Consider the following 57,231-nt stretch of genomic DNA (forward strand, 5'->3'; position numbering starts at 1 on the left):
CCCCGCGGAGCGGGTCCCTCAGCGCTGCGCGCTGAGCAGAGAACCGACCTGCTCCGCAGGTCGGTTCCCGGGTTCGCTGCGCTCTCCCGGTGAACTGAGTTGCTGCGCAACCCAGTTGCCGAGCTTTGTTCGGCCGGCCCTTCGGGCCGTGAAGTCCCGTGCTTTGCTTGGGACTTGGCCTCGCGGTTGCTCGGCCTGGCGGGCTCGCTGCGCTCCCCCACCCCGGCTTTTCGGCTTCGCCTCCAAGCCCCGGCCCGCTCCGCGGGCCAGTCTGGCTACGGGTACCGTGGTTCGTCTTGTCTTCGTGCCGAGCCACGGGGCGCGAAGAACTTAACCTTGACCGCGTTTCATATGCTCAAACACATGACCGAAGACTCCACCAGACCAGAAACCACCCGAACCCGCAGTAAAACCATCCTGGTTGCCGTCCTGGCCATAGGCATCGCCGGACTCGTCTGGGTAGCCGCCTGGCACTTCTTCGGATGGCACTACTGGGGCATCGCCTGGCTCGCTTCAAAGGCCGCAGTCAAAGCAGTCATCCTCGGCCCGCCCCTGGTGGCAGGGGCCATCATCTGGCTCCGCCAGCGATACAAGAAACCGGCCCCGCATCATCCCGTGGATGAGCAAGAAACCTGAATCATCGCCAGTCAAAATCCGGCAGCTCAGACTGAAGCGAAGGGCTGCAATTCATCTCTCTTGAGATACGGTCACCCCCTCTCATGTGATGCAGCACGTAAGAACCCCAGATGTCTCGATCTACCGGAGACCGCCCATTTTCGCGGGCCCTGCAGCTTCAACGCCGAATACCAGTCGCTGGTATCGACTACCGGATCCGAGGTCCTGGATCGGATCCGGCAACTACGATCCGCCGGTGCGTTGTACATACAGGCAGCGGCGCTGGATCCGGGTCCAGATGTGTGGCGCGTGGCTGGGGCAGGTCTTCAACTGCGGCTTCATTGCAGAAGCTACACAGCCCGGGAGTGGAGTCGGCACTAGTCATAGTCGACGATCCCACCCGAACCGTCATGATGTCTCGCGATTGAGAGCACGCCATATCCGCGACTGAAGGCCCAGCGCAGTACTTCCTAGTCGACGCGGGTGCGGCCGGTGCGCTGGAGGGCGGTGTGGGAGTGGGCGGTCAGGCGGGCCCAGTTGCGGAAGTTGCCGTGGGCGGCGTGGCTGTCGGCGAAGGTGATGTCGGGTCAGCGTCGGGGGCCTGGGACCCTCTGCCTGGTGCGTGGTGGCGCGCGCGAGAGCCGTTACGGGAGCCGGGCGGTCGGCCAGGCATGGGGTTCTTCCGCTCTCGGCGTCCCAAGCAAAATCCGGGACGGCGTCCCAAACCGCTGGTCACAGCGGTGGGACGGGGGTCAGGCGGCCTCATCGCGCCCAAGGACGGCGGAAAGGCGTGCGGGAGCGCCGCACAGTTGTCCCGCGTTGATCGCTCCGGTCTGCCGTCCCAGCCCGAGAGTGCTCGCTCACCCACGAACACCACTCACTGGGGGAACCCTCTTATGCTCGGCCCCTTCCGAATACCACGCCGGACGTCTACACGCGTCGGTTTGACGGGGTTGCTGGTCGCGGTCACCATGCTCACCGCATGCGACCCCACGAACGGCAACACGGACAGCAACTCCGCGGCGGACGCCGGCACCCGTTCCCTGGCCGCGCCGAACAGCGGGTCCTTCCTCGCCTACTCCGCGGCGAACACCGGGAACGCCGGGGGCGGAATCGCTCTCGAATCCCCCGCGTGCCCGACCGACATGAAGCAGGGCGAGAGCGACGGCTGCGTCCTCCAGCTCCAGCTGGAGCTGAACCTGACCGGCGCTGGGATCACCGCCGATGGCCAGTTCGGCTCGGCCAACGCCGCCGCCGTGCGCAACTTCCAGAGCGCCCACCACCTCGGCGCCGACGGCGTCGTCGGACCGGCCACCAAAACGGCCCTTGACTCCGCCGCTGGCGGCGTCAAGGGAAGCGTCGACATGTCCAACGCATGCGGCACCCTCCAGCAGGGCAGTCAGGGAGCCTGCGTCAGCACGTTGCAGCAGAAGCTCAACGCCGCCGGAGCCCACGTGGCCGCCGACGGCAATTTCGGCCCGGCCACTTACACCGCCGTAAGCAAGTTCCAGAAGGACCACGGGATTGTCGTCGACGGCGTCGTGGGCCCGGCCACCAAGGCCGCACTCAACGGATCGCCTACCAGGAGCGGTTCGGACATCAACCTGCTCAGCGACTGCGGCACCCTCCAGGAGAGCCCGGGCAGCCAAGGCAGCCCGGGCAGCCAGGGGGCCTGCGTCAGCACGTTGCAGCAGAAGCTCAACGCCGCCGGGGCCCACGTGGCCGTGGACGGCCAGTTCGGCCCGGCCACCGGCTCTGCGGTACGTGACTTCCAGAAGGCCCACCACCTCGACGCCGACGGCGTCGTCGGCCCCGCCACCAAGAACGCGCTGTACGGAATGAGCGGTTCAGGCAGCGGTGGCAACGGCGGTAGCGGCGGCGGCTCGTCGACGGCGATGGACCTGCGCACCCAGTGCGGAGTCCTCCAGACGGGTGCCAAGGGCGGTTGCGTCACCACGCTCCAGAACATGCTCAACCGCCTCGGGGCCGGTATTCAGGCCGATGGCGACTTCGGCCAAGGCACTGCCGCCGCCGTGCGCAACTTCCAGAACAGCAGGCACCTCCAGGCGGATGGTGTCGTGGGCCCGGCGACCAAGGATGCCCTGTACGGCGGCGGATCGGGACCCATCTCCACGGGCAACCCTCCGCCGCACACCGGGTCCATCGACTACACCAAGGTGCTCGCGGCGGCCAAGAACCAGGTGGGCTACCCGTACGTGTGGGGCGGCGGGCACGGGCAGCCCGGTCCTTCGACGGGCACCTGCGACCATTACACGGGATCCATCCAGCCCTGCCCGGCGGAGCACACAGTCGGCCTTGACTGCTCGGGCCTGGTACGTACCGCGTACTGGTTCGGCGCCGGGATCGATCTCGCCAACGGCGGTGACACCAACCAGCAGACCAGCGACAGCCACCTGGTGCCCATCTCCGCGGACCAGCGCCAGCCCGGCGACCTCGAGTACTTCGGTGACCACACGTGGCACACCCACCACGTGATCATCTACGCCGGGAAGGACTCCTCCGGTCAGGAGATGATGTACGAGGCACAGCAGACGGGGACGGACGTCCACTACGTCCGCCTGCGTCTCGACAGCCACAACTTCTTCTGGTACCACGTCGTCGCCTGATCCCGCCTCAGGGAACGCCCCCGCGAGCCACGGGCGAATTCCAGGGGTCGCTGCAACACAATTGATCAACTGGCTGTTGCCAGGAGCTTAGTGAGACGCTCGGCTGGGATTTCCCAGCCGAGCGTTTTGCGTGGGCGGCTGTTGAGTTCGGCGGCCACCGCCCAGATCATCCTTGCCGAGATCGGCGCGGACATGAGCCGTTTCCCCACCCCCGAACACCTCGTCTCCTGGGCGAAGTTGTATCCGCGCACGATCCAGTCCGGCGCAAAGAACACCGCGGGCCCGGCCGGTCAGGGCAACCCCTGGCTCAAGGGCGCCCTCGACAAGGCCGCCAACGCCGCCGCGCACGCCTCCCTCGTCGACCGCGACGACGAGCTGGGGATGGGCAGCGGGCCGCTGGAGACGGCCCTCGCAGGCGGGGAACGGCTGCACGGGCAGCGGATGGACGGCTTCGACCTGGCCGTCATGGACGAAGCGCACGGCACCGCCGGGGACCCCGGCCGGGCATGGGCCGCCATCCACGACAACACGCGGATCCCCGCCCGACTTCCGGCTCTACCTCACCGCCACTCCCGCATCCTGGCCGCCGCCCGGCCGCAGCACGACCGGGACGGACGCGAGCTGGAGATCGCGTCCATGGCGGATGACCCCAACTCCGCGTTCGGCAGGTGGAAGCTCGGCCTGTCCGAGGCGATCACGCGCGAGATCCTCGCCGCCTTCGAGATCGACCTCCTCGAAATCCGTGACCCCGAACCCGTTCCCGAGCTGTCCGAGGAGGCGCTGCGGGACCGGCGCCCGGCCCTGCTGCAGACCGCGCTCCTGGAACAAGCCGCAGCCCACAACCTGCGCACCGTCATGACCTTCCACCAACGGGTCGAGGAAGCCGAAGCATTCGCCAACAAGCTGCCCAAGACCGCCGCCGCTCTCTACACGGCTGTTCAGCGACGCTAAAGATCAACATGAAGGCAACGTGCTGGTTGTTGATGGGATAGCCGTGACCGCCTTCAGCTGAGGTGCGTGGGAGAGCGGGGCGGGACGGGTGTGGTGCTCGCTGAGGTGTCCGGCGCGTACTGGCTGGAGAGTTCGGTGCCTCGCGGGAGCGACTGATGCGGCATCAGGTGAGCGGATGGGTGTCCACGTCCTTTAGCCGAACTCCCCGGGCATTGCGCGGGGATACCTGCCCGGAACTGCTCGGCCCACTGGGCATCGAGGCGGCAGAGGAGTTCGACCTGCTTGCCGGGCCGAGGATGTCGAGGCCTTCGCTGCGACGCCGGCCGGGCATGGCTGTGTCAATTGGGCGGTGGGCTCTGATCCCACAAAGTGGGATCAGAGCCCACACAAACCCGACATTGAACCGTTTCGGGTCCGGTAGCGACCACGCGTCATCCACACCCCGGCAAGCCCTACTACCCAGCCTTGGCGGGAGTGCAGCCGCGCGGGTTCGCGTCCATGTAGTCGCCCCAGATCTTCGCGGGAAAGGCGTTCCCCCGCTGTCCCGTGTCACCGCCCACGTCCGACATCGGCAGCAGCTTGCCGTCCGTGGGCTGCATACGGAACATTGTCACCGCGGTGGAGATGTACTTCGCCCAGCCCACGAACCAGGCCGACTTCAGGCGGTCCTGGTCGCCGGTGCGGCCCGCCGCGACGGGAGCGCCGACGGCACACTCCGTGTCGCCGGCGAACATCTTGCTCCCCGCCTCGCGCAGGACGTCGCCCACCTCGTCGGCAACCTCTCGGGGCAGGGCGCGCCGGGCCTTCGTGCGGCTCTCGAAGCCGCCCACCGACTCGTCGTCCTTGACGAGCTTGGTCACCGAGTAGGGGTCGTTCTGGAGGCCGTGGTTGGCGAAGGTGCCGTACGCGCCCGCCATGCGGATCGCACTGGGCGTGGACGTGCCGACGGAGAAGGTGTCCTCCAGCGGAGCCATGCTGTTCTCGAGCAGGCCCGACCGGATCGCGATGTCCTTCACCGCCTCCAGTCCCACCTCCTTGCCTAGGCGGACATAGGTGGCGTTTCCGCCCGTCGCCAGGGCTTGGCGCAGGCTCGGGTGGGAGCCGTCCGGAGCCGCCGTCGCGGACGGGCTCTGGAGCTTGCCGGCGTTACCGTAGAAGTCCCCGGAGTACACGGACGTCCGGTCGCCGTCCCTTCTTTCCGTGCCGTACTGAAGAGCCGCCGCGAGGACGAACGGTTTAAAGGCCGAGCCGACCGGCACGCCGAGGGTGTCGGCGTTGTTCGTGAACTGTTTCGTCGCATCGGGCCCGCCGTAGAGGGCGAGGACGGCGCCGTCGGAGTGGCGTACGGAGGCGGCGCCGACCTGGATGTTCCGGTCGGCCTCCCGGTTCCTCGGGTCGATGTTCTTCGCCAGGACGGATTCGACGGACGCGGTGAGCTGCTCCACCTGCTTCTTGTCGAACGTGGTGTGGATCCGGTAGCCGCCGTGTGCCAGGTCCTGGTCGGTGATCATGGAGTGCGCCTTGATGTATTTATTGGCGACGTCGACGAGATAGCCGGTCTGGCCCGCGAGGTTCGTGGCCATGGACTGCTTGTCCGGCTCCGGGAAGGTCCGGTGCTTGTCGCGCTCCTGCTGCGACATCAGCCCGGCCTCGACCTCGCGATCGAGGATCCACTTCCAGCGGTCCTCCGCACGCTCGTGGTTGGCGCGGCTCGTCGCCGGGTCGTAGAGTTCGGCGCCCTTCAGCAGCGCGGCCAGCGCGGCCCCTTGGCCCGGATCGAGCTGCCTCGCCGGAATGCCGTAGTACGCGTGCGCGGCGGCCTCGATCCCGTACGCCCCGCGGCCGAACCAGCTCGTGTTGAGGTAGCCCTGGAGAATGTCCTGCTTGCTCTTTGTCCGGTCGAGCTTAAGCGAAATAATAAACTCCTTGGCCTTTCGGGTGAGAGTTTGCTCCTGCGAGAGATACGTGTTCTTCACATATTGCTGAGTGATGGTGGAACCACCCTGCGTCTCCTGCCCCTCCACCGTACTGGCGGCGGCCCGTAAAATTCCCTTTAACGAGACTCCGGGGTCGCTGTAGAAACTCTCATTCTCGGCGGCAATCACCGCGTTCTGTACGGATTCCGGCACGTCCGAGAGGTGGACGATATTGCGGTTCACCTTGCCCAGGCTCACCATCTGGGTACCGTCCGCCCAGTAGTACGTGTTGGCTTCCTGGACGGCGACGGCGTTCTCGTCGGGAATGTCCACACTCGCATACGCCCAGGCGAACAGGCCGACCAGAGCGCCCACACCGAGCACGACCGTGCCCAGTACCAGCCGCCACGACGGCAGCCAGCGGCGCAGGCCTCTTCTCCCCCGGCGCGGATAGTCGACGAAGCTCCTGCCCCGCGGATGACGCCTCGCCGGCTTTTCTCGGCTCTCCTGCTGCTGCCTCTTGCCCACGGTCCGACCAATCCCTGGATATCGGTGTCGCCGGGAAGACGAACGGGGCACACCGAACGGTTGGCCGCCTTTCATGAGCATCCTATGACCGGTCTATGACCGTTCCATGACAGCTGCTTCTACGAGAGTTCCATGACAGCTGAGGTTGTCACTCACGTTCCGGCCCGGAATGTTCAATCTGCGCCGACTGCTGAACCACGGCCTGGTGCATGCCTTCGGTGTTCTTCGGGAGGATCGGCAGATCGAATGCCTCGCACAGGTCGTAGGCCCGCATCGGACGGCCGGCGTCGGTGAGGATCTGCTGGTAGGCCGGGTGGTCCGGCACGTCGAGGCAGGGCGTCTCCTCGACGGGCTCCGGTCGGAGGATGGCGAGGAGGGTCTTGCGGGTGATGCGCAGGTTCTCGCTCTCCGCGTCGAGTTCGCCGAGGCACGCGGTGAGTTCCTCGATGGACGAGCGGAGCTGTCCGGCCTGCTCGCCCAGTTCGCGCTCCCGGGCGTCGACGTAGGCGAGGACCGTCCCTGATCTGCGGGCTGTCGCTCATGCTGTCCTCCAGGAGGACAGCGTGGTGCCCGTGAGCCGACGCGTCATGACGGAGGTCATCGCCCAGAGGACCCGTGACGCTTGCTGTTGGGGAGCCTCATACCGACATGCCATCTGCCCCTGGCACGGCCTATGTTCACGCTCGTGGAAGCCCGGCCTTGGATGCGGGGTTGTCGCGACGGGCGCGGCGGGCTCCGATCAGCAGCAGGGCACACGCGAGCACGAAGAGCGGCCAGGGCGTGAACGGGAGAACTATGGCGTCGACGACGGTCCAGGCTCCCAGCGTCCAGGCGATGAACGCCGGCGGGGTGATGCCGCGGCGGTCCAGCCACAGCACCGTCAGGCCGACCAGGATGAGCGGTGGGCCGAAGCTTTCCAGGCTCAGCCAGTACGCGCTGCCCGCCGGGCTCATGTCGGCAAGGTCCTCGCTCCACAGTCCGCCGCTGAACCATGTCCCGGCGTGGCGCGCGGCTTTCTCCACCGTCAGGGCGAGGACGGTGTGTGCGGCTCCGAATAACGTGATGATCCAGCCAGCCCACTTGATCATCCGTGTTCTCCGTTCTCGTCGCGAAGCCACGCGGTGCGACTTCATCTCGGTTGTCTCTGCGTAGTGAGGTCCCGCGGTCTCCGGAACCATGGTTCCGATACTATCGTTTCGATACTCTCGTTCCGTATAGTGCAGGCATGACGGCGAGAAGACAACGGGGCGGACGCCCCCGAGACAGCCGCGTGGATGACAAGATCCTCCAGACCACGCGCGAGCTGATCGACGAAGTCGGCTACCCGGCGCTGACCGTCGACCAGGTCGCGGCGCGCGCCGGGGTGGGCAAAGCGGCGATCTACCGCCGCCACGCGTCCAAGGCCGAGATGGCGTTCGCTGCCACCATGTACGAGCAGCAGTTGCCGCCGCTGGCCGGCACCGGCTCGTTGCACGGGGACCTGCTGGCGCTTGTCCGCGCGTTCCACATCCGCATGGCCACACCGGCAGCCCGACAGCTGGCACCGGCCCTGATCAGCGAAATCGCCGTCAATCCCGGACTGGATAAGCGGTTCCAAGACACCTTCCTGGCCGCCGAACAGGCCATCTTCGCCGAAATCATCGAACAGGCCATGGCCCGCGGCGAGCTGGCCGGGACCGTCGACCCCGCGATGGCCCATCTGCTACTGCTCGGCACTCTGGCATCCGCCCTCTACATCATCAACCTGCCCGTCGACGACGCCATGATCACCGACCTCGCCACCGCGGCCACAGCAGGAATCACCGCCCTGGCCGACCGGCACCACAGCACCCCCGGCGGAGCCGCCGAGCCGCACTGACAAGGCCGTTCCTCCTGGTTGAGTGTCCGTTCAAGACTCCATGAACCCCACCGGCCCCACGCTGGTGCTCACACCCACCAGATGAGCCACGCGATCCACGGGGAGGCAAGACCGGCTGTCCACGCACTCGTTGGCACGCCCAGTTCCGGATATGGCTAAAGGGTTGGAACGCCAAGCCGTCGCCGCGCCACCTGGCCGGTTCGTGTTCTGTTCATCTTCGGCGATCCTCCCGAAAGATGGGGGCTTGCCGGGAAAGTGACATCTGCCGACGGAGGAACCCGCGATGACCGCGAACCCGAAGGGCACCACGACAGGGCAGCAGAGCCGCGAGGAGCGGACCTCCGAGGAGATCACGGCACTGCTCGCCGGGGCCGCCGACCCAGAGCACCGGCTGGCCGTCCACCAGGAGCTGTACCCGGACGTGACCAACCTGGCCACGGCGGAGAACGTGCTGGTCTATCCGTCGCTGCGGGACAACGTGTTCGAACGGCTCGGGGTCCTGGAGCAGAAGGACGTCAAGTACGCACCGTCGTACGGCAGTTCCGAGCTCCGCCAGGGCATTGCGGACATGCTCCGCCCGATGTTCTCCGCGGACCTGAAGAGCGAGGACGTCTTCGGCACGTCGGGAGTGTCGGCTGCTCTGGAGTGCCTGGCGTTCGCGCTCAGGGAGGGCGGGATCCTGGAGATCGGCGATCGGGTGCTGCTGCCCGCGCCCTACTGGCAGGGCTTCAACTGGTGTTTCGAGCAGCGGCCCGAGCTGGTCGCCGTTCCCGTTCACCTCCGGGAGGAGGGTCCGGAGAACTTCGAGCTCACCCTGGCCGATGTGCAGCGCGCCTACCGGACCCAGCCAAAGCCGCCGAAGCTGCTCGTCCTCACCAATCCCAACAACCCCCTGGGCGACAACTACGGCAAGGACCTGCTGGAGAGCATCTACCGGTGGGTGCTCACCGAGACCGGCATGCACATCGTCTCCGACGAGATGTACGCGCACTCCCAACTCGCCGGAGCCGGGCCGGAGTTCGTCAGCGCCCTGGCCCTGGACGCCTACAAGAACAACCCGGAGGCGCGGGACCGGGTCCATGTCGTGTGGGGATTCGCCAAGGACTTCGGTCTTTCAGGCCTCAAGGCGGGAGTTGTGATCTCCAAGTCGCCGGTGGTCCATCTGGCCATGCAGGGCATCAAGGACAAGCAGAACAGCTACGCCTGGTTCAGCCCGTTCGACTCGCTCAAGCACCGTGTCATCGGGGCCATGCTGAAGACTGTCGTCGACGGCAAGAGCTACCCGCTGGAGCTGATGCGGCAGTACCGGGGCTGGCTGACCACGGCGTTCGAGGACACTCGCCGCGCCCTCACGGACGGCGACATCCCGTACCGCGGGCGGGCCCCGGCCGTCAGGTGGAACAACGCCTGCGGGTCCGCCCCGGCCCGGGCCCGCCAGGCACGCAACGCCCGGTCAGCCGCTCGTCACCCGGCTCACGCGCATCAAGGGACTTTGCTCGTCATTCCTTCTGCGGCTTCCAGTTCCCGTACGACAGGGTCCTTGTCCCGCGAGTAGGATCCGAAGCCGTCCTCGCTCAGCAGATTGACGATGCGCTGCCATTCCACAAGCTGGAAGTCCAGGCACTTCTGTTGCCAGTAGGACTCAAAACAGTGCAGACTCCCCAGCTGCTCCCTTGCAGACCGAATGCGGGCTTCCTCGGTCACGGCATCCGCATGGCTCATACCCGTGGCCTTCTCTTGAATCACCTTCCGGGCCGAGTCATCCAAGTGATCAATCATCCTCGAATCCTCCTATGTTGCAATGATGTTCATCCTTGCACCTCAAGTCGAGGCCAACACCGAGTTAATTGCATTCACGGCGGATTATTTGCAGCTTGGCGTCGCAGCATGCATAAGTGGCCATCAGCGGAATCAACTCCATGCGCAACTTCTCCTCTTCGAGCGCCCCTTGGGTGCACAGCTCGCTCAAGTGCCGGGTGGCTTCCCGGGAACGCTCGCTCGTCACCTGCCATGCAGCGAGCACATCCGCGCCGGTCAGGGTTTCGTGTGATGGCAACTCGCTCTGGCGAACGCTTCCTGGCAAGGAAGGCTCATTCATGTGTGCAAGCCAGTTCAGTTCGTGGCTCGTCAGCTCTCGCAGAATGCGCGTAATCATCCCACCCGGCTTCAGCATGGCGACGAATTCATCGAACTGAGGGTCTGTCAATTCCTCACAGCGGTTTGCAATTGATATGCGATAGACGGCGACGGTGTTCAGCAATGCGCGGGTATCTTGATTGAATGCCCCGGTCCGATCATCGGTTGACATGTGATACCTCCGTATCCATCCATCGGCAGGCAGATTCGCGAGTCATATGGTGCGACAGCACGCCCACGCCAGCTTGTATGCCTCCGACGGTCGAAACGGGGGATATCAGCCATCGCAGACAGAATCAGATGCTCGTGACGATCGACCATGCACTCGCCAACGTCTGGCGGGGCCTGCTCCTGCATGTGGATCATCTCTTCGAGCAGGTCTCGATCATGGCAGCTGCCACACCTCCACACTGGCAAGATTTCGACAGCACCAATCTGAGTCCGGACACGACGAAGTCTCAATGAGGTGCGCGCAAATAAAAGACCCGGAAATGAAGAGGGGAAGGGGCGGTCATTGCGCACATGGATTCCGTCCCTGGATGGGCGTCCCGACGGCTGTGCGCATCAGTTCAGCAATCGCCTCCGGACAGGTCAACCTGGCTCTCCGCAGGCGTGACGCCGTATTCCGCAAAGGCTGTGGCCCCGAAGTCCGTCGCATCACTGCTGGTCAGGGCGGATGCGAGGGAGGTGTGATCGCGATGGCGCCATCGCCGCGGACGGCTTCCCTCCGTCTGCCCGCATCGGCCCGATCTGGAGCTACTTTGGCAAGTTCGAGCCCGGCCGCGGCCAGGGCGGCGGATGCCTGCCTCCCAGCCACCGTGACCCCTCATAGGCCCGGTCTCCCCTTCGTCGACTTGGGGAAGTAGTCGGCAGGTCCACGTACCGGGAGTAGGGCACTGGGGGTCCCGGATGCGCCTCCTTGGCACCACATGCACCCATCTGACCAGCAAAGATGCTCAACTTCCGGCCGCCGGGGGCACATCGCGAAGACGCGACATCGCCCAGGATGCCTGTTGTTGGTGTCGAGAATCTGCCAGAAGCTGGCTGCCGTCCCTGCTGGACTAGTGATCACACCTCATGTGATGCCCAACACAGGACGGGATTCATGTCCACAGCAACTACCACTTCCGTCGAAGACTCAGCGGCGCCGACTCTCCGTTCACCCCTGGTCCCCTGGCTGGCCGTGATCTCGGTGATGATGGGGATCTTCGCGATCGTCACCACCGAAATCCTCCCCATCGGTCTGCTGACGTCGATCGGGTCCAGCTTCACCATCTCGGACGGAATGGCCGGGCTGATGATGACCATGCCCGGCTTCCTCGCCGCGATCTCCGCGCCGGTGGTGACTGTGGCCACCGCGCGCATCGACCGGCGGGTGATGCTCGGCGCGTTCATCCTGATCCTCGCGCTGGCCAACTTCCTGGCTGCGGCGGCGTCGAGCTACTGGATGATCCTGATCTCACGGGTGATGGTCGGCATCACCATCGGCGGCTTCTGGTCCATCGGGGCTGGGCTCGCCGGCCGACTCGTCCCGGCGGAACAGGTGGGCCGGGCCACCTCGGTGATCTTCTCGGCGGTGCCCCTCGGCTCGGTGCTCGGCGTCCCGCTCGGCACGTTCATCGGGGACATCGCGGGCTGGCGAACGACGTTCCTCGTCATGGGCGTCTTCACCATCGCGGTGTTCGTGCTGCTACTCGTGGTGGTGCCCGCACTCCCGGCCGTGCAGGCGACCCGCCTGAACGTGCTCAGCGGCATGTTCCGCAGCATCAACACCCGGTTCGCCCTGGTGCTGACCTTCCTCATCGTGCTGGCCCACTTCGGCACCTACACCTATGTCACCCCCTTCCTGGAGCAGGTGACGCATGTGAGCTCCGGGCTCATCACGGTGTACCTGCTCATCTACGGTGTCGCGGGCATCGTCGGCAACTTCCTCGGCGGGTCGGCGGTGACCCGTTACCCGCGGGCCACCTTCGCGGCGGCGGCGGCGATGATCGCCTGCGTCACCCTGCTGCTGCCGGTGCTCGGCCGGTGGGACCTGGGCGCGGTGGCCCTGCTGATCGTCTGGGGCATCGCCTACGGCGCCGTGCCGGTCTGCTCGCAGACCTGGTTCGCGAAGGCCAACCCCGACTCCCCCGAAGCCTCCTCCGTCGTGTTCACAGCGTCGTTCCAGGCCACCTTCTCCATCGGGGCGCTGATGGGCGGCATCGTGATCGACCACTCCTCCCCCTCGACCGTCATGACGCTCGGCGGCTGCGCCGCCGTCCTGATGGTGTTCGCGGCCTGGTTCCACCGCGCCAGGAAGATCTCGTTCCCCGAGTCCCAGTAGGGCCCGGAACCCCCTCTCCCGCATGGCCCGCCGCGGTCATCCCCCTTCGCCCGCGGCGGGCCGACCTCTGCGAACGGCGCATACCCACACCTGTCTTCGGAGTGCCCGGACACCCGGTGCTCATCGTCGGCCTGTCGACCTAAGGAGAACGTCACACATGTGCGGCATTGCGGGTTGGATAGACTTCGTTCGCGACCTCACCCAGGAGCGCGCCACCGTCGACGCCATGACCCAGACGATGGCCTGCCGCGGCCCGGACGACGAAGGCGTGTGGATCGGTCCGCACGCCGCGATCGGCCACCGCCGCCTGTCGGTCATCGACCTCGAAGGCGGCCGTCAGCCGATGACCGCCGAGGAGGACGGACGTCTCCTCGCCGTCCTCACCTTCAGCGGCGAGGTCTACAACTACCGGGAGCTCAGGGCGGACCTGATATCGCGCGGGCACCGCTTCCGCACCCAGAGCGACACCGAGGTCGTGCTGCGCGGCTACCTGGAGTGGGGCGAAGGCGTCGTCGACAAGCTCAACGGCATGTTCGCCTTCGGCATCTGGGACGTACGGCGCGAGGAACTCCTCCTGGTGCGGGACCGGATGGGCGTGAAGCCGCTCTACTACTACCCGACGGCCGAGGGCGTCCTGTTCGGCTCCGAGCCCAAGGTCATCCTGGCCAACCCGGAGATCCCCCGCCGGGTCAACACCAACGGCCTGCGGGAACTCCTCGACATGGTCAAGACACCCGAGCACGCCATCTTCACCGGCATGCACGAGGTACGGCCCGGCCACACCGTGCGGGTGCGCCGGGAAGGTCTGACCAAGCGCCGCTACTGGGCACTTGAGGCCAAGGAGCACACGGACTCCCTGGAGAAGACCATCGACACGGTGCGGGATCTGCTGGAGGACACCGTCCAGCGCCAGCTCATCTCCGACGTGCCGCTGTGCAGCCTCCTGTCCGGCGGTCTCGACTCGTCGGCGGTGACTGCGCTCGCGGCCAAGGCGCTGGCGGCCGAAGGGGCCGGCCCGGTGCGCTCGTTCTCCGTCGACTTCGTGGGCGCGGTCGAGAACTTCGTCCCGGACCCGCTGCGGAGCACGCCCGACGCCCCCTTCGTGCGCGACCTCGCCGAGCACGTGGCGGCCGAGCACAAGGAGATCCTGCTCAACAGCGACGACCTGAGCGACCCGGCGGTGCGCGCCGCCGTGCTCGACGCCACCGACCTGCCGCCCATGTGGTACGGCGACCTGTGGCCCTCGCTGTACCTGCTCTTCAAGGCGGTGCGCGAACGGTCCACGGTGGCCCTGTCCGGCGAGTCGGCCGACGAACTCTTCGGCGGCTACAGCTGGTTCCACGACCCGGAGGTCCTCACCGCCGAAACGTTCCCCTGGCTCACCTCGACGCCGGGCCCGTTCTACGACGGCACCCCGCTGTTCGACGGGAGCCTGCTCGGCACCCTCGACATCCCCGGCTACCGGCGCTCCAGCTACGGCGATGCCATCGCCGAGGTGCCGGTCCTGGCCGGCGAGACCGGTCTCGAAAAGCGCATGCGCGAGATCAGCTACCTGAACCTGACTCGCTTCCTCAACACCCTCCTGGACCGCAAGGACCGGATGAGCATGGCGGTCGGCCTGGAGGTCCGGGTCCCGTTCTGCGACCACCGGCTCGTGGAGTACGTGTTCAACGCGCCGTGGGCCATGAAGACCTTCGACGGCCGCGAGAAGAGCCTGCTGCGCGCCGCGACCCGCGACGTGCTGCCGGAGTCCATCGTCAAGCGCGTGAAAGCCCCCTACCCGAGCACCCAGGACTCGGGCTACGAGAAGAAGCTCCGGGACCGGCTCGCCGAGGTCATCGGCGGCGGCAACGCGCCGATCCTGCCGCTCCTCGACCTGGAGAAGGTGCACGGCCGTCTGAACGGCAGCATCAGCACCGCCAGCACCCAGATCACCCGCATCGACCTCGAAGTGCCGCTGTGGCTGAACGCCTGGCTGGAGAAGTACGACGTGACCGTCGACCTCTGATCCGGCCCGGTCCCACCTGGCGTGCCGCGGCCCGGCCGTGGCACGTCCCCACTCTCCCGGCGGCCCTCGCATCCCCCGTAGGGGGCCGCCGGGTTCTTCGTCTCCCCTTCGGGTTCTGTCCGGCTCGGAAAGGAACCTTCGATGGCGTCCTCGGAAAGCTCCGGCTCGTCGGAAGGGGCACGGCGAACGGATGCCGACCCCGTCGCCGATCAATTCCCGCTCCAGGTGGCCGAGTTCGCCGAACATCTGGGCGGCATACTCGGCCTGCTGCGCACCCTCGACCTGGAAGGCATCGCCCCCGCCTCCGCCTTCCGCGCCGCGGGCGAGTACCCAGCGGTACGGCAGGAGCCCACCGATGCGGCCCTTTGAACTGACCCTGAGCGCGGCCGCCGAGGCGATCGCCACGGGCGAGCTGTCGCCCGTCGAACTCGTCGACTCGGTCCTGGAGCGGTGCACCGCGGTCGAGGACCGGCTCAACGCGTACGTCACCGTCGTCCCCGAACAGGCCAGAGCGGCGGCCGTACGGGCCGAGCGGGAGATCCGGGCCGGCGATCGTCTCGGCCCGCTGCACGGCATCCCGTACGGCCTCAAGGACCTCATCGACACGGCCGGGATCCCCACGACCGCGAGCTCACGGCTGTGGGAAGGGCGCGTGCCCACCGCGGACAGCACGGTCGCGGCGCTGCTCTCGGCTGCCGGGGCGATCCTGGTCGGCAAGACGCACACCCACGAGTTCGCGTACGGCCTGCTATGAACGGCTGGCCATCGGACAGCTGATGGCGAACCTGCGAAGGAAAGGCGGCCTCGGCAAGAACAAGGACACCGCGACCACCCGCGCCGTCCAGCTCACCGCGATCGACCAGGACTGGAACTGCCCTTGGCCCCTGGACTGGCAACGCCACTACCGGGTCCTGCCCGACCTGGCCGACGCCGGCGGCAGCCTGCCCAACGTCGCACCGGGCGTGCTGATGGACGGCGACGACCTGGGCACATGGCTCCAGCGGCAACAACAACCAGGCACCTGGAAGCAGTTGTCCACCGCACAGCAGAAACGGCTGACGACACTCGGCGTGACACCCGCCGCACGGCCCGTACCCGGCCCCAGCGGCCGCGCAGGCGAAGAGCCTGAGCAAGGCGCAGCAGGCTTTTCAGCGTGGCCTGGCGGCCCTGACGCAATGGGTGGGACGCGAGGGCCGGCGGCTGGTGCCTCGCGGCCACAGCGAGGAGATCGCGGTCGACGGCGAGGACCACGCGGTGCCTGTCCGGCTGGGTGTATGGATTTCGAACACCAAGTCAAGGCGCGACGGACTCGCCTCTGAGCAGCGCACCGCGTTCGCGGAGTTGGGCGTGGAGTGAGCGCAGGCACCGCACCGTCCCCATCGTGGCCGCATCCTGGGGCCGCTGGACCCCGCGCACCCTGACCGTGTCCGACGGGCCGATCACCTGGTCCCACCTGGGACAGGGCTCGCTGCGTCGGCTCTCCGACCAGACCGACGGCGTCTGGATCACCTTCTACTCCCCTGAAAGCAGCGCCGGGTACGCGGACATGGACCCGGCCGCCGTGGTGGGGGCGACTCCGGACGGGACGCCGGTGACCGCGGGCGAAATGGCCGCCCTCCGCCCGCCGTTCCCCACCCTGCTGGGCTGGGACAACGAGCTCGTCTACCCCCTCGGACACTCCTTCAGTACGCCGGAGCCGGACACGATCGATCAGTGGGGCCAGGTCCTCTACACCGCCTGGCAGCTCATCACCCAGGGCGGCAGCAAGCTGATCGAGCCCGAGAAGGTCGAACGCCCCCGCTCCGGCCGCTGGAGGAGACCGGCCTGTGTCCCCCCTCATAGCGTGGGGTCCGTGATTGCAGGGGAAGTTGGTGTTCATGGGGTCCAAGCAGCGGACGTACACGCCTGAGTTTCGTGAGGGTGCTGTACGCATCGGGATCGAGACGGGCAGGCCGATCCCGGAGGTCGCCGAGGAGCTCGGCGTGCACTCCGGCACGCTGCACAGCCGGGTGTCACGGTGACGCCGTAACGGGTCGGCGTCGTCCGACCGGCCGAGCCCGCGCCGGGTGGACGGATACGCGAGGCCGAGCGTGCCGAGCTGGAGCCGCTGCGGCGGGAGATGAGCGAGAAGGAGCCTTGACCCAAGGCCCGTCGTCCAGGCCTGTCGCGTCCAGCTCCCTCTCGAACTCCTCCAGGTCGCCGGGGAACCCCCACACACTAGAAACCGACTGAATGGTTTGTTATATTGATCGCGGTTCCGGCCAGCCGGCAGCGAAGCCGAGTACCACACAATGCGCGTGAGTTAGCTTGCGTTGGGCCAGGCCCAATCGAATGGGGTGCGGAATGGGAACAGCCGTGTGTCCGTACGTGCTTGACGCGCTGGGGCGCAATCAGGCAGGAGAGGCAGCGATGCTCCGCGATCGGGGGGCTGCCGCCCAGGTTGAACTGCCCGGCGGGATCAAGGCATGGGCGGTCGTCCACCAGAAGTACCTCAAGCAACTGCTCCTCGACCCGCGGGTCTCTAAGGACGCCCGGCTGCACTGGCCGGCCTTCGCTCAGGGCCAAATCACGCCACAATGGCCACTGTTCGAATGGGTCTCCAGCCAGAACATGCTCACCACACACGGTGAACGCCGCTCGCGACTACGCCGACTGGTCGCCGGTGCGTTCACCACGCGCCGCGTCGAGGCGCTCCGAGACCGCATCGAGGAGCTCACCGCCCAACTGCTCGACGCGCTGGCAGCAACCCCCGCTGGCAAGCCGGTGGATCTGCGCGCGCACTACGCCCAGCTGCTGCCCATCCGCGTGATCTGCGAGCTGCTCGGCATGAGCAAAGACTCCGAGAAGGTGCTGTGCGACGCGATGGACGTCGCATTCAACAGCTCTTCCAAAGCCGAGGAAATGACCCAGGCCGTCGTGGACATCGACGGCGTACTGACCCGTCTGATCGCCGCCAAGCGCGAACACCCCGGCAATGACCTGACCTCCGCCCTGCTGCACGAACGCGACCACGGTGACCACCTGACCGAGCAAGAGCTCCTCGACACCCTCAGGCTCGTCCTCGCCGCAGGCCAGGAAACCATCACCACGTTCATCACCAACACCGTCGCCGCGCTGCTCACCGACCCCGAGCAACTGGCCCATATCCAAGCCGGCCGCGCGGACTGGGACGACGCGGTTACCGAAACCCTGGGAGCCAAGGCCCCGGCTGCCTACATGCCACTGCGCTACGCGGTCGAGGACATCGAACTCGGCGACGTGCTGATCAAAAAGGGCGACCCCATCATCGTCTCCTTTGCCGCCGCCACTCTCGACCCCCAAGCCTACGGACCTGACGCGGCCACCGTTGACGTCCTGCGCGCGGACCGCCGCGATAACCTCGGCTTCGGACACGGCCCCCACTACTGCCTGGGCGCACCACTGGCACGAATGGAATCCACCATCGCACTGCGCGCCCTGTTCAATCGCTTCCCGAACATGGCTCTGGCTGTCGCCTCGGACCAGCTCAGGCCCGTCCCCTCGTTCATAGTCAACGGCTACCAGGAACTCCCTGTCTACCTCCGTTAGCCTCGCCGTTTCACTTGGGTACGGCTGGTGGGGCGGAAACGCGAAAGTGCCTTCCTGACCTGGGGCGATGAACCTTACTGAGGGGTTCCGTCGGTCCAGGCGGAGGGCACGTTCTACGTGCAGGCTATCGGGTGCGTCCCAAGGTTCATGTCACTGCCGATGGTTCGGGGGTGGTTGGTCATGCCGGGGCACGGCTGCTCGCGGATCTCGCCGAGGCCACCGGGCTGACGGCCACTTGTCCGCATACCCGCTCACCGTCGTGGGCGCTGTCTGCGACACCACCGGCACCGCCCCCGACACCCTGCTGTCCGCCCCGATCAGCAAGCCCGTCGGCGCCACCGTGATCGGCACACAGCTCCACACGGTCACCGTCTCCTTCCTCACCTCCGGCTCCTACCTCGGCATCGTCCCCGACGAGCAGATGGAAGCCGTCTCCCGCGCAATCCGGCTCTCCCTGGACCTCTCCGACTAGGAATCCGCAGAACAACCGGAGGCCGGTACCCCGTGTTACGGGAACCGGCCTCCGGTGCTGCTGCGTGGCGTACGCGGTCTCCGTCCCGTCCCACAACGCCGGGGGCACGGCCTGGGCGACCGCGAATCCAGATCCGGAGCAGCCGGATTTTGAGAGTGCCGTCGCGGGCCGGGGCCCGCTCGGCGCCCCTCCCGCGTGCCCATGCGCTCAGGGCGAAGGCGACGAGCGTGATGGCGGCGTAGACCCGGCCCACGGCGGGGAATCCGTACGCCGTGAACAACGGGCCGAGCACGGCGGCCCCCAGGGGCACGGCAAGGTTGGTCGCGAAGCTGTAGAAGGCGAGGACGGTCCCTCGGTGGTGCTGGGAACATTCGCTCAGGAGTGTGCTGAGCAGCGTGACGACCAAGCTCTCCCGTAGAAGCCGAGCATGTTCAAGAAGGTCGCTCCCACGTACACGGACACCTTCGGTGTGAGGAGGGCCCGGGCGGCGGATCGTGTCCAACTGTGCGTCGGTGAGGGCATGTTGGCGTCCGAGGACAGGGCCGGACCTCCATCGGGGCTCTCGCCGCCCGTGCGTAGCAGCACGCAGGTGAGCCCCGTCATCTGGTCGCAAGCCCGGCTCGGCGCGACACCAGGTCTTATGGCGTCCCGCTTGCGAAACCGGAAACCAGACCCTAACCCCCGCTCGGCCGCCACGGGCTGCGGTCACATCGCGAGCAACTGCCCAAGGGTCTCCGTCAGTTCGTCTCGCAGGACGGCCCCCGCCCTTTCGGCATCCCCGTCCTCGATGGCCCGTACGAGGGCCGCATGAGCCTGTTCGCCGTGGTTCGGGGTGTGGGAGCGGAGGTCGACGAGTTCCAGCAGGGTGATGAGGCCTTTGCGCAGTACGGGGGCGAATTCGGTGAACAGGGCGGTGAGGACGGGGTTGTGGGCTGCGGCGATCACCGCCGTGTGCAGGGCGATGTCCGCGTCGACGAATTCCGCGTGGGTTCCGGCGGCCGCGGCCCGGCGGCCGTCCATTGCCGCGCGGAGGGCAGTGAGGTCGTCGTCGGTGCGGCGCCGTGCGGCCAGGTGTGCCGCTTCCACCTCGACCATCATGCGGACCTCGTACACATCGGTCAGGGCCGCCTGGCGCAGTCGGGTGGGCCAGTCCTCGGTGGGCGTCGTGGCGATGACGAAGACGCCGGCGCCCTGGCGTGGCTGCACCAGTCCCCCGGCGGCCAGTGCGCGCAACGCCTCGCGGACCGTCGAGCGGCCCACGCCGAGGGCCTGGGCGAGGGCGTTCTCGCTGGGGAGCTTCGTACCGACGGGCCACTCCCCCTGGGCGATTTGCGCACGCAGGCGGTCAATGGCCTGTTCCACCAAGGGCGTTGGCCGCAGGGCGTCCAGTGGCATCCGGGATCCTTCCTCTTCAACACCTCAGGTTGTCTGAGGACTTCATCTGTGGTTACTGTACCGGCATGTCGCTGCGTGAGCTTCTCCTTCTCGGCTGCCGCTGCGGGGCCTGACCCGACTGGCACCCCGCAGCGGGTGCTGGGCTGCGCCGGTCGCCGACAGGTATAGACAGGTCGACCGAAGGAAGTTCCGCCTCATGGTTCTGTCCCAGACCGCGACGTTTCCAACTCTGCGCACCCCGTCCGCCGCCGTACCGGTGGATGCTCCGGCATGGAATCCGCAGCGTCCCAGCGCGATGCCGCACCACCGCTACCAGCCCGCCCACGCGCGGGTCGCCCTGCCGCTCGCCGACCGCACCTGGCCCGGGCGCCGTCTCGACCGTGCCCCGCTGTGGGTGCCGGTCGACCTGCGCGACGGCAACCAGGCGCTGGCCGAACCGATGGACACCGCACGCAAGCGCCGCATGTTCGACCTGCTGGTCACCATGGGCTTCAAGGAGATCGAGGTCGGCTACCCCTCCGCGAGCCAGACCGACTTCGACTTCGTACGCCATCTCGCCGAGAGCGGCGCGGTGCCCGACGACGTGACCGTCTCCGTGTTCACGGCGGCCCGGCGCGATCTGATCGACCGGACCGTCGCCGCCGTCCAGGGACTGCCCCGCACCGTCGTCCACCTCTACACCGCGACCGCTCCGACCTGGCGCGATGTGGTCCTGGGGCGCTCGCGGGCGGAGGTTCACCAGCTGATCCTGGACGCCGGTACGCATCTGATGCGGCGGGCCGAGCAACAGCCCGGCTCCGGCGTGCGGTTCGAGTTCTCCCCGGAGGTCTTCAACCTCACGGAGCCGGACTTCGTCCTGGAGGTCTGCAACAGCATGACCGAGCTGTGGGAGGCGAGCCTGGACCGGCCGGTGATCCACAACCTGCCGGCCACGGTGGAGATCGCCACACCCAATGTGTACGCGGACCAGATCGAGTACATGGACCGCCATCTGGCGCGGCGCGACTCGGTGATCCTCTCCGTGCACCCGCACAACGACCGCGGCACCGGCGTCGCCTGCGCCGAACTCGCCGTGCTCGCCGGGGCGCAGCGGGTGGAGGGCTGTCTGTTCGGCAACGGCGAGCGGACCGGAAACGTCGACCTGGTCACCCTGGCCCTCAACCTCTACGCGCAGGGCGTGAACCCGATGGTGGACTTCTCCGACATCGACGCCGTACGGGAGGTGGTGGAGCACTGCAACCGGCTGCCGGTCCACCCGCGCCACCCCTACGGCGGCGACCTCGTGCACACGGCGTTCTCCGGCACCCACCAGGACGCCATCGCCAAGGGCATGGCCCACCATGCCGAGCGGGCGGCCGAGTTGGGCGTCCCGGCGGGCCGGGCGCCGTGGACGGTTCCCTATCTGCCGATCGACCCCGGTGACATCGGCCGTACGTACGAGGAGGTCATCCGCATCAACTCCCAGTCCGGCAAGGGCGGTATCGCCCACCTGCTCCGCACGCATCACGGCCTGGACCTGCCCAAGTCCATGCGTCCGGACTTCTCCCGCACGGTGCAGCGGGCCACCGACGCCAGCGGGAAGGAGTTCTCCCACAAGGACCTGTGGGAGCTCTTCCGGACCACATACATCGCCCCCGCTCAGGAGGGGCCGACCACACTGGTGTCGTTCGAGACCAGTGAAATCGGCCCGGGGCAGCACCAGTTCAGCTGTGTCCTGCGCGCGGGTGAGCAGGAGCGCGAGTACCGCGGAACCGGCAGTGGACCGCTGTCCGCCCTGGCCGGTGCCCTCAGCGCTGCCGGGATCAGTGTCGACATCCTCGACCACAGCGAGCACTCCACCGGCGCCGGACCGGACAGCCCGGCCGTCGCCTACGCCGAATGCCGGGTGGACGGTGTCATCCGCTGGGGCGCGGGGCGGGACACCTCCGTCCTCGCCGCCTCGGTCAACGCCGTGCTGGCCGCCGCCAATCGGGCCGGTCGGGCCCGGCCGTGACCGCCCCCCATGTGCTGCGGGCACACCGCGTGGACCTCGTCCGCGACGGAAATCCGATCCTGCACGAGGTGTCGCTGACCGTGCAGCCCGGCGAGCACTGGGCGCTGCTCGGGCCCAACGGCGCGGGGAAGAGCTCGCTGCTCGGCCTGCTCGGCGCGCATACGCATCCCACCCGGGGCTCCGTCGACATCCTCGGTCACACGCTGGGCCGGGTCGATCTGCGCCAACTGCGTTCCCACATAGGGCATGTGGACCCACGGCACCCGCTGCGCTCGCCCCTGACCGTCCAGGACGTGGTGCTCACCGGGCTCACCAACTCCATCGAGCCGGTCCCCCGCCGGCAGCCGACGGCCGAGCAGCGCGCCAAGGCCGGCTCCCTCGTCGAGCTCCTCGGCCTGGGCGAACGCGCCGGGGCGCGGTGGCCCACCTTGTCCCAGGGCGAAAGAGGCCGGGCGCTGATCGCCCGCGCACTCATGCCCGATCCGCGCCTGCTGTTGCTGGACGAGCCGGCCACCGGCCTCGATCTCACCGGCCGGGAGCAACTCATCGAACGGATCGATGCGCTCCAGCACACCTACCCGGAGCTGTCCTCTGTGCTGGTCACACACCACTTGGAGGAGCTTCCGCCCGGCACGACCCACGTGGTGCTGCTGCGTGAGGGCCGCGTCCTCACGTCGGGTCCGGTCGATGAGGCGCTGACCGGCGACCAGGTCAGCAAGTGTTTCGACCACCCGGTCCGGCTGACCCGCATCGACGGACGCTGGGCCGTGCGGACCCGCCGCCCGCCGGGGCCGGCGGCCCCTCAGCGGTGAAAGCGGGACCTCAGGCGGCCACGGTGTCCCAGATCTGCTGCGTGGTGGGGCGATGCGGCCACCGCGGGGCCCGCTCGGCGAGCTTGGTCATCCAGGCGCCGATCTCCTGCAGCTCCTTGCGGCCGACGACGGCCCGTACGTGCGGGAACCACATGTGGTCCTCGGTGTCCATGTGCCGTTCGACGATGTCCATCAGAAGGCGGGCCTTGGCGTCGAAGGCGATCTCTTCGGGGCGCATGTCGTGCAGCTCGGCGGCCAGCACCTCGGCGATGTGGTGTTCCTCCCGGAACTCCACGATGGTCAGCTCGGTCTCCGGGGCCAGGACGGATACGCGCGGGTACATGCCCTCCCGCTCGATGTACGCGTACACGGTCAACGCACGCAGGAACTGTTCCACCACTGCGGGATTCCGCTCGACCCGGTAGGCCCTGATCAGCCGCCTGATCTCCTTGTGGCCTTCCCTCAGCATCACGATCGCGTCGGTGGTCATGGGGCAGCTCCCTGAGGCACGGGACTCACTTCCGTGACAGCCCAATACCCGGCAAATCGGACGATCATGCGCCTCCGCTCTCGGGCTGCTCGTCCGTCATCTGGCGGATACGGAAAGTCATCAGGTGGCGGTCAGCGAGCCGAGCACTTCGTGGGCGAGGTCGCGGGCGAGCGCCACCTTGTAGGCGTTGTGCCGCAGCGGGACGGCGGCGGCGAGCTCGGCCTCGACCGCCTGCTCCACGGCCGCCGCGGTGGGCACGGTCCCGAGCAGCGCAGCCTCCGCGACCCGGGCCCGCCACGGCCGGTGGGCGAGCCCGCCGAAGGCGACGGTGACGTGCCGGACGGCGCCGCGCCGCAGCTGGACCACAGCCGCGACGGAGGCCAGCGCGAAGGCGTACGAGGCCCGGTCCCGGGTCTTGCGGTAGCGGGAGACGGCCCCGTCGGGCAGGGGCGGCAGCAGCACTCCCGTGATCAGCTCGCCGGGGCGGATCATGGTGTCCAGGTCGGGCCGGTCCTGCGGCAGCCGGAGGAATTCGGTCACGGGGACGGTCCGGAGCCCTGCGGGGCCGGTCAGTTCGACCACGGCGTCGAGTGCTGCCAGCGCCACGGCCAGGTCGGAGGGGTGGGTCGCCACGCAGTGCGGTGAGTGGCCGAGTACCGCGTGGTCGCGGTTGACGCCGTCGAGCGCTCCGCACCCGCTGCCCGGCACCCGCTTGTTGCAGGGCCTGGACACGTCCTGGAAGTAGCTGCAGCGGGTGCGCTGGAGGAGGTTGCCCGCAGTGGTCGCCACGTTCCTGAGCTGGCCGGACCCGCCGCTGAGTACCGCCTGCGACAGCACCGGATACCGGTCCCGGACCGCCGGATGCGCGGCGAGATCGCTGTTGCGTACGGCCGCGCCGATCCGCACCGAACCGTCGCCCGGCTCTTCGATCAGGTCCAGCGGCAGCCGGGTGATGTCGATGAGCACGTCGGGACGCTCCACGCCGAGCTTCATCAGCTCGACCAGGTTGGTGCCGCCGCCGAGGTAGCGGGCCTCCGGCCGCCCGGCGTGGGTGAAGACCGCCTCCTGAACGGTCCGGGCACGGACATAGGCGACCGGCTTCATGCGATCACGTCCTGTACGGCGTTGACGATGCTTGAGTACGCCCCGCAGTGGCACGGGTTGCCGCTGAGCCGTTCCCGGATCTCTTCGGTGGTGAGCCGGACCGGGGCGTCCGTCGGCAGGTCCGTTTCGGTGACGACGGACGGCTGGCCGGACTTGGCCTCCGCCAGCATTCCCACGGCCGAACAGAGCTGGCCGGGTGCGCAGTCGCCGCACTGGAACGCCTCCCGGTCGAGGAAGGCGCGCTGAAGGGGATGCAGGTCGCCGTCCGCGCCCGCCGCCTCGATGAGGCCCTCCACGGTGACGATCTCGTACCCCTCCTGCGCGACGGCCAGCAGCAGACAGCTGTTGACCCGCCGGCCCTCAAGGAGCACCGTGCACGCCCCGCACTGCCCGTGGTCGCAGCCCTTCTTCGAGCCGGTCAGGCCGACGTTCTCGCGCAGCAGCTCCAGAAGGGTGGTGCGGTGGTCGATCTCGACGGTGTGGGAGGCGCCGTTGACCCGCACGGTCACGCGTGACTCGGTGTCCGGACCGTCGGCCCGGGTGCCTGTCTCAAGGACGTCTTCACTTCGGCCGACGCTTGCTTCCATCGTTCACGGGCTCCTCGCTCTGGACGGGTCAGCAGCGTGCCGTACCCACCCTCGTACAGGTCTCCCCCGCCGGCATCCCGGCGGCGGCCGATGGGCGGAGGCGATGCCCCGCTCCGGGTCTGCCGATCTCCCCGCGTGGGGAGAAAATGGTGAAGACCGCTGAGACAGGAGGCATGGGGCTGAGACAGGGGTGAGGTGCCGGGCGTACCGGACGGGCTGAAGAAGGGGCCGAGCATGAACGCATCCGAAGTCTCCGGGGAGCGGCTCGGCCCCCCGCGGGTCGCCCCGTCGGCGCCGGGCGGTCTGCTGGACCTGCTGGGCGTCGCCGCCGTCGTACTGGACGAGGCCGGACGGATCGCCCTGTGGAGCCCGCAGGCCGAGGAACTGTTCGGCTGGAGCTCGCGGGAGGCCCTCGGCCACTCCGCCGCGAAGATCCTGGTCGCCGAGGAGTACCGCCCGCTCGTCCTTGAGCTGTTCGCCCGGGTGATGAGCAGCGGCGAACCGTGGGCGGGCGTCTTCCCGGTCCGGCACAAGGACGGCCGTACGCGGATGGTGGAGTTCCGCAACATGCGGCTGCAGGACGAGCACGGCGCGCTGTACGCCCTGGGCATCGCCACCGACGAGCCCACGCTGCGCGCCGTGGAGCGCGACCTGGCCCTGTCGGTGCGCCTGGTGTCGCAGTCCCCCATCGGCCTCGCGGTGCTCGACACCGACCTGCGGTACGTCCTGGTCAACCCGGCCCTGGCGCACATCAACGGGGTTCCCGCCGCCGAGCACATGGGCCGCACGGTCGGTGACGCCCTGCCGTTCCTGGACGCCGAGCACATCGAGTCGGCGATGCGCCGGGTCCTGGAGACCGGCGTACCGCTGCTCGACCAGACGGCGATCGGCCGGATACCCGCCGATCCGGAGACCGACCATGCCTGGAACGTGTCGTACTACCGGCTGGAGGACCGGGCGGGCCGGATCCTCGGTGTCGCGGCCTCGGTCGTGGATGTCAGCGAGCAGTACCACGCGGCGAACGAGGCCGCCGAGGCCCGCAGGCGCCTGGACCTCATCGCGCGCGCCTCGGTGACCATCGGCACCACCCTCGACCTGAACCGCACCGCGCACGAACTGGCCGACCTCGTGGTGACCGACCTCGCCGACATCGCCGCCGTCGACGTCCTCGACTCCATCCTGGACGGCCGCAGCGCGCCCGAAGCCGCCCGGTCGGGGCCCGTGGCCATCCGCGCCCTGGCCGTCGCGACCGCCTACCCCACCGAGGCGCTCCAGGCGGCCGACCCGCCGGGCAACATCGCCAAGTACAACGCGGAACGCCTGGTCACCCGGTGCGTCACCACCGCCCGGCCGGTCCTGCTCAGCCATGTCGGCCCCGGGGACCTGGCCAACATCGCCCGCGACGAACAGGCCGCCGCCCTCCTGGAGCGCGCGGGCCTGCACTCCTACCTCGCGGTCCCGCTGATCGCGCGCGGCGAAGTACTCGGCGCCCTCGACCTCAAACGGGCCCGCAACCCGCAGCCCTTCACCCACGACGACGCGGTCCTCGCGCTCGAACTCGCCACCCGGGCCGCCGTGTGCATCGACAACGCCCGCTGGTACCAGCAGCAGCGCCACGCCGCCCTCTCCCTCCAACGCCACCTCCTGCCGCGCCAGCCGCCCCAGCCCGTCGGTCTCGACGTGGCGTACCGCTACCAGCCCGCGGCCGCCATCGGCGAGGCCGGCGGCGACTGGTTCGATGCCATACCCGTCGCCGGTGAAAAGACCGCCCTGGTCGTCGGTGACGTCATGGGCCACGGCATCAACGCCGCCGCGACCATGGGCCAGCTGCGCACCGCCGCCCGTACCCTCGCCGGCCTCGACCTCGACCCCGCCGATGTGCTGCGCCACCTCGACCGCATCACCTCCGAGCTGGACGAGACCACCGCCACCTGCGTGTACGCCGTCTACGACCCGCACCGAACGCGCTGCCGCATCGCGCTGGCGGGCCATCTGCCCCCCATCTGGGACCGCCCGGGCCGCACCCCGCGGTTCCTGCGGCTCGCCACCGGGGCGCCGCTCGGCGTCGGCGGCGTCCCCTTCGAGGCGGCCGATGTCGAGTGCGCGCCCGGCGACCGGCTCATCCTGTACACCGACGGCCTCGTCGAGACCCGGGACCAGCCCATAGACGACCGCCTGCGAGCGCTGCTCGACGTGCTCACCCACCACCGCCTGTCGCTGGAGGCGACCTGCGACCGGCTCCTGGCGGCGCTGCCCGCGCCGCAGGGCCATGACGACGTCGCCCTGCTCATCGCGGAGGTCGCCTCGCCGGGACGCCACACCTGAGCGGGGCTCCGGCGGGATCTTCGCTGGCCGCGCGGGGCGAACGGGTGGACGCTTGGAGGGAGGGATTTCGCGGTTTCGCGCAGGCGGAGGCGAACGTCATGTACAGCAAGGTCACGATCGCGGGTCACCCGGTCCACCCGATGCTGGTCGGCTACCCGGTGGCCGGCTACACCGGCACGCTGGTGGGCTTCGCCGTGTACGCGGCGAACGGGCAGCAGTTCTGGCTGAACTTCGCCATCGCCCTGAACATCGCGGGGGTCGGCACGGCACTGCTCGCCGCACTGCCGGGGTTGGTCGACTGGGCGTTCGGCATCCCCCGTACGTCCGGGGCCAAGACCGTGGGGCTGGTCCACGCGGGGCTGAACGTAGCCGCGCTGGCCCTGTTCGCCATCAGCCTGGGCCTGTACGCGTCGCACTGGGACGGGCCCGCGATGAGCGCCACGCCGGGCCTCGCACTCGCGGCCGCCGGGGTGGCCGTCACCATCGGCGCGAGCTTCCTGGGCTCGATGCTGATGCAGGACTACCACGTCGGAATCCGCCTCACCCCCACCCAGGAACGCGACGAACTGGCCGTCCAGAACGCCCAGTTGCTCCGCATCCACCACGACCGCGCGGCCTGAAGCGCACGGGGTTTGGACAGATGCGGACAGCGTTCGGACAAGGGGGCTGAGGAGGCTACGGGGCCGGTGGCCCGGAGCCCTCTACAAGGACGGCCCGGATCACATGCCGGGCGTTGTGTGCCATCGCGGGGTTCCTCGTCCGGTAGTAGGGCAGGGCGATCAGTGCCTGGGAGAGTGTCCGCGCCCGGCCGCGTTTCCAGGTCGCATCGTCCACGCCGAGTGCGTCGCGGAAGACCTCCCTCGCGCCGGGCGGCAGCAGGTTCCACGCCGGGAACAGGTCGCAGGCCGGATCGCCCACACCCATGCACCCGAAATCGATCACCGAGGTCAGCCTGCCGCCGTCCACCAGCAGATTGCCCGGCATCAGATCGGCGTGCAGCCACACCGACGCCACCTCCCGGCCCGGGGCCCGCAGCGCGTCCTCCCAAATGGCAGCCGCGGCATCGCAGTTGATCCCCTCCTGCGGGATCCCGCGCAGTTCCTCGATGGCCGCCCGGGTCGAGATGTCGAGCGAGGCGAGTGGCCCGCCGCGGTAGGCCTTCGGCGCCCTGGGCAGGGTGACGCTCCGCATCGCCGCCACGAACGCGGCCAGGTCCTCGGCCAGCGGCACGGGCTCCGCCAGCGCCCCCGCCTCGGGGTGCTCCCCCGCCAGCCACCGGTACACCGACCACGGCCACGGGTACCCCTCGGCGGGCTGCCCGGCCCCGAGCACCTCGGGGATGGGCGTCGGCAGCCGGGGCGCGAGGCGGGGCAGCCACTCCTGCTCCATCGATACGTCGTCGGCCCCGCCCGCCACCAGCGGCAGCCGTACGACCATGCCGTCGCCCAGCCGGTACACGGCATTGACCGTGCCCCCGGAAGCAAACCGCTCCACCGCGAGCCCGGCCCACTGCGGGAACTGCCCGGCGATCAGCCGCCGTACGAGGTCGTCGTCGATGGGGTGCGGGCCGGGATGCGTCGGTGCTGTGCTCATGGGCCGCCATCCGACCGCCGGGCCCCGGAGGGCGTCAACCGCTTTTCCGGCCTGCGTATGGCGCGGTTGCGGTGACTGCGGGCTCAGCTGCCCGGTCGGGGGTGGAAAAGGGAATCGTCGTAGTCGCGGAACAGCCGGGGCATTTTCTCGCGGAACGCCACCACTTCTGCCGTTTCCTCGGCTCCGGGGCAGAGCGTTTGCAGCCAGTACCAGTAACCGCGTGAGGCGAGCAGTCGTTCCAAGTATTCAGCGAAGGTGAATCGAGTGTCACAGAGCTCTTCGCCGAAATAGTGATAGGAGACGGCGTCACCCGGCTCCCCGCCCGGTTTTTGAATGAACGCCGCACACGCCTCGGGGACGAACATGTCAAAGGGCTTCACTGCCCTGAAATCCTCGTTCTGCCCCGGGAAATAGGTGATCCCCTCCCAGTCTCCGAATACCTTCGCGACCGGCAGGATGTTGATGAATCCATGGTCGGAGAGGTCTCCCTTACGAATGTCGGCCACCGTGTGCCGCCATTCCAGCCGAAGGGACCCCACCTCCCGGTAGAAGTCCGCGAGACCTGCGGGCAGGTCGCCGTGGGCCAGGCGGCGAGCCTCCACGAGATCGGCTTCGGACGCCGGGGCCGCCACCTCGGAGTCGATCAGCTCAAGGTCGGGATTCTGGTCGATCTCTTCGATCATCCGCATGATGCGCGACCGGATGCCCTGCATTCAGCACTCCTATTCGTTGGTTCGAGATGCCATGCCGGTCGCCCTACAGGCCGTCGTTACCGATCCACCAGGACTGGTTCTTCTGATCCAGGGCCTTCACGTCCCGCTCGTTACCCGCCGTATCGTAGACGGAATATTCCACCTCGATGGCATGAGCCAGATGATGGGCATAATTCGTGTCGATCTCGTTCTGTATTCCCGCCGGGGCATTGAGATCGCTCGCCGACGGCGAATTGGAGTAATCTACCCGAACCTCGTACTCGACCACATAGTTTTTGTCCACATACCCCTTGATGTCCTGCTCGACCTTCTTGGAGTGGGTACTGTTGGCCGACTTCACCAGCGGTGTCAGGTTTTTCATGTCATTGCCCGGACCGCCGATGTTGTGGTTCAGCAGATGCCCCTGAACCATGTAGTTGGACAACCAGGTCTTGGTTGCCTGGGAAGCGGCGGAACTGCCATCCGGCCACCAGTTGGGGCGGGTGCTCGGCTTCGACCCGCCGCTCGTCTTCCCCGGGTGGACTTCGGCATGCATGAGCGTTCCGGCGTCATGGGTCGGGTGGATCGGTCCGTATTTCACGTACGGTTTGCCGGTGAAGGCGCGCTGTACCGCGACGCTTTCTTCCGGTCCCGCGCTTGCTTCCGATCCCGATGTCTGTGGAAGCGCTCGCTGCACGGCCGCGTCACCGTCACCGGAACGCTGCGCACCCGGAGTGGGAGCCGCCGACCGCATGACCCGGGTGGCGTTGGCCTCCGCCTCGCGCTCGAAACGGTCGGACGGGTCGGAGACGCTGAGCCCCGACCCGTTGTCGGCACCCGACACCGGCCCTTGGCGCTGCTGGATCACATGCGTCAACTCATGCGCGAGGGTGTGCTTGTCCGCTCCCCCGTCACCGATGACGACGTGATGGCCGGAGGTGTAGGCGCGGGCGCCGACCTCGGCGGCGGAGGCCTTGGCCGCGCTGTCGTTGTGGATGCGGACGTCGGAGAAGTCGGCTCCGAGGCGGCCCTCCATGTCGGTGCGGGTCGCGGCGTCCAAGGGCCTGCCGCTGGTACGCAGTACATCGTGGACGGCGGACGACCGCTGCACGGCGGGCTGTCCGCTCTGCTGGTGGCCGCAGCCGGCGCCGTGCTGGTGCTGTTCCTGGGCCGCCCAGGAGTGGCCGGCCTGCCGGAGCATCTGCAGGACGGCCGCGTTGCCCGCGCTCGCTTGGAGGGCGCGGAGCTGCGCGGGCACGCCGCCGGGGGCCTGGGTTCTGGCGGGTGCGCGGCCGGACCGCTGGCCGTCGGTGGTCTGGGCCTGCTCGTTGGCGTGCATCCGGGCCTTTCGGGGGAGGCGGGCTGGTGTGGGGGCCGGGCCACCCGGTGCCGTGCCTCTCACGCCGCTACGACGCCGACCCCCGGCGGGCTTGCAGCCCCCGCAGAAGTATTTCACCAGCCGCCGACTCACCTCCAATGTCCCGCCAGCCCCGTGGTGGCCGAAACCAGCACCTACGTCAGGGGTTCATCTCCGTTGCGCGCCGGGCCGGTTGAGGTGCCGTCAGGTCCAGGAGGAGCAGGGCGTCGAGCTCGGAGGGGCTCGCCGACCGTGCGGCCGACCTGCTCCGGACGTGTCCGGGTGTGACGGGCCCTCAGGAAGCGGCCCCGTTCCGTCGTACGGGGCCCACGGCGAGCGGTCGGAGGGCCATCGGGCCAGAGTGGAACCCGCCGGAAGGCGCTGACCAGGCTCCCGCCGGAGCCACCCGTACGGAAGCCGGCCTGCGCATGCTCGAACGCTGACCACCCCGCTCCCCCTCCGCACCCACCACGTCATCCCGCACTTCATCCCGCACAGAAGGAAACCCCCATGCAGAACGTCACCCTGAACAACGGCGTCGAGATGCCGATCCTCGGTTTCGGCGTGTACCAGATCCCGCCGGAGCAGACCGAGCAGGCCGTCACCGAGGCCCTCGCGGCCGGGTACCGCCTGCTCGACACCGCCGCCGCCTACGGCAACGAGGAGGCCGTAGGCCGGGCGATCAAGAACAGCGGCATCCCGCGCGAGGAGCTGTTCGTCACCACCAAGCTGTGGGTCCAGGACGCGCCCGCGCAGGAGAACACCAAGCGCGCCTTCGAGACGTCACTGGACAAGCTGGGCCTGGACCACCTCGACCTGTACCTGATGCACCAGCCCTACGCCGACGTGTACGGCCAGTGGCGGGCCATGGAGGACCTCCACCGCGCGGGCCGCGTCAGGGCGATCGGCGTCGCCAACTTCTACCCGGACCGGCTGGTCGACCTCATCGTCAACAACGACGTGACGCCCGCCGTCAACCAGATCGAGACCCACCCGTTCTTCCAGCGCACCGCCGATCAGCACGTCATGCGCGAGTACGGAGTCCAGATCCAGTCCTGGGGCGGCTTCGCCGAAGGCCGCAACAACCTCTTCACTCATCCGCTCCTGAGCGAGATCGCCGAGAAACACGGCAAGTCCGTGGCACAGGTCGTACTCCGCTGGCTGACCCAGCGCGGCATCGTCGCGATCCCCAAGTCGGTCCGCGCCGAGCGCATGGCGGAGAACATCGACGTCTTCGACTTCGAGCTCACCGACGACCAGATGGCCTCCATCGCCGCCCTGGACACCGAGACGTCCCTGTTCTTCGACCACCGCGACCCGGCCATCGCCAGCCGGCTCGGCAAGTGGCGCCTGGACGATTGAGACGGGGTGGCATCTATCAGGACATGCGGTCGAAGTTCCAGGCCGGGTAGCGCGCGCCCATGTACGGCAGGTGTCCGCCCCAGTCGGCGGCCGTCAGCGCCTCCGCAGGCCGCGGAGTGATGTGGCCGGTCGCATCGATGTCGAAGCCCCAGGAGAAGCCGGCCAGCGGCAGGACATGCCGCTGGGCCCGGTCCAACGGTGTCCATGCCAGGAAGCTGTGCGCGAGCCAGGCCATGGGTTTACGTTCGGCTCGTGACGGGGCGTCGAACAGGGTGGGGCTGATACCGAAGAAGGCGTAGGGGGACGGCGCGTCCTCGAACAGGATGAACGGGTCCATGTCGAAGCCGACGCCGCCGGAGGAGTTGTCGGTGGACCGGACCAGCTGGACCCAGCCGAACAGGGCTCGGTACCCCCTGCCGGGATGGTCCACGGCGGCCGTGCAGCAAGGAAATCCGCGCGACTCGGGGTGCTTGCCGACCGTCGACGGCTCATCGACCTGTTCAAGGGTCACCCGCACACTGCCGGTCTCACCATCACGGGTGAAGGGAAGGATCACGGCAGCACCCTGCCAAGGGCGCGCAAGCAGCCACAAGAGCCAAAAGGAGCCAGCGCGTTGAGCGCCACCCCGCACGGGAGGCCCGTGCTCAGCGGCCGCTGCTCCCGGGCGGGCGGCGGTGTACCCAGTCCGAGAAGCCCCGTCGTGGAGGGCGGACGATGATGTCGCCTCCGCGGGACTGCCCGGCCACGTGCACGCGCAGGGCGATGGGAGTGTCCGGGCCGGAGGCGGGCCGGATCTTGATGTCGCCGCTGCTGCGCACCAACTCGTCGGTGTCGACCACGATGCCCGGTCTGGTCACCAGGATCAGGTTTCCGCCGAGGCGCAGATCGACGTCGATGTGAAGGGAGTTGTGGGTGATCACCGCGTCGGTGAAGTCGAGCTTCGCGTCACCGAACGTCATCCGGATCTCCATGCGGCGCGGAACCAGCCAGCGGCCGACGCGCGTGACATCGCCGAAACGCTGGTCGATCCGGACCAGATCCTTGGCTTGTGGGGGCATCCCTTCCAACGGCAGGTCGGCGGTCAGCGCCGCCAGGTCGCCGATGGTGCGGGCGGCCAGTGCGGCATCCAGGCGCTCGTCCAGTTCGGCCACGGTGATCCGGCCGTCGCCCGCGGCGATCTGCAGGATCTCCACGACCCTGTCCCGGTCCCGGTCGGATGCCCGCAGCTCAGGCGTCGCGCCCTGCCTGGAAGAGTCGTCAGCTGGCCTGAGTTCGCCCGTCATGCCCGTATTCTCGTGGCCGGGCCGAGGTCCTGCAAGGCTGATGATCACGAGTGTGGCCGGGATCTCCGGCCTGTTCCCCGGCCCGGACTCGCCAACTCACTTGCCAGTAAGGGCACTTGCCGCCTTCGCCAGGGGTCATGCGCCAGCCGGCAGCCTCTCCAGTGCCGCAGCCGTCTGCGGATGGCGCCCCGTGAGTGCCGCACCCCGTGGACGGGATCCGCGCAACTCCCCTCGCAGCCCAACAGGGTTGCCACCGCGTCGCAGGTGGCGGGGTGGGTGGCCAGCAGGGCTACGCCGCGGGCGGTAACCGCCGCCCCTTACAGTCCGCCCTGTAGCAGCTGCTCGTTCCGACGAGTGCGCCCCCTGCCCGACCCGAAAGGCAGGCAGGGGGCGCGCTCGTCATGCTTAGGGATTGTTCAACGCGCTTTGGGCGCGAGCGATCAACCGGTGCGCGTCGGCCCCGTACACCGCGGACTCGCGCAGGGTTTTCCATACGCGGAGATAGGTGGCGACGCTGTCGGCGTCATCGATCCAAAGTTCGGCGTGCCAGTCCTCCACGACCACGAGACGCTCGTCGTAGACCCAAAAACTGTTGCCCGGCCAGATCTTCAGCGACGCTGCGAAGGGGATGATGCCGAGTTCCACGGTGTCCAGGCCGATGACACCAGCGAGGTGGTGCAACTGGGCGGCGAGCACGGACGGCGGGCAGACCAGGGAACGCAACGCGCCTTCCCACATCATGATCCGGTATTTCCGGCCTGGCCGGTACAGCCCTTCCTGCCGCTGGATCCGGGCGCGTACGGCGTCCTCGGTGTCTCGCGGTGACCGCATCAGATCGGCGTGTCCGGCAAAGCCCTGTAGCCACCACCGCCAACGCGCACAGCCCGACCCCGGGGACAGGGAGTCTTCGTGAGCACCGCAACCGACGCCGCACAGAGAGAAGCCGTTGCCGCGTGGCTGGCCGACAGCCTCAACCGGCCCAGCAGCGCACGCCGGCAGTGGGCGGACTGCCACCTCGCCTGCCTCGCACTCGGACGCCGCTTCTCCGCCGTCCGTCTCGCCAGTGACCTGGTGTGCGCCGTGGCGGGCAGCGGCATGGATCTGACGACCGCCAGCACGGTCTTGCGCGCGCTTAACGGGCCCGTCATCCACGACCCGCGCAGGCGCCCCTTCTACGCCCTGGTGCCGCCTTCTTCGCCCGGCCCGGACCTTGGCCAGTACGCGAAGTACCTCGGCGTCGGCCACTACGTCGGCGTGCCCCGGGTCGGGGACAACGAGCCGGACGCCCGCCTCGCGAGTTACTGGGCGGCTCCCATGGCCTCTCCGGGCGCTCTGTGCAACCCGGTTCGGGTGGTCGAGCTGGCCGAGGCGGGGACGGCCGCACTCGACAGCAGGGCCGAGTCATGACCGCCACGCGTGCGAGCACCTATGTGACGCCCGAGTGCCGCGAGGCCCGAAACTCGCGCTGGTCCGAGGGCCACCGCCACTGTCCCGGACCTTTCGAAGTCCGGCAGCCGTCCGACGCAGTACCGCTCGAAGTACTCAAGTGCGCCTGCCCCTGCCACTCCAAGCGCTCCTGATCGACGAAGCAAGGTCCCGCCATGACCGCCCCGCACCCCATTGCCCCGGGGCATCCGCTCATCAGCCGGGTTCTGATCACCCGCATGACCGCAGGTCAGACCCTGTGCGCAGACCCGCTGTCAGTGGTGCCTGCCACACTCGGTGAGTGGCCGATGTACGTCCTCGACGTGCGGCTTCGATGTACGTGCTCGACGCACGTCCTCCAGGCACGACTTCGATGAGGAAGGCAGTCGATGACCGGCACACCTACCCCCCAGCACTACTCACCCCGCTGGGACGGCGACACCCGGATCGACCCGCCCGCCGTGGGTGGCGAGCGGGAGACGCTGAGTGCGGTTCTGGACTGGCAGCGGGCGGCCTTCGAGCTCAAGTGCGCCGGGCTGCCGCCGGAGCGGCTGTCCGAGCGGGCGGTGCCGCCGTCGACGCTGTCCCTGCACGGACTGGCACGGCACCTGGCCGGGGTCGAACGCTGGTGGTTCCGCATCCAGTTCGCGGGCGAGGACGTCCCCCTGCTCTATTACTCCGACGACGACCCCGACCAGGACTTCGACAGCCTGGAGGGGGACGTCGAGGAGGCCTTCGCCGTCTGGCGGGCGGAGTGCGAGCGCTCCCGGCAGATCACGGCCGCCGCGCCATCGCTGGACGCGACCGGGATCCGCAAGAGGACCGGCGAGTCGGTCTCACTGCGCAGGATCACGGTGGACATGATCGCCGAGTACGCCCGGCACATAGGTCATGCGGACCTGCTCCGCGAACGCATCGACGGCCACACCGGGGTGTGACGGTGTGACCTGTCGCCCCGGCAGGCCCCGCGGCTAGGCGGTGAACTCCGGTGCCTGCAACGGCAGTTCAGGAGCCGACGTAAGCCGCGAGGTGTTCGCCCGTGAGGGTGGGGCGGGTGGCGACGAGGTCGGCGGGGGTGCCCTCGAAGACGATCCGGCCGCCGTCGTGGCCGGCGCCGGGGCCCAGGTCGATGATCCAGTCGGCGTGCGCCATGACCGCCTGGTGGTGCTCGACCACGATGACCGACTTGCCGGAGTCCACAAGGCGGTCGAGCAGACCCAGCAGATGCTCGACATCGGCGAGGTGGAGACCGGCGGTCGGCTCGTCGAGGATGTAGACGCCGCCCTTCTCCGCCATGTGCGTGGCCAGCTTGAGCCGTTGCCGCTCGCCGCCGGACAGCGTGGTGAGCGGCTGGCCGAGGGTGAGGTAGCCGAGCCCGACGTCGGCGAGCCGCTCAAGGATCTTGTGCGCGGCGGGCGTACGCGCCTCGCCCACGCCGAAGAACTCCTCGGCCTCGGCCACCGACATCGCGAGCACCTCGCTGATGTCGCGGCCGCCGAGGTGGTAGTCCAGGACCGATGCCTCGAACCGCTTGCCCTCGCACTCCTCGCAGGTGGTGGCGACCCCGGCCATCATCGCCAGGTCGGTGTAGATGACTCCGGCGCCGTTGCACGTGGGGCAGGCGCCCTCGGAGTTGGCGCTGAACAGCGCCGGCTTCACGCCGTTGGCCTTCGCGAACGCCTTGCGGATCGGGTCGAGCAGTCCGGTGTACGTCGCCGGGTTGCTCCGCCGCGAGCCGCGGATTGAGCTCTGGTCGACCGACACCACGCCCTCGCCCGCGGGGATCGACCCGTGCACGAGCGAGCTCTTGCCGGAACCGGCGACGCCCGTGACGACGGTCAGCACCCCGAGCGGGATGTCGACATCGACGTCGCGCAGGTTGTGCGTCGCCGCGCCGCGGATCTCCAGCGTGCCGGTCGACTTCCGCACTGTGTCCTTGACGGCGGCCCGGTCATCGAAATGGCGGCCGGTGACGGTACCGCCGGTCCGCAGCCCCTCGACGGTGCCCTCGAAGCAGACCGTGCCGCCCGCCGTACCGGCGCCCGGACCGAGGTCGACGATGTGGTCGGCGATCGCGATCGTCTCCGGCTTGTGCTCCACGACGAGCACCGTGTTGCCCTTGTCCCGCAGCCGCAGCAGCAGGCCGTTCATCCGCTGGATGTCATGGGGGTGCAGGCCGATGGTGGGCTCGTCGAAGACGTACGTCACATCGGTGAGCGCGGAGCCGAGGTGGCGGATCATCTTGACGCGCTGCGCCTCGCCGCCAGACAGCGTGCCCGACGGCCGGTCGAGCGAGAGGTAGCCGAGGCCGATCTCCACGAACGAGTCGAGGCTCTGCTGGAGCGCGGTGAGCAGCGGCGCCACCGACGGCTCGTCGAGACCGCGGACCCACTCGGCCAGGTCGTTGATCTGCATCGCGCAGGCGTCGGCGATTCCGACCTTCTTGATCTTCGAGGACCGGGCCCCCTCGTTGAGCCTGGTTCCGTCGCACTCGGGGCAGGTGGTGAAGGTGACCGCCCGGTCCACGAACTCCCGGATGTGCGGCTGCATGCCCTCCCGGTCCTTGGCGAGCATCGACTTCTGGATCCGCGGGACCAGCCCCTCGTACGTCATGTTGATGCCCGCGATCTTCATCCGGGTCGGCTCGTGGTGGAGGAAGTCGTGCAGTTCCCTCTTGGTGTACTTGCGGATCGGCTTGTCCGGGTCGAAGAAACCCGACTCGCTGTAGAGCCGTGAGTTCCAGCCGCCTCCGGTGTAGCCGGGGACGGTGATCGCGCCCTCGGAGAGTGACTTGGAGTCGTCGTAGAGCTGGCTGAGATCCAGATCGGTGACCGTGCCCCGGCCTTCGCAGCGCGGGCACATGCCGCCGGTGATGCTGAAGCTGCGGCGCTCCTTCACGGTCCGTCCGCCGCGCTCCATGGTGACCGCCCCGGCTCCGCTGATCGAGGCGACGTTGAAGGAGAAGGCCTTGGGCGAGCCGATGTGCGGCTTCCCGAGCCGGCTGAAGAGGATGCGCAGCATCGCGTTGGCGTCGGTGACGGTGCCGACCGTGGAGCGGGGGTCGGCGCCCAACCGCTGCTGGTCGACGGTGATCACGGTGGTCAGCCCGTCGAGTACGTCGACCTCGGGGCGCGCCAGCGTCGGCATGAAGCCCTGCACGAAGGCGCTGTACGTCTCGTTGATCATCCGCTGCGACTCGGCGGCGATCGTGCTGAACACCAGGGAGCTCTTGCCCGAGCCGGAGACGCCGGTGAACACCGTCAGGCGGCGCTTGGGGATCTCGACGCTGACGTCCTTGAGGTTGTTCACGCGCGCGCCGTGCACACGGATCAGGCCGTGGCTGTCGGCAACGTGCGGCGCAGGCGACTGCGGGTCCTTCTTCGCGGCCATGATCTTGGGTTCTCCATCTGTAGCAGGGCCGCCTTCGCGGTCCCCTTCGGTGTCGCCTGGCTCGATCCCGGCCGGCTTCGAGCAGTACGTCTGGTCTCTCTACGCCCCGGCCACACGGGCGCGGGGTCGGTACTCACCGGTCCTGGAGCAGCCCGGCGTACACCGCCTTGGCCGCGGCCAGGTCGGACACGGGATGCAGCACGGTCTTGATTCCCTGGGTGGAAGAGCCGGTCATGATCACTCCTGAGGTCGTGGGTCACATCGCGGGGCCGACCGTGATGTCCATGGCCGTCACGCTAGCCGCGGCCCGGTGACCGCGCTTCTCGATTCCTGATCGGTTCGGTCCCCGCCGCCCTGACCGGGGACGCCGAGCCGAAAAAGCAATGAGGATTTGCGAGCTACTTGCCGTCAACTGAGCGTGCTGGCCTGGGGGTTATGTGGCCGATAGGCGCGGCAACTGTCGTCAGATTCGTAACGTGCTTGGCATGGTCCTCGCTTTTTGCAAGCAAGTTGTCGCCAACTCCGAAGATCGCTGATGTCCAGGAAAGGAGTGCCGATTGCCTGGGATCATGACTGATTCACAGGGTACGACCCTGCCATGTGGTCCCGTGGGATCCGGCTCGCTGTGGTCTCACCGGTGCACGTGGCAGGACCTGCTCGTGCCGGTCTCGCTGGATGAGGGGCGGGGCAGCCTCGACCTCTCCGATGGCTGGGTGGACCGGTGGACGGCGATGTGGAGGTACGCGGGGGACGAGGTGACGGGCCCTGTGCGGAACCTCGGGCAAGCCCCGGTGGTGCACCGCGGGGCGATGCGGGGCTTCACCTGGAGGCGCGAGCAGCGGCATCGGCCCGGCCTGGAGACCCTGCTTGCGACGGGACGGCGGCACGGGTTCGAGAGTCTCGAAGAGGACCAGTTGCTGGTGGCACTGGACTTCGCTGGCGAGTTGGTCGAGGTGCTGTCGCAGCCGTTGATTATCCGGTTCCGTACGGCCGTGAAGTGGCGCAGGCACACCCCGGACTTCCTCGCGATCACGAGGGCTGGGGTGTGGTTGATCGATGTCCGGCCCAAGCCACTGATCGAGCCGGAGGACGTGGAGAGCTTCGCGGCGGCAGCGGAGGTCGCCTTGGCCTGCGGCTGGCATTACGCGGTGGCGGCACAGTGGCGGCCGCACGTGCGGTCCACCCTCGGTGTCCTCTACGCGCGGCGTCGCCCGGTCCGTGACGTGCTCGGTGTGCTGCCCGGACTCCTCGCGGACGCTGAAGAGAGGTTGACCTTCGGCGAGTTGACGATGAAACAGCCGTACTGGCCGGTGGCCCGCTCTCTGGTGCTGCACCTGCTGTGGCACCGGCGGCTCGGGGTGGATCTGTCCCAGCCGCTGACGGATCGGTCCCTGGTACTCCTGGTGGGTGGTGCCTCATGAGTGGGCCGGTATCGCTGGATCTCTCGCCCGGAGCGGGCATCGTCTTGGACGACGTGGAGTGGCGGGTGGAGCGGCAGGAGCCGCATCTGGGCCGGGTCCAGATGGTGCGGGCGGACGGCGTCCGCCAGCGGGTGACCCTCCGCTTTCTAGTCAACCACCCCCGGTGCCGCCCGTCGTCCTGCCCAGCTGCGGAGGGCGCCAGCAGGGGACGGCAGCCGGCCGCATGGAGCGATGTGAGACCGGACAAGCGCCCGCTGGTGGAACAGCGCCTCGCGCACCTCATGGAGGTGGAATGCGGATTCCGCAGCGGTGACCCGTTGCGTCCCGCGCCGGGTGAGCCGCGCCCCGAGTACGACCCCGAGCGCACGACGCTGACCGCGCGGCGGGCGGCGAAAGCCGCCGAACTGGCAGCCCTGCGGCCTGAGGAGGCCAAGCTGCTGCTGGGCCTCGCGCATGTGGGAACACGCACGCTGGAGAGGTGGGAACGCCGCCGCAGGAAGTACGGCATGGTCGGATGCGCCGATCACCGGTGGCTGCGGCAGAGCGGAGGCCATCCCAGTATCGGCGAGGAAGTCCGCGAGGCGATCCTGGCGGTGAGGGAGGAGACGCGTGGACACCGCTCCAGGGTGACCGGCCGGACCCGCGAGATCATGATCCGCCGCTACCTCCGGGAGACCTTCCCGGACGCGGAGATCAAAGTCCCCAGTTACGACACGCTCCTGCGGGTCTGGCGGGAGTGGTTCGGGCCGGGCGGGAGCCGGCAGCGCTACGACCGGTCGGCCGACCTGCCCAGTAAGCACGGTCATGTGCTGGTGACCCGACCGGGCCAGGTTGTCGCACTGGACACCACGATCTTGCCGGTGAAGGTCCGCGAGGACGTCTTCGGTGAGCCGGTCTCCGTCCATCTGACGCTGGCCCTTGACGTCTACACCCACTCGATCTGCGCTTTCCGGCTCACGCTGGTGTCTGACTCCTCGGTGGACGTGGCGATGGTGCTGCGGGACGTCATGCTTCCCCTGCCGATGCGAGCGGAGTGGGGCGAGGAGATGGAGTGGCCCTATCCGGGCCTGCCGGCCGCGGTTGTCGCCGAGTTCGCCGGGCACAAGGTGGCGGCCCTGCCGTTCTTCGCCCCGGAGACCGTCACCACCGACCATGGCTCGGTCTACCGCAACCACCATCTCGTGGAAGTCCAGGAAGCGATGGGCTGCCGGATTCTGCCCAGCCGCGTATTGCGTCCCCAGGACAAGCAGACCGTGGAACGCACATTCGGCAGCAGCCGGTCGCTGCTGTTCGAGCAGCTGCCCGGATATACCGGCGTCGATGTCGGCGACCGCGGGGCCGACCCGGAAGGCGACGCGGTGCTGACCATCGGCGCGATGGAGCGGCTCATCGCGAAGTGGGTCGTGAAGGCGTGGCAGAACCGCAGGCTGGGAGAGTTCGCCCCGAGCTGGGATCCCGGTGGCGGCCACAGCCCCAACAGCCTGTTCGCGGCCTCCTTCGCCCAGGAGGGCTTCGCGATGGACATCCCGTCGCCGGAGTCCTACTACCAGTTCCTGCCCCGGCACCACCTGAAGCGGATCCACCGGCAGGGCGTGAAGATCAAGGGGCTTTGGTACGACGCCGAGGTACTGCACGACGGTGACAAGCACTCCCGGCGGGGCGGGAAATACAAGCAGCAGTGGGTCGTTCACCGCGAACCTCGCGACCGGCGGATGGTGTTCTTCCAGGACCCCGATTCGCACGCGTGGCACACGCTGCGGTGGACCGGCCTGCCGCCCGAGGGCGACTTCCCTCCCTTCGGGGACACCCGTGTCGAAGAACTCCTCACCCGGGTACGCGACGCCGGGCTCAAGCCCCGCTCCGACGCCGAACTCGTCCCGGTCCTCCTGGAGATGATCGGGGCTGTTGACCCGGTCAGCGGGTGGCCGTCTCAGATGACCAAAGCCGAGCGTATCCGGCACTCCCGGGAGATCACGCAGGCCCGTGCTGCGGCCGCCGACCGTCCCCAGGCTCCTCAGGAAGCGCATGGCGAGGGACACACGCAAGCGGAAGGTGCCCCGGCAGTAGTGCTGTCCTGGCCGGAACGAGCCCAGGAGGCCGCCCGAACCCTGGATGCCCACCGTCGACAGCGACGCGAGGAGGTCGTGTCCTCGCCTCCGTCCGATCCCATTCCCCTGGGCACGGGCCGCCGCAGCCGCAATCTGCTCGTCCTGGCGGATGACGACATCGGCGACGAGGCCCGACACCCCCGGAACCCCGGCCCGCAGACGGCAGCGGAGGAGTGAGATGAGCGATCACAGCACGGCGGTCCAGGCGGACGGTCCCGTCCCGTTCCTGCGGTTCGGTCCCCGGCCGGACAGGACGACGTTTGATGGCTGGCAGGAATTCCGCACAACCCGGGGCCTGTTCGTGCCGGTCAAGAAGATCACCCTGGCCGAGTACCGGCTGATGAGCCCGCGCAAGAAGTCCCTCCACGACCTGCACCGCGCCGCCACCCATGTCAACATGCGGCTGCAGGAAACACCGATGAGCGCGGCGGTCACCGACCTGATGCGCTCGCGCATCCAGAACAACGCCATGAGATTCAACCCCGGCACACTCGACGGTCTCATGATCAACGGAGGCGGCTATCAGGGGAAGACGGAGACCGCCTGCCTGACCGCTGCAGAGTTCGAGGACGACTGGCGCGAGCTCTTCCGCCAGCACCACCCAGCTCCGGCCCCGGGCACCCGGGACCTGTTCGCGCCCGTCGCCTACTGCCAGACGCCGGTGAAGGCCACTCCGCTGGGCCTGTGCGAAGCGATCCTCGACTTCTATGGTGCTCCCTACGGCAAGAACCTGCGGGGCTCGATCCGCAACGTCCGGGCATCGATCAAAGCGCACGCCACCACCGCCCTGCTGATCGACGACATCACCCGGCTCAAGATGCACCGAGAGGACGACCAGGACACCCTCGATCTGATCCGCGGCCTGATGGATCTCGACGTCACGCTCGTCCTCATAGGCGTGAACATCCCCCGCTCAGGACTGCTGCGGGAAGGTTGGCACGACCCCCGGACCAAACAGTGGGTCTACGCGCCGCTGACGAAAGGCAAGAGCTATAACCCCGACGCCTCCACCCAGACCGAGCGCCGCTTCGACCTGGTGAACCTCGACCCGTTCAACTACTCCACCGCAGCCGGCATGGAGGCGTTCGTTGCGCACCTCGTCGGTATGGAGAACCAAATCCGCCTCTTCGGCGCGGGCCGCGGCACCCTGTCCACGGGCGAGATGCCCGAATACCTCTTCCGCCGCACCCACGGGATCGTCGGACTCCTCAAACGGCTCGTCGAAGACGGCTTGGTCAAGGCGATGGAAAGCGGCGCCGAAGACCTCACCACGGATCTGCTCGACGAAATCACTATCAACCTCGGCAATGTGCCCGGGCAGCACAACATCCGAGACGCCGCGTCGGGAGAGATTCCCGACGTCGATCCCGCACCAACGCCCGCGCTGAAGAATCGGCAGAAGAGAGCCCGCAACACCGTCTACGACGACCCCGGCATCCCTCCGGCGGCACAAGCATGACCCTTCGACCACTCCCGCGAAGCCTCGACCCGTTGGACGACGAGTCTCTTATCGGCTTCATCCTCCGGCTGGCCAGCCACACCGGCAGTACCCCCATTGCCATCGCCAGGCGGATGGGACTCACTCCGCGCTACATGGGAAGGATGAGCATCCTCACGAAACACCTGATCAGCCTTCCGCCCGGCCAACTCGCGGACGCTGCCCACGCCGCACGCCTGTCCGAGACCGAAATGCAGGGGTTGCTCCTGGCACCTCTCGGGGAACGCTACGGTCCTCTCGCCGAGGACTACCTCAGGCGGCCGCATTCCCGGAACTCGTACCTTCGCCCCTGGACATACACAAGGCATTCCCAGTTCTGCAGGTCCTGCCTCCTGGAGGACAAGACTGACCTCGGGATGATACTCGGCGGATCCTGGAAAAGGCGCTGGCATCTTCCAGTCGTCTTCGCCTGTGTCCGACATCGGCAGTTACTCAAGGATTCCTGCCCTCACTGCCATACCCCCATACACGCAGCCCGGTTGGGGCGGTTCCTAGAGAATGCCAATACACCGGATTTACACCCGCTGCAGTGCCGCGCGTTCCCGCGTTGGAACCCAGAAGAGCGCGGCATGCCATTCTGCGGCGCCTATGTCACAGGCAGGTCGGCAAGCTCCATATCCAGCAATCTGCAGACTCGTGATGCCGTCCTCAACTTGCAGTCGACTTTCGACAACCTGCTGTCGGTGAACGGGCCGGACTTCACGGAAAGCTGCGGCACGACCGTGTCAACCGCCCAGTACTTCAACGACGTCCGCATGATGGCAACACTCGTCCTCGCCTCATGGCCGCATGCCCGGCGCTACACTGCCACTCCCGCACTGGCTATGGCACTTACCGGAGCCCTGGGGCTGCTACAGCACGACGACCAGCGCACTCGTGTGCAGACAACCCGCTATCGAAGAGCCAACCAAGCCCTATACCTCGCGCCGCCCCAAGCGCCACGCGTCAGAGCCGCCCTTCTCGGGACGGCCGTGAAAATCCTCGCGGTGTCAGAACGCACTCAACTATCCAACGAGGTCTGGCACATGCAGCGGCGCGCCAGGGACCTACACCCGGAACTCCCGCAGAAGATCGGCCGTCAGCCCGGGATCTCACCCGCCCTCATGAGCATCTTCTATGTCACCTAACCCACACACCCATGCAAGCACGACAGTTGTCCCGCAAATACGACAACTACCCCGCCACTTCTCAAGCAATCACCGGTCCGAGTGACCGCATCCCCAGGAGTGGATCGAACGCAAGATCACGGCGCTGCGGCCCGGCAGCACGGACCCCTCGCCCGTACTGGAACGTTCGAGCGAAGACTCGCCCCCGCGTCACCGTTACGCATGACCGGCCCGGCCGGTTGCCCGAGCACCTGTCCGTACGGATGCCACCGGAGGCGCTCCCATGCGAACCCAGCCCAACATCATCGGTGTTCACCTCTTGTTCGAACAGGTCGGCCAGGTACTCCTCCAACAGCGGTCGCCCTCAGCCGGGTTCGCCCCCAACGAATGGCACCTTCCGGCCGGGCATCTGGAAGCGGAGTCGGCCATGGAGTGCGCCGTGCGGGAGTCCGGCGAGGAGCTCGGCGTGGACATCGATCCGCAGGATCTCCGCCTCGTCCACGTTCTGCACTACCGCGGCGTCGGCACCCCGCGCATGCAGCTGTTCTTCCGTGTTCTCGCCTACCGGGGCACCCCGAGGATCTGCGAGCCCGACCGCTGCACCGCGTTGGGCTGGCATCCGTACGCGGCACTGCCCGCCCCGCTGGTCGACTACACCGCCGTCGCACTCACCGCCATCGCGGCCAACCGCCCGTACACCGCGATGGGTTGGGGCGCGTGATGGCCACGAAACCCGAGCCCGCGGCCCCGTTGCCGCCGCCCCCGCCCGCCGAGATCTCGTACGAGGGGAGCCACGCCAAGAATCCCCTCAGCGAGACGTCCTTCGCCGAGCTGTGCTCCCGGCTGCCCTCGGTGCTCCAGCACACCGCCCGCATGGCGTGGGACATCGACCGCGGGGCCGTGCTCCTGATCCTGTTCTGCCAGCTCCTCACCGGTGCAGCCGCCGCCGTCCTGTTGGCTTTCACCGCGCAGGCCATGCAGCCCGTCCTGCGGGGCGGGGCCGCCTCGGAGCGGCTCCACGCGGCCCTCCCCTTCCTGCTGGTCATCGCCGCCGCGACCGCTGTCGCCCGGATCGCCACTGCACTGTCGTCCTACGCGGACGGATTGATCACCCCGCCGCTGACCACCGAGGCGGACACCGCTCTGGTGGCGGCCATCTGCAAGGTCGAGGCAGCCGCGCACTCGCGCGATGGGTTCGCCGACCGGCAGGAGGCGGCGGAGATGGGCGTGGTCCGTACGCACACGATGGTGCAGGACGCGACGCGCTTCCTGTCCGCCCTGGTCCGGATGGTCACCGCGAGCGGCGTGCTGTCCGTCCTGCATCCGCTGATGCTGCCGTTGATCGTCCTGGCCGTGGTTCCCGCCGGTGTCGGCGCGGTACTGTCCGCGCGCGTCACCTACGAGACGCACTACGCCAACATCGGTGACCGCACCGTGCGCCACATGATGCGCTGGTGGTCCACCACCGCGAAGTACACCGACGAGGTCCGGGCGAACGGGATGACCGGCTACCTCCTGTACTGGTACCGGGCCCTGTCCGAGCGGATCGACCGGCGCACCCTGCGCGACGCGCCCCGGATGCTGCGCATCGTCCTGGCGGGCTCGGCGATCGGCGGCGTCTTCCTCGCCGGCACCTGGGCCGCGCTCGCCTGGCTCGCCGTCACCGGACGCGTGGAGCTCGCCATCGCGGCGACGGCGGTCATCGCCGTACAGACGTCCCTCGCCGCGCTCTCCCAGCTCGTGATCTACGGCGCGGCGATGTTCCACACCAGCCTCTACCTCGCCGACATGCGCTCCTTCCTCGACCTGGCGGATCAACTCGCGCCCAGGCGCGGTGAGTTGAGGGTGCCGGAGCAGGTGCGCGAGATCCGGCTCGACGAGGTCGTCCACCGGTACCCGGGCCAGGACACCCCGGCGGTCGACCATGTATCGCTCACTTTGCGACGCGGCGAGATCGTGGCCGTCGTCGGCGAGAACGGCTGCGGCAAGTCGACCCTGATGCGCCTGGTCACCGGCATCCTGCTGCCCGACAAGGGCACGGTCACCTGGGACGGAGCCGACCTCGCCGAGGCCGACCCGCACGGCGTCTGGGCGCGTACCGGCCTGGTGCCCCAGAACTTCGCCCAATGGCCCCTGCGGGTACGCGAGAACGTGACGCTCGGCCAGCCCCGCACCCCGGACGACGCGCTCGTGTGGGAGGCCCTCGACGCGGTCGGCATGCGCACCCCGGTCGAGGACCTGCGCCACGGCCTGGACACCCTCCTTGCCCGTGAACTCTTCGGCGGCGTGGAGCTGTCCGGCGGCCAGTTCCAGCGCGTGGCCTGCTCGCGGGCCCTGTACCGGAGCCCGGCCCTGCTGGTGATGGACGAGCCGACGTCCCAGATGGATGTACGGGGCGAACGCGACATGTTCGATGCGATCAGGGCCGTCGCGGCCGACCGGATCACGGTCATGGTCACCCACAACCTGGAGAACACGAAGGTCGCCGACCGGATCGTCGTCATGGAGCGCGGCCGGATCATCGAGCAGGGCCCGTACGACGAACTCGCCCACGGCGGCGGGCTGTTCGCGGAGCTGCTCGCCATCTCGAAGGACCGCTGACGCGGGCCCGGCGGGTGCCGTCCTGCCGCGCCGCGCCCGCCGCTCGCTCCCCATATCTACGGCGTTTGACATGCCATCGCCATGGAGACCATGATTCCACTAGTTGACTAGTGGAATTTGGAAAGGGGAGGGCGCATGCCGCACATGGCCACTTCCGGGGCGGCGGCCGGTGGGCGGTGGGCCCTGGAGGCGCGAGGTCTTGGCAAGAAGTACCGGCGGGGGTGGGCGCTGCAGGACTGTTCCTTCCGGATTCCGGCCGGTCGCGTCTGCGGCCTGGTGGGGCCCAACGGGGCCGGAAAGAGCACCCTGCTGGGGCTCGCCACCCGGCTCGTCGAGCCGACCCGTGGCGAGCTGAGGATCTTCGGGGTGCCGGTCGGCGAGCCCGCCGCCATGCCGCGGTACGCGCATCTCGGCCAGGACAAGCCGCTGTTCAAGCGGTTCACGGTGGCCGAGACCCTGCGGCTCGGCCAGGAACTCAACCCCGGGTGGGACCAGGCCGCGGCCGAGCGGATCGTCCGGGCCGGACAGGTGCCGCTGGACGCCCGGGTGGGGAGCCTCTCGGGCGGCCAGCGCACCCGCGTCGCCTTCGCGCTCGCCTTCGGGAAGCGGCCCGAACTGCTGCTCCTGGACGAGCCGATGGCCGACCTCGATCCGCTCGCCCGCGACGAGATGGGCTCGCTGCTCATGTCCGAGGTGGCCGAGCGGGGCACCACGGTGCTGATGTCCTCACACATGCTCGGCGAGCTTGAGCACATGTGCGACTACCTCCTCGTGCTGGCCAACGGTCACGTCCGTATGGCCGGTGAGACGGACGAGCTGGTGCCGATGCACACCCTGGTCACCGGGGTGACCACGGACGAGGGGCTGCCGGCCTCGCTGTCCGCGCACACCGTGATCGATGTCCGTACCGCCGGGCGGCAGTTCACCGCCCTGGTCCGGCACGACGGGCCGCTCGACCCCGACTGGCAGCGCGCCGAACCCAGCATGGAGGAAGTACTGCTCGGCTACCTCCGCCACCCCGAGGCCCCCGCGCTGCTCTCCCCCACCGCGGGCCCCGACCACCGAGAGGAGTACGTGGCATGAGCACCCTCACCAGCACCCCCGTCCAGCAGGAGACCGCCAAGCCCCGGCGGTTGCGCGGACTCGCCTGGCTGATGGTGCGTCAGCACCGGTCGGCGCTGCTCGCCTGCGCGGCGGCGACCGTGCTCGGCGCGGCCTGGATCGTCTACCAGCGCTGGGCCATGCTGGACACCCTGCACAGCGCGGGCTGGCCCGGCAAACCCACCGACGTCCTCAACGACGCCATGCTCCAGCACATCAGCAGAACCTTCAACGACGCCGCCGGCTACCTGTCCTGCCTGCCGCTGCTGTTCGGTGTGTTCCTCGGCGCCCCCCTCATCTCCTCCGACCAGGAACACGGCACCGCCCAACTGGTCACCACCCAGTCCGTTCCCCGACTGCGCTGGCTCCTGTGGAAGCTGGTCTTCGCCCTGGTCCTCGTCGTGGTGACGACCGGGATCCTCGGCGCGCTGTTCACCTGGTGGTGGCGGGCCGCCGTCCCCGTCGTATCCAGCAACTGGCTCGACGGGTCGATCTTCGACACCACCGGCCCCGTGCTGACCACGCTGACGCTGTTCACCACGTCCCTCGGCATCGTCATCGGCACGCTGATCCGGCGAGCGGTCACCGCCATGGCCCTCACCTTCTTCGGCTCGGTCGCCTTCCTCGGCGTGGTCGACTACCTCACGCCCCATCTCGGCACCCCGCGCCGGATCGCCTTCCCGCTCGACAGCGAACACCCGGCGGGCCTCACCAACGCGGTCCAGGTCGACCAGTGGGTCGGCACCGCCTCGGACAAGCTCTACGGGTGGAGCACCTGCGTGAGCGACGACGCCCCCGAGGCCTGCCGCGCCAGGCTCGGCATCGTCAACTCGGTCTGGGACTACTTCGGTTACGACCAGATGAGCACCCTGCAGTGGACCACGGCCGGCCTGCTGCTCGCCGGGAGCGCGGCCCTGGTCGCGCTGGTCTGGTGGCGGACCCGGCGCCACCCTCTGTAGGCCGTACGACGATGGACAACGGCATACGCTGGGGCGCCCCCAGCAACAACCAGGGCAGAAATGGAAGGAGGCGGGTGCGGTGGTCGTGTTCCGCATAGAGCGACGCAGCGGCGTGCCCGCGTACCGCCAGATCGTCCATCAGGTCGAACAGGCCCTGCGCATGGGGGCGTTGGCCGAGGGCGACCGGCTGCCCACGGCGGCGCAGGTCGCCGCCGACACCAAGGTCAACCCCAACACCACGCTGAAGGCGTACCGGGAGCTGGAGCGGTCCGGTCTGGTCGAGGTCCGCCAGGGCGCGGGCACCTTCATCACCCGCTCCCTGGCCACCCCGCAGACCGCAGCCGAGTCGCCGCTGCGGTCCCGGCTCAGCGACTGGATGCGCGAGGCGAGAGCGGAAGGCCTGACGGAACAGGACATCAGCACCCTGTTCGACACGACCCTGGCCGAGACCTTCGCGGTCGGCGGGGCTCCTGAACGGCTTTAGTTCTGGGCCTCGCGAGGCCGAAGCGCCATACGGCCCTCTGATCGCCTCTCAGCCCGCCGAAGGTCCGGGCATACCGGGAGAGTCTCGTTCGGCGCTCCACGGTGCCATTCTGCGGGTCGCTTTTCTGGTCGTCTCTCCGAAATTCTCCATATAGGAGATTTGTTCGAGCAGTCGGCAGTTGGTCGCGAGACCACTGGCCCGTCGTCCATTCTCTGACTAAAGTCAGAGAATGGACGACGACGCGGAGCAGATCGAGCAGGTGCGGCGGTTCAACCGCACCGTCACGGAACGCGTGGGTGTGCTGCACGACCGCTACCTGGGCCGCGACCGGCCCATCGGCGAGGCCCGCCTCGTCTGGGAGATCGGCGAGCAGGGCCAGGACGTACGGCGGTTGCGCGAGCGGCTCGGGCTCGACTCCGGGTACCTCAGTCGTCTGCTGCGCTCCTTGGAGAGCGACGGCTTGGTGACGGTGGAGCCGCAGCCCGAGGACCGCCGGGTGCGCACCGTCCGGCTCACCGAAGCGGGCCGCGCGGAGCGCGCGGTGCTCGACGGCCGCAGCGACGAGCTGGCCGGAGCCCTGCTGGAGCCGCTCAACACGGCCCAGCGCGGCCGGCTGGTCGCCGCCATGGCCGAGGTCGACCACCTGCTGACCGCCGCCACGGTCACCCTGGACGCCGTCGCCCCGGACTGCCCCGACGCCCAGCACTGCCTGCTGGCGTACTTCACCGAACTCCAGGAACGCTTCGACACCGGCTTCGACCCCGCGCGGAGCCTGCTGCCCGACGCGAGCGAACTTCGGCCGCCGCGCGGTCTGTTCCTGGTGGCCCGGATGCACGGGGAGCCGATCGGCTGCGCCGGTCTGAAGCTGCCGCCCGGCGCCCCGGCCGAGATCAAACGCATGTGGGTCGCGCCCCAAGCCCGGGGCCTCGGCCTCGGCCGCCGGTTCCTCACCGAGCTGGAGGCACGAGCCGCCCAGCACGGCCGCGACGTACTGCGCCTGGACACCAACAAGGCGCTCGGCGCCGCGATCGGGCTGTACCACTCGTTCGGGTTCCAGGAGGTCCCCGCCTTCAACGACGAGCCCTACGCCCACCACTGGTTCGAGAAACACATCACCACGTCGACTACAGAATGAGGGTTTCCCGGCGGGCGGAACCCTCACGCTCAGCTTGAGACTCAGGAACGCAGCACGGTGCGGTTGTGGTGTTGCAGCAGCAGCGTCAGCGCGAGGACGTCCTCCTGTCCCAGCCGATCGATGATGCACCGGGCCAGTTGCTCGACGCTCTCCCATGCCTTCGGGTCCCCCGTGGCATCCGCCACCGCGGGCTTCGATTCGGCGGCCGGGGTCATAACGCCGTTATGGGTGGGGGCGGTTTCCGCGCCCGAATCGGCGCCCGAATCGGCTCCGGCGTCTGACGGTACGTCTACTACGCCCGCCGATCCCCGGCCCCGAGTCATAACGGCGTTATGGGGTACGGGGTCCTGACGGCGGCGGACCTTCTTCTGCTGCTTGCGTTCATCGGCTTCGCGCGCCCGGCGGTCTGCCGCCTCCTGCTGCTCCTCGGGAGCGAGACGGGCGAGACCGCGTACGTGCTCGATCTTGCGTTTGCCGCTTTCGAGGTCGGCTTGCAGTGCCGGGGTGAGCGCGAGAAGGGACAGCTTCTGGGAGATGTTCGGCTGGCTCAGGCCGAGGCGTTTGGCCGCCTTGCCCTGCGAGCCGTAGAAGTCGACCAGCTTCTTCAGCGCGGTGGCGTACTCCAGGTCCGAGAGGCTCTCCTTCTGGGCGTTGGCGACGAACGCGGCTTCCAGGAGGGCTTCGTCGGTCGCCGCGAAGCTGTCGTCGAAGGTGACCTTGATGTCCGTGAAGTTGGCCTCCTGCGCGGCGGCCAGCCGACGGTGACCATCTACGACGACGTACTCGGCACCGGCCTTGAGCTCGCCCTGCCGCCCGGGCCGGCCTTCCAGGTAGGCCGCGACCGACGCCACCGTGATGGCCTGCACCTGTCCGACCTCGGCCAGGCTGGAGGCGAGACCGCTGAGGTCTCCGAGCGTCTCGCGGGGGTTGTCCGGGTTCTCGCTGATCAGCTCGACCGGCAGCACGGGAGCGTGCTGCGGCGGATTCGTGCCGGTGACATTGGCGATGAGCTGGCCCCGCAGACTGGTCGCCCGGGCCGCGTTGCTGAATGACGTGGAGGGTCCGACTCGGGCGGCGGCGCTCTGACGACTGTTCACAGGCTTTCCTTGGCGATGGCCCGCATGACGTTCGCTTGGGGGCAGTCGGGTGCGTAGGACAGGAGGGGTACTTTGCCGCGTACCGCTTCGCGCTGTTCCTTGAGGCGGTCGATCACGGCGATGACGGGAGGGTGCCCCTCCCCCAGTTCGAGCCATGACCTCATGGACGAGGTGATGATGTATCCGTCGCGCGGGTCGTAGGCGTTGACGACGAGGCCGAGGTAGTCGACCTCGATGCGCCAGTCGTGTTTTCCGGATTCGATCTGGTCGATGAGCATGGCGTAGGCGTCGGCGGAGGAGTCCTCGGCGAGGACGACGATGACCGTGCCGGAGACGCCGGGGGCCTCGCCGTCCCGTCGGCGGCCGTAGTAGATCGCGGCGTCCATCCCCACGCCGAGGCTGGGCGGGCAGTCGACGACGATGACGTCGTAGTCCGATTCCAGCGGCTCAAGGGCGCGTTCGAGGGTCGCCTGCCGGTTGCGGGCCGAGACGATCATGATGTCCAGGAGGAAGGAGTCCGGGCAGGCGGGCAGGACGTCCAGGCGGCCGCCGAAGCGGGGCTCCTTGACGGTGACGACCAGGTCCTTGATCGTTCCGTTGGTGGCCTGCCCGGACATGTGCTTGGCCAGGCTGTCCCCATCGGCGGGGAGGTGCTGAAGGCCGAGCTGCTTGGTCAGGTGCCCTTGGGGGTCGTAGTCGACAAGCAGCACGCGAAGGCCCATGCCGGTGGCTTGTCGGGCCTCCGCGAGCGCGCCCAGGTTCTCGCGGGGAACTCCTGCGGCAGCGGCGGCTTTGATGATTCCGCTCTCGACGCCGACGACGGCCGAGGGGTCTTCGGCGTAGGCCTCGGCGATCCCGGCGGCGACAGCGGTCTTGCCGACACCGCCCTTCTGGTTGCACACGATCTTGCGCCGGGGGATGCCGGTGACGGGTCGGTGCTTGGGGGAAGGGTGTTCACGCAGCCACAGCGCGATCGACTGCGCGAGCCCCTGGACGAAAGGAATGCGGGCCCGGTCGTGGCAGGTGGCCTTCAGCGCGTCCCACTGGCCGGGCAGCAGCCAGGTCGAGAAGGTCGCGGCTCCGGAGGTGTCCACGGCCGGGAGCTTCTCGTCCGTCGCCCGCCACAGTTCGATGCCTTCGGCGGTGGCGTCCTGGATGTCCACGCCGAGTTCGGCGGCGCGGATCTTCAAGTCCTGGCGGAGCCAGGCGGGCAGTTTGGAGACAACTTTCTCTCTGTCTCCGACGGGCTTTGAAGTAACCATGGCGTCAGCATACTAACTTCCGGTTCCTTGGGTATGACCTGCCATCACATGCTCCTTCCATCGCCCGAATTGACCGGCCGGGACCGGATGCCGGGCCGGAGCACGAGGGCGGACGGCCGTGCTCCGCCGCGCCCCAACCCCGCCTGGGCCCACCGGCTCAGCGGCCGCCGGGGTGCCTGCGAGGTGCCGCTCTCCCCCACCACCCACATCAGGAAGGGCCGATACGGGTCCCCCGATGCGGGGCGGATACGTCTCCGGAACCGTCCAGAAGGGCACCAGATGGGGCACCAGAAGGGTGCTTGCCAGTCGCCACTTGTCCCCCGCCGTCACGCCTTGACGACGGAGATGAGCGCCGTCTTCGTTCGTACGGAGCGCAGCTCGGGTGCCGAATCCGGCGGCCTCGCATGCCGATTGCTCGGCGTATCGCTCGCTCACTTCCGAAGCTTCGGCTCCACCGAAGGGGCTCCTGGCTCCCGCTCCGGCTGCACGGGGCGCACAGAACGAGGACAGAACTGGGCTCGCCCGCTCTCGCTTTGGGCGTGAAACGCCTCCGTGGAGACCTCTGCGCGCTGCGTTGGCCGAGCTTGAGTGAGCGAGAGTTGGAGGATTTCGGCGCGAGTCTCAGTGCGAGTTTCGGCGCAAGTTGCTCCCGTAACGGCGTCGCCACACGGCTCTCCGGCGTCGCGGAACCGCGCCTACGACGCCGCCAGACACCAATCTTTCGACGTGATTTCCCGGCTTCAGACAGACAGCGGACACGTTCCTGCCGTCCCCGTGAGCCCCGAGCCGGCGTACGGAACTCCCTCATTGCAAGGTGTTTCTGGTTCGGGGAAACGCTCAGTTCTGCGGCGTCACGCGGGCTTCGCGTCGACTGACGGTGCGGTCTCACCGAGCGCCGCCGCCGCTGTTCTTCCATCGCAGATCCGCACTCACATCATGCTTGACCTACGAATATAACGATAGATGTTGCCTGGTCGGTCCTCATGAGTGTTTGACTGCAAGTTGCTGTAACCATTGCGATAGTTGGCGGCATTGACGTACCGATACATGTCACAATTCTTGTAGCGTCTCATGTAGCGATGCATGTACTTATGCTTGTAGTGACGCATGCATGGATATGTGTAGGGGTATCTATAGCTTCACATGTTCCGTCTCCTGTATGCATCTCAAGCTCGTTGAGTATCACGAACAGTGCAACGCTGTATGTTGCCCTATAACTAGCTGTCTGTCTTACTGCCTTGCTAGTCATCTAACGGACGAACCCGCTAACGAACCCTCTAACGGACTGACGAGCTAACGAGCTTGCTTGCTAGCTGACTAGCTTGCTGACTTACTGACCCTCTGTCGGACGAACGATCGTGCTGTCTGTCTAGCTGACGTACGAGCTTGCTAGCTGACGCGCGAACCATCTTGCGTACGAACTGACGGACCATCGTGCGCGCTGTCTAGCTTGCTTACGCGCTTACGTACGTACTGACCCGCTTGCTTGCGAACGCGCGAACGCGCGAACCGTCGATCTATCCATCTCGCTTACGAACTGACGAGGTGACCCGCGTACTGTCGGTCTGACGAGCTTTCCCTCGTGCAACCTCGGCCGCTCGCGTATCGTCGGTCGGACAGTCAGGCGGACCGACCTGCTGTCTCGGTGACGGTGCGTCAGTTGTCCCGCCTTGCGCGCGGTTCAGCGCGTCGCCTCACGGAGGGGCGGGAGATCCTGTTATCGTCACCCTCAATGATCCCGTGTCACTAGATCGCAGGCCGCACTCCGATAGGGGACAGGTGGGAAGTAAAGGGACGTAGACGGCCCTTCCCTCCCTCCGCTGCCGTTCCAGGAGTGGCTTGCTGACCTGGTGTCAGGGGACGAATAGACCTGATATCACAGCCGAGAGGCAGAGAGGCGGTAGTCGCGATGAAGGTCATCGCCGTCGCAACCCAGAAGGGAGGGGTCGGCAAGACCAGCACTACCGTGAATCTCGGGGCGAGCCTGGCCCTCGCCGGCGCGCGCGTACTGGTTGTGGACCTGGACCCACAGGCTCAGGCCGGTACTGCCCTCGGAGTGAACCTGTCCGACGGGGAGCAGCTCGCCCGCTCGCTCGGCTGGGTGTTGCAGGGCCGACTGCAAGGCATGCCGCTGGATCTTCCCAGCGCCTGGTACGACCGCAGTGAGCTCCTCTCCGAGTGGGAGGACGCGGGCACCCTGCATCTTCTGGCGAGCGAGGAATCGACGATGACGTCCGTTCAGGACATCATCCACCGCAAGGGCTACCACGCGACGCCGATCGTGCGCCGCATGCTGCTTGAGGTGACCGACCTCTTCGACTTCGTCGTGATCGACACTCCGCCTGCGGTCTCCTCGCTGTCGGCCACCGCGCTGGCCGCCGCCGACTACGTCGTGACCGTCTGCGTCCCGGAGTACCCGGCCCTCAAGGGAGCGGCCGCCACCCGGGGGACGGTCGCCTATGTCAAGGACCGCACCGGCGGCGAGTGCGATCCGCAGTACCTGGGCGCCGTACTGAACCGTTCGAACCCGCCGTCGAAGTGGAAGGCCCAGGAGGTCAACATCCGCAACGGCATGCTCGATGCGGATCTGAAGCCGTTCCTCACGGACATCCGCAGCGACAACCGGATCTCCGATTCCTTCGCCTACGGCGTCCCGGCCGCGATCCGCTTTGCCAGCCACGCGCCCGGCAAGCTGTACGGACAGTTGATGACCCAGATCCTGGAGCGCATGCAGCAGCCGGCGCAGAAGTGGGAGACGCCCGAGCTGATCTCGCTGGAGGACTCCGTTGAGTAACTCCGACGACACCACGCAGCCCGTACCCCGGGCAGGGGCCAGGCCGAAGAAGAAGGCTCCCAACCACTTCAAGGCCGTCGGCAGCTCCTTGGTGGCGGGGCTGCTGGCGGGGGCCGACCAGGTCGCCGAACGTTCGTTCCTCGGTGGGGCCAACCTCGACTCGGACGCCGCCGCCCCGGCGGTGCAGGCGCCGCCGAAGCCGGGAAGATCCGTACCGTCGCAGGCCGCCAGTGCGGCCCCGCCCGCCGCGCCCGCGCCCTCGGCGCCGCCGATGTCCTACACCTCGGCGGATCCAGACGCCGACGCCGGGGACGACGCACGAGACGATGCCGGAGCCGATGCCGCCGGGGGAGGGGCCGCGAAGGCCCCTGCCGTCCGCCGTGCCGTGCCCGACGACGTACGGCCGTCCGCCCGCGCAGTCCGGACGCCGTCAACTGCTCCCGCACCGATGGCCGTTGAGCCGCATGCAGTGGTTCGTGAGGATGCCACGGCGGCCGTTCCGGCGAAGAAGGCGGTGGTCCGTGAGGACGCCCCCGCGCCGGTGCGGCAGGATCCGGCCCCTGTCGATGAGGAGGCGTCCTCGCCGCGTCGCCGGTCGCGTGCCGGCGGGAAGCCCTGGGCCCATACCGCAGTGCACGAGAGCTTCGCCGCCGCGAAGATCCGCTCGGAGGGCTGGACCAGTTTCGGATTCCGGATCGACCCGGAGGTGCTGGCCGACCTGAAGGAACGTATCAAGACCGATCGCCGGACGTCCGGGATGGCCCTGCTCAGCCAGGGGCACTACCTCGATGCCGCGCTGCGGCACATCCCGGACGGAGTCGACGCCCAGATCACGATGGCGCAGGCCTTCCTC

48 protein-coding genes and 5 pseudogenes (1 of these 53 only partly in view) are annotated in these 57,231 nt (G+C 68.2%); 37 read left to right on the top strand and 16 right to left on the bottom strand.

Annotated features, from left to right (window positions below):
• The first annotated feature begins 363 nt into the window (after nt 1–363).
• From ACIBK6_RS37245 to ACIBK6_RS37260, 4 genes and pseudogenes are all read left to right on the top strand, one after another.
• Nucleotides 364–636 (top strand): hypothetical protein, encoded by a 273-nt coding sequence (locus tag ACIBK6_RS37245; protein WP_399057068.1) that lies wholly within the window; start codon nt 364–366, stop codon nt 634–636.
• Nucleotides 637–1,559: 923 nt separating this feature from the next.
• The gene (locus tag ACIBK6_RS37250; RefSeq protein ID WP_399057070.1) at nt 1,560–3,242 is read left to right on the top strand and encodes a peptidoglycan-binding protein; all 1,683 of its coding nucleotides are present in this window, start codon (nt 1,560–1,562) and stop codon (nt 3,240–3,242) included.
• A 192-nt stretch (nt 3,243–3,434) separates the two neighbouring features.
• Nucleotides 3,435–3,533 (top strand): annotated as a pseudogene (locus ACIBK6_RS37255) (transposase); the annotation flags it as partial.
• Between the two features lie 48 nt (nt 3,534–3,581).
• Nucleotides 3,582–4,172: pseudogene (locus tag ACIBK6_RS37260) on the top strand (helicase); the annotation flags it as partial.
• 476 nt (nt 4,173–4,648) lie between these two features.
• Here ACIBK6_RS37260 and ACIBK6_RS37265 read toward each other — a convergent pair.
• Nucleotides 4,649–6,637 carry a transglycosylase domain-containing protein gene (locus ACIBK6_RS37265; protein ID WP_399057071.1) on the bottom strand — a complete coding sequence of 663 codons (1,989 nt, stop codon included), beginning with the start codon at nt 6,635–6,637 and terminating at the stop codon, nt 4,649–4,651.
• Nucleotides 6,638–6,806: 169 nt separating this feature from the next.
• Here ACIBK6_RS37265 and ACIBK6_RS37270 point away from each other — a divergent pair, with 169 nt between their 5' ends.
• On the top strand, nt 6,807–7,160 hold the full coding sequence (locus ACIBK6_RS37270) for a hypothetical protein (protein WP_399057073.1): 354 nt from the start codon (nt 6,807–6,809) through the stop codon (nt 7,158–7,160).
• A gap of 154 nt (nt 7,161–7,314) precedes the next feature.
• On the opposite strand, the gene ACIBK6_RS37275 is transcribed toward ACIBK6_RS37270, so the two are convergent.
• Nucleotides 7,315–7,725 (bottom strand): DUF6463 family protein, encoded by a 411-nt coding sequence (locus tag ACIBK6_RS37275; RefSeq protein WP_399057075.1) that lies wholly within the window; start codon nt 7,723–7,725, stop codon nt 7,315–7,317.
• Between the two features lie 182 nt (nt 7,726–7,907).
• Here ACIBK6_RS37275 and ACIBK6_RS37280 point away from each other — a divergent pair, with 182 nt between their 5' ends.
• Together ACIBK6_RS37280 and ACIBK6_RS37285 are read left to right on the top strand one after the other, a co-directional pair.
• The gene (locus tag ACIBK6_RS37280; RefSeq protein ID WP_399057077.1) at nt 7,908–8,495 is read left to right on the top strand and encodes a TetR/AcrR family transcriptional regulator; all 588 of its coding nucleotides are present in this window, start codon (nt 7,908–7,910) and stop codon (nt 8,493–8,495) included.
• Nucleotides 8,496–8,778: 283 nt separating this feature from the next.
• The gene (locus ACIBK6_RS37285) at nt 8,779–10,050 is read left to right on the top strand and encodes a pyridoxal phosphate-dependent aminotransferase (protein WP_399057079.1); all 1,272 of its coding nucleotides are present in this window, start codon (nt 8,779–8,781) and stop codon (nt 10,048–10,050) included.
• A 288-nt stretch (nt 10,051–10,338) separates the two neighbouring features.
• On the opposite strand, the gene ACIBK6_RS37290 is transcribed toward ACIBK6_RS37285, so the two are convergent.
• Complete coding sequence (locus ACIBK6_RS37290; protein ID WP_399057081.1) at nt 10,339–10,803, bottom strand: hypothetical protein; 465 nt, start codon at nt 10,801–10,803, stop codon at nt 10,339–10,341.
• Nucleotides 10,804–10,931: 128 nt separating this feature from the next.
• Here ACIBK6_RS37290 and ACIBK6_RS37295 point away from each other — a divergent pair, with 128 nt between their 5' ends.
• From ACIBK6_RS37295 to ACIBK6_RS37345, 11 genes and pseudogenes are all read left to right on the top strand, one after another.
• Nucleotides 10,932–11,096, top strand: a complete 165-nt coding sequence (locus ACIBK6_RS37295; RefSeq protein WP_399057083.1) for a hypothetical protein — start codon at nt 10,932–10,934, stop codon at nt 11,094–11,096.
• A 640-nt stretch (nt 11,097–11,736) separates the two neighbouring features.
• Nucleotides 11,737–12,957 carry an MFS transporter gene (locus ACIBK6_RS37300; protein ID WP_399057084.1) on the top strand — a complete coding sequence of 407 codons (1,221 nt, stop codon included), beginning with the start codon at nt 11,737–11,739 and terminating at the stop codon, nt 12,955–12,957.
• 157 nt (nt 12,958–13,114) lie between these two features.
• On the top strand, nt 13,115–14,965 hold the full coding sequence (asnB, locus tag ACIBK6_RS37305) for an asparagine synthase (glutamine-hydrolyzing) (RefSeq protein WP_399057086.1): 1,851 nt from the start codon (nt 13,115–13,117) through the stop codon (nt 14,963–14,965).
• A gap of 141 nt (nt 14,966–15,106) precedes the next feature.
• Nucleotides 15,107–15,334 (top strand): hypothetical protein, encoded by a 228-nt coding sequence (locus tag ACIBK6_RS37310; RefSeq protein WP_399057088.1) that lies wholly within the window; start codon nt 15,107–15,109, stop codon nt 15,332–15,334.
• A pseudogene (locus tag ACIBK6_RS37315) lies at nt 15,321–15,713 on the top strand (amidase family protein); the annotation flags it as partial. The gene ACIBK6_RS37310 and the pseudogene ACIBK6_RS37315, both read left to right, overlap by 14 nt.
• Before the next feature lie 28 nt (nt 15,714–15,741).
• Nucleotides 15,742–15,978, top strand: a pseudogene (locus ACIBK6_RS37320) (hypothetical protein); the annotation flags it as partial.
• Between the two features lie 166 nt (nt 15,979–16,144).
• Nucleotides 16,145–16,321 (top strand): hypothetical protein, encoded by a 177-nt coding sequence (locus tag ACIBK6_RS37325; RefSeq protein ID WP_399057090.1) that lies wholly within the window; start codon nt 16,145–16,147, stop codon nt 16,319–16,321.
• A gap of 25 nt (nt 16,322–16,346) precedes the next feature.
• Complete coding sequence (locus tag ACIBK6_RS37330; RefSeq protein WP_399057092.1) at nt 16,347–16,874, top strand: hypothetical protein; 528 nt, start codon at nt 16,347–16,349, stop codon at nt 16,872–16,874.
• Nucleotides 16,843–16,986 (top strand): transposase, encoded by a 144-nt coding sequence (locus ACIBK6_RS37335; protein WP_399057094.1) that lies wholly within the window; start codon nt 16,843–16,845, stop codon nt 16,984–16,986. The genes ACIBK6_RS37330 and ACIBK6_RS37335 overlap by 32 nt, the downstream gene beginning before the upstream one ends.
• A gap of 322 nt (nt 16,987–17,308) precedes the next feature.
• The gene (locus ACIBK6_RS37340; RefSeq protein WP_399057096.1) at nt 17,309–18,532 is read left to right on the top strand and encodes a cytochrome P450; all 1,224 of its coding nucleotides are present in this window, start codon (nt 17,309–17,311) and stop codon (nt 18,530–18,532) included.
• A 235-nt stretch (nt 18,533–18,767) separates the two neighbouring features.
• Nucleotides 18,768–19,004, top strand: a complete 237-nt coding sequence (locus ACIBK6_RS37345; RefSeq protein WP_399057154.1) for a hypothetical protein — start codon at nt 18,768–18,770, stop codon at nt 19,002–19,004.
• A 705-nt stretch (nt 19,005–19,709) separates the two neighbouring features.
• Here the strand turns inward: ACIBK6_RS37345 and ACIBK6_RS37350 are convergent.
• Complete coding sequence (locus ACIBK6_RS37350) at nt 19,710–20,399, bottom strand: FadR/GntR family transcriptional regulator (protein WP_399057098.1); 690 nt, start codon at nt 20,397–20,399, stop codon at nt 19,710–19,712.
• Between the two features lie 196 nt (nt 20,400–20,595).
• Here ACIBK6_RS37350 and leuA point away from each other — a divergent pair, with 196 nt between their 5' ends.
• Entirely contained in the window at nt 20,596–22,392 is a 1,797-nt protein-coding gene (gene leuA / locus ACIBK6_RS37355) for a 2-isopropylmalate synthase (protein WP_399057100.1), read from the top strand.
• Entirely contained in the window at nt 22,389–23,204 is an 816-nt protein-coding gene (locus ACIBK6_RS37360; RefSeq protein ID WP_399057102.1) for an ABC transporter ATP-binding protein, read from the top strand. Before leuA ends, ACIBK6_RS37360 begins: the two co-directional genes overlap by 4 nt.
• 10 nt (nt 23,205–23,214) lie before the next feature.
• Here the strand turns inward: ACIBK6_RS37360 and ACIBK6_RS37365 are convergent, their stop codons facing one another.
• The 3 genes from ACIBK6_RS37365 to ACIBK6_RS37375 all read right to left on the bottom strand — a co-directional run bounded on the left by ACIBK6_RS37365 (nt 23,215) and on the right by ACIBK6_RS37375 (nt 25,385).
• Complete coding sequence (locus tag ACIBK6_RS37365) at nt 23,215–23,694, bottom strand: hemerythrin domain-containing protein (protein WP_399057104.1); 480 nt, start codon at nt 23,692–23,694, stop codon at nt 23,215–23,217.
• Nucleotides 23,695–23,814: 120 nt separating this feature from the next.
• Nucleotides 23,815–24,798 carry an FAD binding domain-containing protein gene (locus ACIBK6_RS37370; RefSeq protein WP_399057106.1) on the bottom strand — a complete coding sequence of 328 codons (984 nt, stop codon included), beginning with the start codon at nt 24,796–24,798 and terminating at the stop codon, nt 23,815–23,817.
• Complete coding sequence (locus tag ACIBK6_RS37375) at nt 24,795–25,385, bottom strand: 2Fe-2S iron-sulfur cluster-binding protein (protein ID WP_399057108.1); 591 nt, start codon at nt 25,383–25,385, stop codon at nt 24,795–24,797. The genes ACIBK6_RS37370 and ACIBK6_RS37375 overlap by 4 nt, the downstream gene beginning before the upstream one ends.
• A gap of 234 nt (nt 25,386–25,619) precedes the next feature.
• Between ACIBK6_RS37375 and ACIBK6_RS37380 the strand changes: the two genes are divergently transcribed.
• Nucleotides 25,620–27,710 carry a SpoIIE family protein phosphatase gene (locus ACIBK6_RS37380; protein WP_399057109.1) on the top strand — a complete coding sequence of 697 codons (2,091 nt, stop codon included), beginning with the start codon at nt 25,620–25,622 and terminating at the stop codon, nt 27,708–27,710.
• Between the two features lie 98 nt (nt 27,711–27,808).
• Nucleotides 27,809–28,330 carry a DUF2231 domain-containing protein gene (locus ACIBK6_RS37385; protein ID WP_399057111.1) on the top strand — a complete coding sequence of 174 codons (522 nt, stop codon included), beginning with the start codon at nt 27,809–27,811 and terminating at the stop codon, nt 28,328–28,330.
• 55 nt (nt 28,331–28,385) lie between these two features.
• On the opposite strand, the gene ACIBK6_RS37390 is transcribed toward ACIBK6_RS37385, so the two are convergent.
• From ACIBK6_RS37390 to ACIBK6_RS37400, 3 genes are all read right to left on the bottom strand, one after another.
• The gene (locus tag ACIBK6_RS37390; RefSeq protein ID WP_399057112.1) at nt 28,386–29,303 is read right to left on the bottom strand and encodes an aminoglycoside phosphotransferase family protein; all 918 of its coding nucleotides are present in this window, start codon (nt 29,301–29,303) and stop codon (nt 28,386–28,388) included.
• A gap of 83 nt (nt 29,304–29,386) precedes the next feature.
• Nucleotides 29,387–30,016 carry a hypothetical protein gene (locus tag ACIBK6_RS37395; protein WP_399057113.1) on the bottom strand — a complete coding sequence of 210 codons (630 nt, stop codon included), beginning with the start codon at nt 30,014–30,016 and terminating at the stop codon, nt 29,387–29,389.
• Between the two features lie 43 nt (nt 30,017–30,059).
• Nucleotides 30,060–31,334, bottom strand: coding sequence for a DUF4157 domain-containing protein (locus tag ACIBK6_RS37400; RefSeq protein WP_399057115.1), 1,275 nt, complete (start codon nt 31,332–31,334; stop codon nt 30,060–30,062).
• A 528-nt stretch (nt 31,335–31,862) separates the two neighbouring features.
• Here ACIBK6_RS37400 and ACIBK6_RS37405 point away from each other — a divergent pair.
• Nucleotides 31,863–32,714 carry an aldo/keto reductase gene (locus tag ACIBK6_RS37405; protein ID WP_399057117.1) on the top strand — a complete coding sequence of 284 codons (852 nt, stop codon included), beginning with the start codon at nt 31,863–31,865 and terminating at the stop codon, nt 32,712–32,714.
• Nucleotides 32,715–32,730: 16 nt separating this feature from the next.
• Here ACIBK6_RS37405 and ACIBK6_RS37410 read toward each other — a convergent pair whose 3' ends face one another.
• The 3 genes and pseudogenes from ACIBK6_RS37410 to ACIBK6_RS37420 form a co-directional block, all read right to left on the bottom strand.
• Nucleotides 32,731–33,270 (bottom strand): hypothetical protein, encoded by a 540-nt coding sequence (locus ACIBK6_RS37410; protein ID WP_399057119.1) that lies wholly within the window; start codon nt 33,268–33,270, stop codon nt 32,731–32,733.
• Between the two features lie 88 nt (nt 33,271–33,358).
• Nucleotides 33,359–33,997: a DUF1707 domain-containing protein gene (locus tag ACIBK6_RS37415; RefSeq protein WP_399057121.1), complete on the bottom strand. Its 639-nt coding sequence runs from the start codon at nt 33,995–33,997 to the stop codon at nt 33,359–33,361.
• Between the two features lie 405 nt (nt 33,998–34,402).
• Nucleotides 34,403–34,849: pseudogene (locus ACIBK6_RS37420) on the bottom strand (DUF5753 domain-containing protein); the annotation flags it as partial.
• 57 nt (nt 34,850–34,906) lie between these two features.
• On the opposite strand from ACIBK6_RS37420, the gene ACIBK6_RS37425 reads away from it, so the two are divergent.
• Nucleotides 34,907–35,404, top strand: coding sequence for a hypothetical protein (locus ACIBK6_RS37425; protein ID WP_399057156.1), 498 nt, complete (start codon nt 34,907–34,909; stop codon nt 35,402–35,404).
• A gap of 407 nt (nt 35,405–35,811) precedes the next feature.
• Nucleotides 35,812–36,360, top strand: a complete 549-nt coding sequence (locus ACIBK6_RS37430; protein ID WP_399057123.1) for a DinB family protein — start codon at nt 35,812–35,814, stop codon at nt 36,358–36,360.
• A gap of 67 nt (nt 36,361–36,427) precedes the next feature.
• Here the strand turns inward: ACIBK6_RS37430 and ACIBK6_RS37435 are convergent, their stop codons facing one another.
• On the bottom strand, nt 36,428–38,812 hold the full coding sequence (locus ACIBK6_RS37435) for an ATP-binding cassette domain-containing protein (protein WP_399057125.1): 2,385 nt from the start codon (nt 38,810–38,812) through the stop codon (nt 36,428–36,430).
• Between the two features lie 569 nt (nt 38,813–39,381).
• On the opposite strand from ACIBK6_RS37435, the gene ACIBK6_RS37440 reads away from it, so the two are divergent.
• The 10 genes from ACIBK6_RS37440 (at nt 39,382) to ACIBK6_RS37485 (ending at nt 51,225) form a co-directional block, all read left to right on the top strand.
• Nucleotides 39,382–40,233, top strand: coding sequence for a TnsA-like heteromeric transposase endonuclease subunit (locus ACIBK6_RS37440; RefSeq protein WP_399057126.1), 852 nt, complete (start codon nt 39,382–39,384; stop codon nt 40,231–40,233).
• Complete coding sequence (locus tag ACIBK6_RS37445; RefSeq protein WP_399057128.1) at nt 40,230–42,518, top strand: transposase; 2,289 nt, start codon at nt 40,230–40,232, stop codon at nt 42,516–42,518. Before ACIBK6_RS37440 ends, ACIBK6_RS37445 begins: the two co-directional genes overlap by 4 nt.
• A gap of 124 nt (nt 42,519–42,642) precedes the next feature.
• Nucleotides 42,643–43,800: a hypothetical protein gene (locus tag ACIBK6_RS37450; protein WP_399057130.1), complete on the top strand. Its 1,158-nt coding sequence runs from the start codon at nt 42,643–42,645 to the stop codon at nt 43,798–43,800.
• 32 nt (nt 43,801–43,832) lie between these two features.
• Nucleotides 43,833–44,966 (top strand): TniQ family protein, encoded by a 1,134-nt coding sequence (locus ACIBK6_RS37455; protein ID WP_399057132.1) that lies wholly within the window; start codon nt 43,833–43,835, stop codon nt 44,964–44,966.
• Nucleotides 44,967–45,228: 262 nt separating this feature from the next.
• Nucleotides 45,229–45,666, top strand: a complete 438-nt coding sequence (locus ACIBK6_RS37460) for an NUDIX domain-containing protein (protein WP_399057134.1) — start codon at nt 45,229–45,231, stop codon at nt 45,664–45,666.
• On the top strand, nt 45,666–47,546 hold the full coding sequence (locus ACIBK6_RS37465; protein WP_399057136.1) for an ATP-binding cassette domain-containing protein: 1,881 nt from the start codon (nt 45,666–45,668) through the stop codon (nt 47,544–47,546). Before ACIBK6_RS37460 ends, ACIBK6_RS37465 begins: the two co-directional genes overlap by 1 nt.
• Before the next feature lie 135 nt (nt 47,547–47,681).
• Nucleotides 47,682–48,629 carry an ABC transporter ATP-binding protein gene (locus ACIBK6_RS37470; protein WP_399057138.1) on the top strand — a complete coding sequence of 316 codons (948 nt, stop codon included), beginning with the start codon at nt 47,682–47,684 and terminating at the stop codon, nt 48,627–48,629.
• Complete coding sequence (locus ACIBK6_RS37475; RefSeq protein WP_399057140.1) at nt 48,626–49,606, top strand: ABC transporter permease subunit; 981 nt, start codon at nt 48,626–48,628, stop codon at nt 49,604–49,606. Before ACIBK6_RS37470 ends, ACIBK6_RS37475 begins: the two co-directional genes overlap by 4 nt.
• A gap of 79 nt (nt 49,607–49,685) precedes the next feature.
• Entirely contained in the window at nt 49,686–50,090 is a 405-nt protein-coding gene (locus ACIBK6_RS37480; RefSeq protein WP_399057142.1) for a GntR family transcriptional regulator, read from the top strand.
• Between the two features lie 229 nt (nt 50,091–50,319).
• Complete coding sequence (locus ACIBK6_RS37485) at nt 50,320–51,225, top strand: GNAT family N-acetyltransferase (protein ID WP_399057144.1); 906 nt, start codon at nt 50,320–50,322, stop codon at nt 51,223–51,225.
• A gap of 41 nt (nt 51,226–51,266) precedes the next feature.
• Here ACIBK6_RS37485 and ACIBK6_RS37490 read toward each other — a convergent pair whose 3' ends face one another.
• Nucleotides 51,267–52,322 carry a ParB/RepB/Spo0J family partition protein gene (locus ACIBK6_RS37490; protein ID WP_399057146.1) on the bottom strand — a complete coding sequence of 352 codons (1,056 nt, stop codon included), beginning with the start codon at nt 52,320–52,322 and terminating at the stop codon, nt 51,267–51,269.
• On the bottom strand, nt 52,319–53,584 hold the full coding sequence (locus tag ACIBK6_RS37495) for a ParA family protein (RefSeq protein ID WP_399057148.1): 1,266 nt from the start codon (nt 53,582–53,584) through the stop codon (nt 52,319–52,321). The genes ACIBK6_RS37490 and ACIBK6_RS37495 overlap by 4 nt, the downstream gene beginning before the upstream one ends.
• A gap of 1,909 nt (nt 53,585–55,493) precedes the next feature.
• Here ACIBK6_RS37495 and ACIBK6_RS37500 point away from each other — a divergent pair.
• Together ACIBK6_RS37500 and ACIBK6_RS37505 are read left to right on the top strand one after the other, a co-directional pair.
• Entirely contained in the window at nt 55,494–56,378 is an 885-nt protein-coding gene (locus tag ACIBK6_RS37500; protein WP_399057150.1) for a ParA family protein, read from the top strand.
• Nucleotides 56,371–57,231, top strand: partial view of a hypothetical protein gene (locus tag ACIBK6_RS37505; protein WP_399057152.1) — the 5' portion only. It continues 234 nt past the right edge of the window; 861 of the gene's 1,095 nt are visible here — the first part of the coding sequence; it begins with the start codon at nt 56,371–56,373; the stop codon falls past the right edge of the window. The genes ACIBK6_RS37500 and ACIBK6_RS37505 overlap by 8 nt, the downstream gene beginning before the upstream one ends.

Origin of the sequence: Streptomyces sp. NPDC050485, from assembly GCF_044458185.1 — a bacterium.
Taxonomy (GTDB): Bacteria; Actinomycetota; Actinomycetes; order Streptomycetales; family Streptomycetaceae; genus Streptomyces.

Excerpts from the sequence above, each read along its gene's own strand:
- ACIBK6_RS37245 (WP_399057068.1), top strand. The coding sequence starts at position 364 with ATGACCGAAGACTCCACCAGACCAGAAACCACCCGAACCCGCAGTAAA.
- ACIBK6_RS37270 (WP_399057073.1), top strand. The coding sequence starts at position 6,807 with ATGTTCAATCTGCGCCGACTGCTGAACCACGGCCTGGTGCATGCCTTC.
- ACIBK6_RS37275 (WP_399057075.1), bottom strand. The coding sequence starts at position 7,725 with ATGATCAAGTGGGCTGGCTGGATCATCACGTTATTCGGAGCCGCACAC.
- ACIBK6_RS37285 (WP_399057079.1), top strand. The coding sequence starts at position 8,779 with ATGACCGCGAACCCGAAGGGCACCACGACAGGGCAGCAGAGCCGCGAG.
- ACIBK6_RS37290 (WP_399057081.1), bottom strand. The coding sequence starts at position 10,803 with ATGTCAACCGATGATCGGACCGGGGCATTCAATCAAGATACCCGCGCA.
- ACIBK6_RS37295 (WP_399057083.1), top strand. The coding sequence starts at position 10,932 with ATGCTCGTGACGATCGACCATGCACTCGCCAACGTCTGGCGGGGCCTG.
- ACIBK6_RS37300 (WP_399057084.1), top strand. The coding sequence starts at position 11,737 with ATGTCCACAGCAACTACCACTTCCGTCGAAGACTCAGCGGCGCCGACT.
- asnB (WP_399057086.1), top strand. The coding sequence starts at position 13,115 with ATGTGCGGCATTGCGGGTTGGATAGACTTCGTTCGCGACCTCACCCAG.
- ACIBK6_RS37310 (WP_399057088.1), top strand. The coding sequence starts at position 15,107 with ATGGCGTCCTCGGAAAGCTCCGGCTCGTCGGAAGGGGCACGGCGAACG.
- ACIBK6_RS37335 (WP_399057094.1), top strand. The coding sequence starts at position 16,843 with ATGGGGTCCAAGCAGCGGACGTACACGCCTGAGTTTCGTGAGGGTGCT.
- ACIBK6_RS37340 (WP_399057096.1), top strand. The coding sequence starts at position 17,309 with ATGGGAACAGCCGTGTGTCCGTACGTGCTTGACGCGCTGGGGCGCAAT.
- ACIBK6_RS37350 (WP_399057098.1), bottom strand. The coding sequence starts at position 20,399 with ATGCCACTGGACGCCCTGCGGCCAACGCCCTTGGTGGAACAGGCCATT.
- leuA (WP_399057100.1), top strand. The coding sequence starts at position 20,596 with ATGGTTCTGTCCCAGACCGCGACGTTTCCAACTCTGCGCACCCCGTCC.
- ACIBK6_RS37365 (WP_399057104.1), bottom strand. The coding sequence starts at position 23,694 with ATGACCACCGACGCGATCGTGATGCTGAGGGAAGGCCACAAGGAGATC.
- ACIBK6_RS37370 (WP_399057106.1), bottom strand. The coding sequence starts at position 24,798 with ATGAAGCCGGTCGCCTATGTCCGTGCCCGGACCGTTCAGGAGGCGGTC.
- ACIBK6_RS37375 (WP_399057108.1), bottom strand. The coding sequence starts at position 25,385 with ATGGAAGCAAGCGTCGGCCGAAGTGAAGACGTCCTTGAGACAGGCACC.
- ACIBK6_RS37380 (WP_399057109.1), top strand. The coding sequence starts at position 25,620 with ATGAACGCATCCGAAGTCTCCGGGGAGCGGCTCGGCCCCCCGCGGGTC.
- ACIBK6_RS37385 (WP_399057111.1), top strand. The coding sequence starts at position 27,809 with ATGTACAGCAAGGTCACGATCGCGGGTCACCCGGTCCACCCGATGCTG.
- ACIBK6_RS37390 (WP_399057112.1), bottom strand. The coding sequence starts at position 29,303 with ATGAGCACAGCACCGACGCATCCCGGCCCGCACCCCATCGACGACGAC.
- ACIBK6_RS37395 (WP_399057113.1), bottom strand. The coding sequence starts at position 30,016 with ATGCAGGGCATCCGGTCGCGCATCATGCGGATGATCGAAGAGATCGAC.
- ACIBK6_RS37400 (WP_399057115.1), bottom strand. The coding sequence starts at position 31,334 with ATGCACGCCAACGAGCAGGCCCAGACCACCGACGGCCAGCGGTCCGGC.
- ACIBK6_RS37405 (WP_399057117.1), top strand. The coding sequence starts at position 31,863 with ATGCAGAACGTCACCCTGAACAACGGCGTCGAGATGCCGATCCTCGGT.
- ACIBK6_RS37415 (WP_399057121.1), bottom strand. The coding sequence starts at position 33,997 with ATGACGGGCGAACTCAGGCCAGCTGACGACTCTTCCAGGCAGGGCGCG.
- ACIBK6_RS37430 (WP_399057123.1), top strand. The coding sequence starts at position 35,812 with ATGACCGGCACACCTACCCCCCAGCACTACTCACCCCGCTGGGACGGC.
- ACIBK6_RS37435 (WP_399057125.1), bottom strand. The coding sequence starts at position 38,812 with ATGGCCGCGAAGAAGGACCCGCAGTCGCCTGCGCCGCACGTTGCCGAC.
- ACIBK6_RS37440 (WP_399057126.1), top strand. The coding sequence starts at position 39,382 with ATGACTGATTCACAGGGTACGACCCTGCCATGTGGTCCCGTGGGATCC.
- ACIBK6_RS37445 (WP_399057128.1), top strand. The coding sequence starts at position 40,230 with ATGAGTGGGCCGGTATCGCTGGATCTCTCGCCCGGAGCGGGCATCGTC.
- ACIBK6_RS37460 (WP_399057134.1), top strand. The coding sequence starts at position 45,229 with ATGCGAACCCAGCCCAACATCATCGGTGTTCACCTCTTGTTCGAACAG.
- ACIBK6_RS37465 (WP_399057136.1), top strand. The coding sequence starts at position 45,666 with ATGGCCACGAAACCCGAGCCCGCGGCCCCGTTGCCGCCGCCCCCGCCC.
- ACIBK6_RS37470 (WP_399057138.1), top strand. The coding sequence starts at position 47,682 with ATGCCGCACATGGCCACTTCCGGGGCGGCGGCCGGTGGGCGGTGGGCC.
- ACIBK6_RS37475 (WP_399057140.1), top strand. The coding sequence starts at position 48,626 with ATGAGCACCCTCACCAGCACCCCCGTCCAGCAGGAGACCGCCAAGCCC.
- ACIBK6_RS37485 (WP_399057144.1), top strand. The coding sequence starts at position 50,320 with ATGGACGACGACGCGGAGCAGATCGAGCAGGTGCGGCGGTTCAACCGC.
- ACIBK6_RS37495 (WP_399057148.1), bottom strand. The coding sequence starts at position 53,584 with ATGGTTACTTCAAAGCCCGTCGGAGACAGAGAGAAAGTTGTCTCCAAA.
- ACIBK6_RS37500 (WP_399057150.1), top strand. The coding sequence starts at position 55,494 with ATGAAGGTCATCGCCGTCGCAACCCAGAAGGGAGGGGTCGGCAAGACC.